At 60.5% G+C, this 57,671-nt stretch carries 39 protein-coding genes, 18 pseudogenes and 2 other annotated features (1 of these 59 running past the window's edge); of the genes and pseudogenes, 29 read left to right on the top strand and 28 right to left on the bottom strand.

From position 1 onward, the window contains the following. Together I6F38_RS22565 and I6F38_RS22560 are read left to right on the top strand one after the other, a co-directional pair. Positions 1 to 503, top strand: partial view of an IS110 family transposase gene (locus I6F38_RS22565; protein WP_225161846.1) — the end only. 517 nt of this gene lie to the left of the window's left edge; 503 of the gene's 1,020 nt are visible here — the last part of the coding sequence; its start codon lies off the left edge, out of view; the stop codon is at positions 501 to 503. A 201-nt stretch (positions 504 to 704) separates the two neighbouring features. After that, positions 705 to 890: pseudogene (locus I6F38_RS22560) on the top strand (transposase); the annotation flags it as partial. Positions 891 to 1,348: 458 nt separating this feature from the next. On the opposite strand, the gene istB reads toward I6F38_RS22560, so the two are convergent. The 4 genes and pseudogenes from istB to I6F38_RS22540 form a co-directional block, all read right to left on the bottom strand. After that, the gene (gene istB / locus I6F38_RS22555; RefSeq protein WP_225161871.1) at positions 1,349 to 2,125 is read right to left on the bottom strand and encodes an IS21-like element helper ATPase IstB; all 777 of its coding nucleotides are present in this window, start codon (positions 2,123 to 2,125) and stop codon (positions 1,349 to 1,351) included. A gap of 17 nt (positions 2,126 to 2,142) precedes the next feature. Continuing rightward, positions 2,143 to 2,858 (bottom strand): annotated as a pseudogene (locus I6F38_RS22550) (IS21 family transposase); the annotation flags it as partial. A gap of 42 nt (positions 2,859 to 2,900) precedes the next feature. Beyond that, positions 2,901 to 4,091: pseudogene (locus tag I6F38_RS22545) on the bottom strand (IS110 family transposase); the annotation flags it as partial. An 872-nt stretch (positions 4,092 to 4,963) separates the two neighbouring features. Further along, on the bottom strand, positions 4,964 to 6,550 hold the full coding sequence (locus I6F38_RS22540) for a hypothetical protein (protein ID WP_225161845.1): 1,587 nt from the start codon (positions 6,548 to 6,550) through the stop codon (positions 4,964 to 4,966). Between the two features lie 458 nt (positions 6,551 to 7,008). On the opposite strand from I6F38_RS22540, the gene I6F38_RS22535 reads away from it, so the two are divergent. Next, a complete protein-coding gene (locus I6F38_RS22535) occupies positions 7,009 to 7,395 on the top strand; it encodes a hypothetical protein (protein ID WP_225161844.1) in 387 nt (128 codons plus the stop codon). A 172-nt stretch (positions 7,396 to 7,567) separates the two neighbouring features. Here the strand turns inward: I6F38_RS22535 and I6F38_RS22530 are convergent, their stop codons facing one another. Both I6F38_RS22530 and I6F38_RS22525 read right to left on the bottom strand, forming a co-directional pair. After that, a complete protein-coding gene (locus tag I6F38_RS22530; RefSeq protein WP_225161843.1) occupies positions 7,568 to 8,137 on the bottom strand; it encodes a YecA family protein in 570 nt (189 codons plus the stop codon). A gap of 29 nt (positions 8,138 to 8,166) precedes the next feature. Further along, a pseudogene (locus tag I6F38_RS22525) lies at positions 8,167 to 9,727 on the bottom strand (IS66 family transposase). Between the two features lie 171 nt (positions 9,728 to 9,898). Between I6F38_RS22525 and I6F38_RS22520 the strand changes: the two are divergent. Further along, positions 9,899 to 10,195 carry a hypothetical protein gene (locus I6F38_RS22520; protein WP_225161842.1) on the top strand — a complete coding sequence of 99 codons (297 nt, stop codon included), beginning with the start codon at positions 9,899 to 9,901 and terminating at the stop codon, positions 10,193 to 10,195. 627 nt (positions 10,196 to 10,822) lie between these two features. On the opposite strand, the pseudogene I6F38_RS22515 reads toward I6F38_RS22520, so the two are convergent. Further along, positions 10,823 to 12,158, bottom strand: a pseudogene (locus I6F38_RS22515) (IS5 family transposase). Positions 12,159 to 12,375: 217 nt separating this feature from the next. Beyond that, the gene (locus I6F38_RS22510; RefSeq protein ID WP_157788232.1) at positions 12,376 to 12,546 is read right to left on the bottom strand and encodes a hypothetical protein; all 171 of its coding nucleotides are present in this window, start codon (positions 12,544 to 12,546) and stop codon (positions 12,376 to 12,378) included. A gap of 1,480 nt (positions 12,547 to 14,026) precedes the next feature. On the opposite strand from I6F38_RS22510, the gene I6F38_RS22505 reads away from it, so the two are divergent. Together I6F38_RS22505 and I6F38_RS22500 are read left to right on the top strand one after the other, a co-directional pair. Continuing rightward, positions 14,027 to 14,200 carry a hypothetical protein gene (locus I6F38_RS22505; protein WP_157788233.1) on the top strand — a complete coding sequence of 58 codons (174 nt, stop codon included), beginning with the start codon at positions 14,027 to 14,029 and terminating at the stop codon, positions 14,198 to 14,200. Between the two features lie 164 nt (positions 14,201 to 14,364). Next, a complete protein-coding gene (locus I6F38_RS22500) occupies positions 14,365 to 14,508 on the top strand; it encodes a hypothetical protein (protein ID WP_157788234.1) in 144 nt (47 codons plus the stop codon). 480 nt (positions 14,509 to 14,988) lie between these two features. Here I6F38_RS22500 and I6F38_RS22495 read toward each other — a convergent pair. Next, positions 14,989 to 16,106 (bottom strand): annotated as a pseudogene (locus I6F38_RS22495) (IS630 family transposase). A 1,745-nt stretch (positions 16,107 to 17,851) separates the two neighbouring features. Here I6F38_RS22495 and I6F38_RS22490 point away from each other — a divergent pair. The 5 genes and pseudogenes from I6F38_RS22490 to I6F38_RS22470 all read left to right on the top strand — a co-directional run. Next, a complete protein-coding gene (locus I6F38_RS22490) occupies positions 17,852 to 18,286 on the top strand; it encodes a hypothetical protein (RefSeq protein WP_225161841.1) in 435 nt (144 codons plus the stop codon). A gap of 306 nt (positions 18,287 to 18,592) precedes the next feature. Beyond that, on the top strand, positions 18,593 to 19,153 hold the full coding sequence (locus I6F38_RS22485; protein ID WP_346657125.1) for a hypothetical protein: 561 nt from the start codon (positions 18,593 to 18,595) through the stop codon (positions 19,151 to 19,153). Positions 19,154 to 19,377: 224 nt separating this feature from the next. Continuing rightward, positions 19,378 to 20,244 (top strand): annotated as a pseudogene (locus I6F38_RS22480) (alcohol dehydrogenase catalytic domain-containing protein). An 899-nt stretch (positions 20,245 to 21,143) separates the two neighbouring features. Beyond that, positions 21,144 to 21,410, top strand: a complete 267-nt coding sequence (locus I6F38_RS22475; RefSeq protein ID WP_225161840.1) for a hypothetical protein — start codon at positions 21,144 to 21,146, stop codon at positions 21,408 to 21,410. 534 nt (positions 21,411 to 21,944) lie between these two features. Next, positions 21,945 to 22,261: pseudogene (locus tag I6F38_RS22470) on the top strand (IS110 family transposase); the annotation flags it as partial. A 106-nt stretch (positions 22,262 to 22,367) separates the two neighbouring features. Here the strand turns inward: I6F38_RS22470 and I6F38_RS22465 are convergent. Further along, positions 22,368 to 23,147 (bottom strand): annotated as a pseudogene (locus I6F38_RS22465) (IS6 family transposase). A gap of 174 nt (positions 23,148 to 23,321) precedes the next feature. On the opposite strand from I6F38_RS22465, the gene I6F38_RS22460 reads away from it, so the two are divergent. Together I6F38_RS22460 and I6F38_RS22455 are read left to right on the top strand one after the other, a co-directional pair. Further along, positions 23,322 to 23,510 carry a hypothetical protein gene (locus tag I6F38_RS22460; RefSeq protein ID WP_016848505.1) on the top strand — a complete coding sequence of 63 codons (189 nt, stop codon included), beginning with the start codon at positions 23,322 to 23,324 and terminating at the stop codon, positions 23,508 to 23,510. A 320-nt stretch (positions 23,511 to 23,830) separates the two neighbouring features. Next, positions 23,831 to 25,210: an aspartate aminotransferase family protein gene (locus I6F38_RS22455; protein WP_225161870.1), complete on the top strand. Its 1,380-nt coding sequence runs from the start codon at positions 23,831 to 23,833 to the stop codon at positions 25,208 to 25,210. Positions 25,211 to 25,484: 274 nt separating this feature from the next. Here I6F38_RS22455 and I6F38_RS22450 read toward each other — a convergent pair whose 3' ends face one another. Then, positions 25,485 to 26,312: a ParA family protein gene (locus I6F38_RS22450; RefSeq protein WP_225161839.1), complete on the bottom strand. Its 828-nt coding sequence runs from the start codon at positions 26,310 to 26,312 to the stop codon at positions 25,485 to 25,487. 905 nt (positions 26,313 to 27,217) lie between these two features. On the opposite strand from I6F38_RS22450, the pseudogene I6F38_RS22445 reads away from it, so the two are divergent. From I6F38_RS22445 to I6F38_RS22435, 3 genes and pseudogenes are all read left to right on the top strand, one after another. Further along, positions 27,218 to 27,481, top strand: a pseudogene (locus I6F38_RS22445) (IS21 family transposase); the annotation flags it as partial. 189 nt (positions 27,482 to 27,670) lie between these two features. Beyond that, entirely contained in the window at positions 27,671 to 27,949 is a 279-nt protein-coding gene (locus I6F38_RS22440; RefSeq protein ID WP_028337909.1) for a type II toxin-antitoxin system Phd/YefM family antitoxin, read from the top strand. Beyond that, complete coding sequence (locus I6F38_RS22435; protein WP_225161838.1) at positions 27,946 to 28,383, top strand: type II toxin-antitoxin system VapC family toxin; 438 nt, start codon at positions 27,946 to 27,948, stop codon at positions 28,381 to 28,383. Before I6F38_RS22440 ends, I6F38_RS22435 begins: the two co-directional genes overlap by 4 nt. A gap of 321 nt (positions 28,384 to 28,704) precedes the next feature. Here I6F38_RS22435 and I6F38_RS22430 read toward each other — a convergent pair. Beyond that, a pseudogene (locus I6F38_RS22430) lies at positions 28,705 to 28,838 on the bottom strand (IS3 family transposase); the annotation flags it as partial. Beyond that, positions 28,708 to 28,824: a sequence feature (AL1L pseudoknot), on the bottom strand. (Overlaps the previous pseudogene by 117 nt.) 1,439 nt (positions 28,839 to 30,277) lie before the next feature. Here I6F38_RS22430 and I6F38_RS22425 point away from each other — a divergent pair. Continuing rightward, a complete protein-coding gene (locus I6F38_RS22425; RefSeq protein WP_346657124.1) occupies positions 30,278 to 30,952 on the top strand; it encodes an AMP-binding protein in 675 nt (224 codons plus the stop codon). 186 nt (positions 30,953 to 31,138) lie between these two features. Here I6F38_RS22425 and I6F38_RS22420 read toward each other — a convergent pair. Continuing rightward, positions 31,139 to 32,368, bottom strand: a pseudogene (locus tag I6F38_RS22420) (IS3 family transposase). Next, positions 31,969 to 32,085: a sequence feature (AL1L pseudoknot), on the bottom strand. (Overlaps the previous pseudogene by 117 nt.) A 183-nt stretch (positions 32,369 to 32,551) precedes the next feature. Here I6F38_RS22420 and I6F38_RS44050 point away from each other — a divergent pair. The 3 genes and pseudogenes from I6F38_RS44050 to I6F38_RS22410 form a co-directional block, all read left to right on the top strand. Continuing rightward, entirely contained in the window at positions 32,552 to 33,205 is a 654-nt protein-coding gene (locus tag I6F38_RS44050; RefSeq protein ID WP_346657123.1) for a hypothetical protein, read from the top strand. Beyond that, positions 33,193 to 33,426 carry a hypothetical protein gene (locus I6F38_RS44045; protein ID WP_276573506.1) on the top strand — a complete coding sequence of 78 codons (234 nt, stop codon included), beginning with the start codon at positions 33,193 to 33,195 and terminating at the stop codon, positions 33,424 to 33,426. The genes I6F38_RS44050 and I6F38_RS44045 overlap by 13 nt, the downstream gene beginning before the upstream one ends. Positions 33,427 to 33,511: 85 nt before the next feature. Beyond that, a pseudogene (locus I6F38_RS22410) lies at positions 33,512 to 34,567 on the top strand (IS256 family transposase); the annotation flags it as partial. A gap of 316 nt (positions 34,568 to 34,883) precedes the next feature. On the opposite strand, the gene I6F38_RS22405 reads toward I6F38_RS22410, so the two are convergent. Then, positions 34,884 to 36,101 carry an IS110 family transposase gene (locus I6F38_RS22405; protein ID WP_225161869.1) on the bottom strand — a complete coding sequence of 406 codons (1,218 nt, stop codon included), beginning with the start codon at positions 36,099 to 36,101 and terminating at the stop codon, positions 34,884 to 34,886. A gap of 244 nt (positions 36,102 to 36,345) precedes the next feature. Between I6F38_RS22405 and I6F38_RS22400 the strand changes: the two are divergent. Next, positions 36,346 to 36,564 (top strand): annotated as a pseudogene (locus I6F38_RS22400) (IS256 family transposase); the annotation flags it as partial. A 327-nt stretch (positions 36,565 to 36,891) separates the two neighbouring features. Here I6F38_RS22400 and I6F38_RS22395 read toward each other — a convergent pair. From I6F38_RS22395 to I6F38_RS22365, 7 genes are all read right to left on the bottom strand, one after another. Next, positions 36,892 to 37,440, bottom strand: coding sequence for a cysteine hydrolase family protein (locus tag I6F38_RS22395; protein ID WP_038376948.1), 549 nt, complete (start codon positions 37,438 to 37,440; stop codon positions 36,892 to 36,894). 318 nt (positions 37,441 to 37,758) lie between these two features. Next, complete coding sequence (locus I6F38_RS22390) at positions 37,759 to 38,325, bottom strand: hypothetical protein (RefSeq protein ID WP_016848494.1); 567 nt, start codon at positions 38,323 to 38,325, stop codon at positions 37,759 to 37,761. After that, entirely contained in the window at positions 38,322 to 38,819 is a 498-nt protein-coding gene (locus I6F38_RS22385; protein WP_016848493.1) for a hypothetical protein, read from the bottom strand. The genes I6F38_RS22390 and I6F38_RS22385 overlap by 4 nt, the downstream gene beginning before the upstream one ends. After that, positions 38,816 to 39,616: a hypothetical protein gene (locus tag I6F38_RS22380; RefSeq protein ID WP_225161836.1), complete on the bottom strand. Its 801-nt coding sequence runs from the start codon at positions 39,614 to 39,616 to the stop codon at positions 38,816 to 38,818. The genes I6F38_RS22385 and I6F38_RS22380 overlap by 4 nt, the downstream gene beginning before the upstream one ends. 13 nt (positions 39,617 to 39,629) lie before the next feature. Beyond that, complete coding sequence (locus I6F38_RS22375) at positions 39,630 to 40,100, bottom strand: hypothetical protein (protein ID WP_157790863.1); 471 nt, start codon at positions 40,098 to 40,100, stop codon at positions 39,630 to 39,632. A 40-nt stretch (positions 40,101 to 40,140) separates the two neighbouring features. Next, a complete protein-coding gene (locus I6F38_RS22370) occupies positions 40,141 to 41,598 on the bottom strand; it encodes a hypothetical protein (protein WP_225161835.1) in 1,458 nt (485 codons plus the stop codon). A gap of 77 nt (positions 41,599 to 41,675) precedes the next feature. After that, positions 41,676 to 43,241, bottom strand: coding sequence for a pyridoxal-dependent decarboxylase (locus I6F38_RS22365; protein ID WP_077231143.1), 1,566 nt, complete (start codon positions 43,239 to 43,241; stop codon positions 41,676 to 41,678). Between the two features lie 320 nt (positions 43,242 to 43,561). Here I6F38_RS22365 and I6F38_RS22360 point away from each other — a divergent pair. Continuing rightward, positions 43,562 to 43,741, top strand: a pseudogene (locus I6F38_RS22360) (ISL3 family transposase); the annotation flags it as partial. A gap of 479 nt (positions 43,742 to 44,220) precedes the next feature. On the opposite strand, the gene I6F38_RS22355 reads toward I6F38_RS22360, so the two are convergent. Continuing rightward, positions 44,221 to 44,760 (bottom strand): YfbU family protein, encoded by a 540-nt coding sequence (locus I6F38_RS22355; RefSeq protein WP_225161834.1) that lies wholly within the window; start codon positions 44,758 to 44,760, stop codon positions 44,221 to 44,223. A 75-nt stretch (positions 44,761 to 44,835) separates the two neighbouring features. Beyond that, positions 44,836 to 45,156: a hypothetical protein gene (locus I6F38_RS22350; RefSeq protein ID WP_225161833.1), complete on the bottom strand. Its 321-nt coding sequence runs from the start codon at positions 45,154 to 45,156 to the stop codon at positions 44,836 to 44,838. A 1,113-nt stretch (positions 45,157 to 46,269) separates the two neighbouring features. Here I6F38_RS22350 and I6F38_RS22345 point away from each other — a divergent pair. The 5 genes and pseudogenes from I6F38_RS22345 to I6F38_RS22325 all read left to right on the top strand — a co-directional run bounded on the left by I6F38_RS22345 (position 46,270) and on the right by I6F38_RS22325 (position 50,070). After that, entirely contained in the window at positions 46,270 to 46,518 is a 249-nt protein-coding gene (locus I6F38_RS22345; RefSeq protein WP_225161832.1) for a hypothetical protein, read from the top strand. Positions 46,519 to 47,339: 821 nt separating this feature from the next. After that, positions 47,340 to 48,062 carry a ParA family protein gene (locus tag I6F38_RS22340; protein WP_225161831.1) on the top strand — a complete coding sequence of 241 codons (723 nt, stop codon included), beginning with the start codon at positions 47,340 to 47,342 and terminating at the stop codon, positions 48,060 to 48,062. Further along, positions 48,025 to 49,035, top strand: coding sequence for a hypothetical protein (locus I6F38_RS22335; protein WP_225161830.1), 1,011 nt, complete (start codon positions 48,025 to 48,027; stop codon positions 49,033 to 49,035). Before I6F38_RS22340 ends, I6F38_RS22335 begins: the two co-directional genes overlap by 38 nt. 156 nt (positions 49,036 to 49,191) lie before the next feature. Next, positions 49,192 to 49,641, top strand: a pseudogene (locus I6F38_RS22330) (transposase); the annotation flags it as partial. A gap of 195 nt (positions 49,642 to 49,836) precedes the next feature. Continuing rightward, the gene (locus I6F38_RS22325; protein WP_225161829.1) at positions 49,837 to 50,070 is read left to right on the top strand and encodes a hypothetical protein; all 234 of its coding nucleotides are present in this window, start codon (positions 49,837 to 49,839) and stop codon (positions 50,068 to 50,070) included. On the opposite strand, the gene I6F38_RS22320 is transcribed toward I6F38_RS22325, so the two are convergent. The 5 genes and pseudogenes from I6F38_RS22320 to I6F38_RS22300 all read right to left on the bottom strand — a co-directional run. Continuing rightward, positions 50,067 to 50,342 carry a hypothetical protein gene (locus I6F38_RS22320; RefSeq protein ID WP_063616653.1) on the bottom strand — a complete coding sequence of 92 codons (276 nt, stop codon included), beginning with the start codon at positions 50,340 to 50,342 and terminating at the stop codon, positions 50,067 to 50,069. The two genes, I6F38_RS22325 and I6F38_RS22320, sit on opposite strands and share 4 nt — an antisense overlap. A 575-nt stretch (positions 50,343 to 50,917) precedes the next feature. Continuing rightward, on the bottom strand, positions 50,918 to 51,184 hold the full coding sequence (locus tag I6F38_RS22315; protein WP_179077444.1) for a hypothetical protein: 267 nt from the start codon (positions 51,182 to 51,184) through the stop codon (positions 50,918 to 50,920). A gap of 653 nt (positions 51,185 to 51,837) precedes the next feature. Further along, complete coding sequence (locus I6F38_RS22310; RefSeq protein ID WP_225161828.1) at positions 51,838 to 53,781, bottom strand: glycosyltransferase; 1,944 nt, start codon at positions 53,779 to 53,781, stop codon at positions 51,838 to 51,840. Continuing rightward, entirely contained in the window at positions 53,778 to 55,130 is a 1,353-nt protein-coding gene (locus I6F38_RS22305) for an HlyD family secretion protein (RefSeq protein WP_225161827.1), read from the bottom strand. Before I6F38_RS22305 ends, I6F38_RS22310 begins: the two co-directional genes overlap by 4 nt. Positions 55,131 to 55,473: 343 nt before the next feature. Continuing rightward, positions 55,474 to 55,803: pseudogene (locus I6F38_RS22300) on the bottom strand (IS110 family transposase); the annotation flags it as partial. Positions 55,804 to 56,460: 657 nt separating this feature from the next. Between I6F38_RS22300 and I6F38_RS22295 the strand changes: the two are divergent. Both I6F38_RS22295 and I6F38_RS22290 read left to right on the top strand, forming a co-directional pair. Continuing rightward, positions 56,461 to 57,066, top strand: a complete 606-nt coding sequence (locus tag I6F38_RS22295; protein WP_225161826.1) for a transposase — start codon at positions 56,461 to 56,463, stop codon at positions 57,064 to 57,066. A 14-nt stretch (positions 57,067 to 57,080) separates the two neighbouring features. Then, positions 57,081 to 57,550, top strand: a pseudogene (locus I6F38_RS22290) (ATP-binding protein); the annotation flags it as partial. Positions 57,551 to 57,671: the final 121 nt, after the last annotated feature.

Raw genomic sequence — 57,671 nt, 5'->3', positions numbered from 1 at the left:
ACGCCTTGCTGGAGGCGATCATGAATCCACTGCTTCCCGGACGCGAAGCGCTGATGCGGGAGTACGCCCGACTGCATCGTCTGGTTCTGAAGGCCGTGCGCAGTGACCCGGCTTGTCGGCTCTTGATGACGATGCCAGGAATCGGCCCGGTCTCTGCGTTGACCTTCCGCTCCACTGTGGACGATCCCAGGCGATTCCTGCATTCCCAATCTGTCGGCGCCTATCTCGGGTTGACGCCCCGGCGATACCAATCTGGCGAGGTTGATCGGGTGGGACGGATCACAAAAGTCGGAGATGGAGAGACGCGCACAGCCCTGTTCGAAGCTGCCAACGTCGTTCTCAGGCCATCAACCCGATGGTCTCCGATGAAGGCCTGGGCGGTGCGTGTTGCCCACCGGCAAGGAAGCAAGCGTGCGAAGGTCGCGCTGGCCAGAAAGATGGCTGCCGTCCTTCACCGAATGTGGGTTGATGGAACCGAATTCCGATGGACGGCGGTGGCGTAAGGACGCCATCGTCATCCCAAGAGACGCCCGTCGCGGGGCGTGGGGATGGTCGAGTTCGTATGATCTGTCGTGGCGTCCACCCTCCAGGTCGGGTGACTACGCCGAACAGCTTGAACCGACCATTCAACCGAATCCCATCGTGTGGCGGCTTTGCCGACCACGAACAGAAGCAAGATACCCGCGGCACGCGCTCTTAAGGGATTGACAGAAGCAGACCGAATACAGAAGCAGATCATCGGGGTCTTGAAGGAACACGCCGCCGGGATGTCGGCGAGCGATCTTTGCCGTAAGCACGACATCAGCGATGCGACGTTCTACAAGTGGCGGTCGCGCTATGGCGGGATGGACATCTCCGACGCTCGCAGGATGAAGGCGCTGGAAGAAGAGTATCGCTCCGGCGAGGGCCGCCTTGCGCGGTGCGATGGAGGGTGAAGACATAGACGTATGACTGCTGAGCAAGCCGATCTATATTGTTACCCCGGGGTGCACACTCGGACCTATGCCAATTGACCATGAGTCACTCGTGAAAGGCGCAATGCCGGTGTCGTCCGCGCCCATTGTCGGTCCTCAGCAATCGTGTCGCTAACTTGGTCACTGATAGGCAGCTCTGACGATCAATGAAATGGCTATCTCTTTTTTTGCGCCATTCTCAGATCGAGCGTGCTCTTACGATCAGCCACGGCAGACAAGCGGACGCAGCCCCTTTACACAGGCGGTTTGATACATGCGCGAGGGTGTGCGTATTTCGCAAAAACCGGACAGAGGTTCCGCTAACTAACGGACAGCAGTTTCGCTAAATCGCGGACAGTGCAGCTGCGGCGGGCTTTTCGGTTGCCTGATTGAAGTCAGTTGGGATCGGTTTCGATGTTTTCGGCGCAGGTCAAGGGGGGCGCGGCTCTTTTCTTCCGCATGCTGTCGCCTTCGAGGGCGATGCGGTGCGCATTGTGGATGATCCGGTCAAGGATGGCGTCGGCGATGGTGGGTTCTCCGATCATGTCATGCCATTGGGCAACGGGCAGCTGGGCGGTGATCAGGGTGGATTTACGCCTGTAACGCTCTTCGAAGATTTCCAGGAGATCGAGACGCTGCTGGTCATTGAGGGTGTGGGTGCCCCAATCGTCGACGATGAGCAACTGGACACGCGCGAGCTTGTCGATCAGACGTGGGAAGCGACCGTCGAGGCGGGCCATGGCGAGGTCTTCGAACAGTCGTGGCATCCGCAAGTAGAGGACGGAGTAATCGAGCCTGGCGGCCTGACGTCCGAAGGCACAGGCCAGCCAGGTTTTGCCGGTACCGGTCTGCCCCGTGACGATGAGGTTCTCATGGGCTTTGAGCCAGGCGCCTTGCGCCAGCTGCAGGGTGTTACGCCGATCAAGCCCGCGGCGGGACGCGAAGTCGATATCTTCGATACAGGCGTCGACGAAGCGCAGCTTTGCTGCGGCCAGGCGATTGGTCAGGCGTTTGTCGGCACGCGTGGCGGCTTCGCGATCGAGCATCAGGCCAAGCCACTCCTCCCGGCTGAGATCGGCGGCATTGTCCTGTTCGGCCAATTGCCGGTAGGCGGCCGCCATTCCAGCCAGGCCGAGTGCCTGCATCTGGTCGAGGGTCGGGTGGGTCAGCATCACGATGGTCCTTTCCTTCATTGATAGTAGGCCCCGCCACGGATGTTGGCGTGGGTGGGCGTGGCTTTGACGGGTTCGGTGGCAGGGCTCGCGCGGTCGAGCCCGGACTTGAGGATGGCGCTCACGGAGGAGTAGCTGATCGCGTTGATAGCGAGCGCCCTCTCGCAGGCTGCTTCCAGCCGATCACGCTCATAACGCCGCGCCAGGGCGATGATGCCCATGGCGGAACGATAACCCTGCTCGGGATGCGGGCGCTCACGCATCAACCGCTCGACCAGCGTGGCGGCGTTGACGCCAATCCGGACCGCCATCTTGATCAGGCTCGCCGGCGTCATATTGGCGTAACGCTGATGAGCCTTGGGCATGTGCTCGTTCACCGTGACATGGCCGCCGCGCTGGGAACGACGCGCATGGCTGGCGACACGCCGGTGATCCTGGAAGATCTCGACGGCCCGATAGGTAAGCCGCACGTCCACCTGACGACCGATCAGCCGGTGCGGCACTGAGTAAAAGGCCTTGTCGACCTCGACATGATAATCGGGGTGGACCTTGGCCGTTTTCCATTCGGCATATTCGAACGGCTCGCTCGGCAGCGGCGCCAAGGCCGCAGCCGTGCCAAAATCCAGCGCTCGACAATCAGCACCGCACCTTCAACCTTGCCCTTGTCGCGCGGCTTGCGGCTGCGGGTCGGCAAAATCGTCGTGTCGTAGTGCTCGGCCATGGCGGCAAAGGTTTGATTAAATCCCGCCGCCAGCTGTTCGAGGAGATCGATCACTTGCCTGGCAACCGTCCACATGAACTCGACCAGTTCACGGGCGATAGCGGTGCAGACCACCGTCGTTCGTTTACCGCGCGCAGCCAGCTTCCGGTAGCGGGCTGTCAAGCGGCTCTGCGCCTTCCAAGCAATCTCTCGCACTGCTGGCGACGTCTGCTCGAGCCGGTATAGCTTTGCCTTGCCGATCTTCGGCGGGTGTCGATATGTCCAGGCGCTTTCGACCAACATGTGGCGAACGCGGCCGTTGCCGGCCTTGGTGATGCCGCCACGCCTGACGGACTCTCCCGTCGATCGTTCGCTTGGCACCAGGCCGAGGTAACCCATAAGTTGACGTGGGCTCTCAAAACGGTTCACGTCACCAACCTCGGTCGCGAATGTCATCGCGACGACCAGATCGACGCCGCGCAATGTTTGAAGCGCCCGCACGAGCGGCTCCAGAGACCAGGTCGAGACGAACTCTTCGATCGTGCGCTCGAGCCGGTCGACCCGGTCCCTGGCGACGCGAACTGCTTCGACCATTTCTTGTAGCGCGATCTGATGTGCGGGGTGATCGAACTGCTCTTCCTGGAGCCAACGCAAATAGCGCATCGTCCAGCCCTTTTTGCGGGGATAGGTGCGGCCATGCTTGAGCATGAAGGCGCTCACCTGCTGCCGGTGGATCCGCAGCGTCTCAACCGCTGCCGATCGGGCGCGAACGAGGTCGCGCATCGCTTCGTGACCTTCATCGGGAACCCACACAGCCGTCAGTTCGCCGGCGCGTAGCAGCCGGGCGAGAGAAACGACGTCCCGGCGGTTCGTCTTCACACGATCGCCCGGCTTCCTTGGGATCAGCGATGGCGCCACCACCGTGCATTGGTGGCCGAGCGACCGGATCAGGCGATAAAGACCATAGCCAGTCGGGCCGGCTTCGTAACAGAAGTGCACGCGATCAAACCGGTTAGCAATCCGCCCTAAGACGCGGCGCATGTTGGTGGCCGAGGCATCGACCTCACCGAAGAACCGAACCTCCCCCTCCCGGCCCGCGTCAGCAATCGCGATGGCATTTCTCAGCTTGGCCACATCGATTCCGACGAATGCTTCCCTATAATCTGCCACGGCTCGTCCTCCTGTGATGAGGATCGGCTCGGTCCGCCCGAGCAACCCTCGGACGCGCAGTGTAGGGCGAGCCACCTCATCCGCAGAGGCGGACATACGGTCTTACGGTAAAGCGGCTCGCCATTTTGCATATTTGGCGACGGTGATCTGGGCCAGAAGCGCTTCCGCCGTCAAGCTATTGGAGCGTCGGAAACGAGAGACGCGGAAGCCAGCTCCAGCGTCGCCGGCCGCCTCGCAGTTCTCCAGTTCAGCGTCGTCCCGGCCTAACTCCGCCGTAGAAATCACTCGGCTCGGCGAACCGAGGGGCATCAGCAGCTATCGGATTGCGCGTCTCTCCACCATACTGTGTATGTGAAGGGCAGGACTTGGCGGCAATCAAATACCTGAACGTGACCGCTGATGATTTTCACCGAAAAGAAGGACAATGAGTCGTCCTCATAGCCGATGCATATGTCCGAACTCCCGGGGTTCAATATCCAAGGCGATTTCGCGCCGTGGTGATATAAGTACGGTAACAAGCCGCTGACCTGGCATTCACGGTCGTGGTCATATCCGTCCACTTGTCTTCCGCATACGGCGACACTAATCTCGTTCCACGTTTTGGTTTCGCGTTCGTACACGCCGAGGACATCGCAGCGGCGATGGTAAGCGAACGCGACCGCAGCTGACGCCGCTCGGACATGCTGTTTCATGTTCGCCTACCTAATGTGGGACGGACGAAGGGCGGGACGCGCCGAGTTCGCCCACCATGTCGTCACTAGCCGGCAACGATCGCCGAGGGTACTCACGACTTGCCCGATTGCTGCGTAGAGCGACTGCCGCTCGCAGCTCGACTTCACCTCGACGATTTCGCGCAAGACGCCGCCGGCCTAGATCCCGAGATCAACATGCTATCCTTACTGGCCTAAGCGGTAGCTGCAATGACCCGTGCTTTGCCCGGGGATGTCGCATCGTTGATAATGGCGTAGTCAACAGAGTTGCCGAACAAACCGTTCCGCCCATAAAAACCGAGCCAAAGTGCTTGTCGCGGACAATTCGTGTGTTGTTATCACCCTGTTTAAGAGCGCCATGACAGCCTCTTGCGAAACCAAGCCGAAGTCGGCCAAGGCGCAAGAAGCAAGCTGGGATGAAATTATGTCCGAACGAGCCATAATTGCCCTTGGCAGTACAAGTGCAAAAGTCTCCTTTGCGTAACCGGGTGGAAATACGTCGGAGCCCAAGCGCTCACGCAAGTAACAACGGAGGAGTTCCTTGCGCGAGCGAAGTGCAAACGGAAGCTGGGCTCCAAACTTGATCAATCTCGGATCGCCAAATGGGCGGACGGGCCAAAGTCCTCGCGTCGCGAGTGGACGAGCATGACAAAGACTTGCGAGCAGAGTTGTGGATTGAGTTGCACTGACGGGGGCGCTAAAAAGGAAGGATGAACGAGCGGCGTCGAGCCCGCGTTTCGTCAATAGGTCTTCTGCAAGCCCAAGCGCGATATCCAGGTGGGGTGAAGATGGAGACCTGGGTTCATCCTCGTCGCTGGTGAAGCGAGCGCAAAACTCGTCTCCTCCTAAGCCGGACCAGATTATTTCGCAGCCATCACCGCGAAACCGATCCCAGAGCGACCCGAACGCCTCAAGGTAATATTCAGAGATTAGTGGCAGGCGTCCTTTCGGGTCGAGATCTAAATCAATCGCCGGCATGTAGGCGCGCATTTCAACTTTGTGATCGCGGCAATTCAGTGCGCTCAAAATGCTCGCTCGGCGGTCACCCTGCTTGGGGCTACTCCCGTCGCCCAATAGTATTCCGCCACATGCTAGCGGCTCTATGCTCTCGCCAACAGCAATTGCGACGGAAGCGGAGTCCATTCCTCCGCTCAGCTCCACAGCACTTGCGCAAAAGGCGGTCGGCCGCGAACGAACAACCGCCTGAAGAGTATTAGAAAACTCAAGGACGTGATTGCTGTCCTCTCGTCCAGAGAGCTCAGGGGCTGATGAAGTTGTCGTCCCATACTCAAATGACGTTCGCGATCTGTCGACGTACAAGGTGGCGCCAGCGGTCAGCAGGTTAACGCCTACGCAGGCCTGCCGCGCAGAGTAGAACGTTCTCATCGATAGATGATGGCTTATGATTTCTGCATCAATCGTTCTCGATTTATCCAAGAGATCCATGAAATCCCAGGAGAGCGTAACCGTACGAGTGCGCTCCTCCACGTGGAAGTAAATTGGGAGGCTGCCAATATGGCCTCCTCGTACACGCAACCGAGGACCCCGGCGAGCGCCCTCGATCACGATAAAATCGAGCGGCCAGTGCATGCATTTCTGGTAGTTCTGACGAAACTGATCCGCAGACGCATGGGCTATTACGACCGAATGAACGCCAGCTTCGTCCGCCGCTCCTTGACGCTCACGTATGACGAAGAACCATTGCTCAGAGCTCGTCACTAACGAGCTCTCAAGGCTCTTATGTTGGAATGGCCAGATGTAGCTTTCACCAAACTGTATCGAACTGCCTTTGGCAAAAGGATCGAAGCTTTCCAGATCAGCTATTTTCAGAGTGGCCTTGAGCATTTGTTCCTGGACTAATCGTTACCGCCTCTCGTGTGAGAGGCGGTAACGAAGTGACGAATAATCTTAAAGGTAGCCCTGGTTAGCGCTGTCGTTAGGGAAAGGGGCCTTCTCTCCCTCAATAGTGGGAGGTGGCAGCACCGGCAAGGGGAGGTCAGTTGTATCGGTCCGCAATCGCCGCTTCGGCGTGTCTGCAGTCGCGCTCTTCATGTCAATCTCCGTGTGATCGAGCTTCTCGTCTCAAGTCTGTCTGGGCTTCAGTAAAAGCCACAGAGAGTGGCGCGGCAACGTGTCGGGCCATGACGGACACTCTCTTATGTGAGAAGGTGGGCGACAACCTACCAATGTCGGCAGTTGGAGGACGGCCCTGGACAGAATTGGATTGATGTCTAGTAACGGCAAATTGCCGCAACTTTGGCTGAGCCGCATTTTTACGTGAGATTGTATGGAATTCAGATCGCATGGCCACGTCAACTCTCTTAGTGCAGCCAAAGCCCCGTTCCGTGGATCAGCCACATCAGGTCAACGACAGCGTATTGCTGCCGGCTTCCGCAATTCTGCATGCGTACTGGCGATCCGATCGGCCCTTACTTCTCATCGTTGCGGCGGTGGCGGTACTGTCCAGCGCGAGCTGCGTCGCGGGCCCCTATGTATTTTCGTGTCTCATTGATCGTCTTCCGCGCAGCGAAGACATGTCGGTGGTTGCTTGGAGTTTCGCTGGATATGCGGTTTTGGTCGGCGCAGCCTCTGCATTGCAGCGCATGCTGCAGTATCTCTCCTTCATGGCAGCCGAGAACCTGAGCTTTATTGCTGCAACTCGCTTCTTCGATCGTATCCTGAGAGCCTGACTGAAAAATGGGTGAGTGATCTCAGTGGGATGTGATTCTACCGGATTTGCAAAGATTCGAGGGAGAGCACGATGCCCTGGACCAAGATCACTCGGGAGCAATATCGGCGGGACGATCTGCGTTATGCAAGCGATATGACCGTAAGCGGTATGAGCTCCCACGTCCGCGGTGATCAGCGTGCGTAGCGGATCGGCATCCAATATTGGCGCAAGGCCTCGACGGCCGCTGGGATGTCGGCGTGAGCGTTAGGCTCGCGGCCGCTTTGTGGCGCTCCGAGCAGCGGACGGTTCTGATCGTCGCGACTGTGCAGCAGGATGGGCAGCAGCAGGCCGTGATTGCCGTTGCCGGCGTCCAGCAACGGCGCCCACGCGGACAGTCTGAGCTGCATCGCGGCATAGAAGCCCTGGCACCAGGGGCGCGGATCGATATCGCCATTGACGTCGCGCCGGTGCATCGGCTCGAACCGATCGGGCGCGGTCGAGAGGGTGTTGCTGATGTCGTTGTGGCGTAGCGCGACGGCTGATATCGCGGCGAACTCCGGCGTGCCGCCATGGTTGAAAGCGTCAGCGTCGATCGCGAGCAGCGGGCAGATCCAGTCGAGCGGGCTCATTGACACCGGTCCGGCGACGATCGCGGCGGCATAGCCGTCGAGCATGGCGATGCTGGTGGCGACAGGATGGCGATTGGCGCGAGCCTGGAGCCATCGCTCGAGCTCCGTAAGCGGCATCGCAGCTGACGTCATCGAGGATGCTGTTTTATGGCGGCGCGGGCTCATGCGGCAGCCTGTGTGGTGCGATGGTGCGCCGCCTTCCAGTTCCAGGTGAGCAGTTCTTGCAGCTGATGGCTTTTGGTTCGCCCGGACACGATGCGCTCCAGCACGTCTGTCAGGTAGGCTTGCGGGTCGAGTTCATGGAGTTTTGGCGTGTTCACGAGCGAGGCCAGGATTGCCCAGCTCTCGGCGCCGCCTTCGCTGCCGCTGAACAATGAATTGCGTCTTCCCATCGCAATCGGGCGCATGGAACGCTCGACCGTGTTGCTGTCGACCTCGACACGGCCGTCGCGGAGGAACAGCGTCAACCCGTCCCAGTGATTGAGCGCATAGTTGATCGCTTCTGCCAGCTTCGACTGTGAAAAGAGCTGGTCCACCATCCCGGTCAGTCGCGCCTTGAGTGCCGCCATCAACGGTGCGCTCGTGGTGCGGCGGGTGGAAAGCCGCTGCTCCGCACTGCTGCCACGGATCTCCGCTTCGATGGCATAGACTGCCTGCAGGCGTTCGATCACCTCGCGAGCGAACGGCGACTGGGTCGTCTTGTACACCTCGACGAATTTGCGGCGGGCATGGGCGAGACAAAAGGCGAGCTGGATCGCGCCGCGATGATGGCGGGCGAGCGCCTTGTAGGCGGCATAACCATCTACTTGCAGAATGCCGGAAAAGCCCGTCAATTGTCCGGCGATCTCCTCCGTGCCGCGGCCGTTGGCGAACACGTAGGCAACCGCCGGCGGCGACGGCCCGCCCCATGGCCGGTCATCCATGGCATGCGCCCAGAACTGGCAGATGCGGGTGCGATGTCGTCCGGGATCGAGCACCGGCATCGGCGTCTCGTCGCAAAACAGGCGCGGTGCAGCCTGGATCATCCGCAGCTGGAGCTCGTAGAGGCTCTTGAGCCACCAGGCGGCACGCTTGACCCAGCCGGCGAGCGTCGCGCGGTCGAGCTGGATGCCCTGGCCGGCCAGGATCTGAACCTGCCGGTACAGCGGCAGATACCAGGCGAACTTCGAAACCACCACATGGCTCACGAGTGCCGTCGAGGCCATGCCACTCTCAATCAGGCGCGGCAGTACCTTTGCCTGGACCACACCATCGGTGCAGCTGCGGCAGGCGTACTTGGGACGGACCGTCCGCAACACCTGCAGCATCGCCGGGATCACGTCCAGCACCTCGCTGACGTCCTCGCCAATCTTGTGAAGCTGGCCTTGGCAGCACGGCCACGCGGTCGCCTCCGGCTCCAGCACCTGCTCACAACGCGGCAGGTGCTTGGGCAGCGCACCGATCACCGATGTTGCGGCGCGCTCTCTTGCGTGGCCTGTTGGGCGCCACAGGCGCATCGTCGTTGGCCGGCGCAGGCCGTGTGGCGTCGGTTTGAAGATCATCCAGCTCGAGCGCCAGTTGCTCATCCACGAGCACCGCAAGCCTCTCCGAACGCTTCCCGAAGATCATCTCCCTGAGTGTCTGCATGGCCACACGCAGCTTCTCGTTCTCGGCATCAAGCGCGAGCACCATCTCGGTCAGAGACGCCGGAACGGTCGGGAGAGCGTCGAGACGAATCGCCATGATCAGACGATACATGTGCACGCTCCACGCTCCAATCCTCCTCTTACCCAACAACGGCCGGCTGCTTCACAGGCTTGGGTGAGACGCGCGTCCACTCCAACCCGTCAAGCGAGGGCACATCGAAATATCCCCTCTCGGGAGTCTGACGAATCACCTGCCATCGAAGTTACAGTGTGCGAACCGACGCATCCGTTGTTCGGCCGCACGTTCCGCATCATTCGCCGCTCGGTCCTTGGTGGCGGCATCCCGCTTTCGTACGAGGTCGAACATCGAGACAGTGCCAGCCTTTTGATTCCGGTCGCGGCGACCGAACCACGGACGTCGATGGAGAATCGAACGAAGCTGAGCGTCGAGGCACTACACGATCTGACCTCTCTGGTTGAGCAGTTCGAACACGATGCCGATCGATCCGAAAGACCTTTGAGCTTGTGGGACACAGTGCCGAACCGTATGGCGGGCCTTACGTGAAATGTCTGACATTGTGGGGACCTTCTGCAATGGGCGACCACATTTCCTGAACAAGTGACATTGATCCCGGCGGTCGCCCGCTAGTTTGTGTCGCGCGGTCGGACAGGACGCCACGTGCGCGACATCAGCGGATCGTTGCGATCGTCGTATATGGGTACAAGCTCGCCAGCCTTCAACCCGAGGCCCTTCAAATCGGATAGCCACCAAGGCCTGCCGATTAAGTCCTTGTTTAAGGTGCATGAGTTCGGAAGTGGCCCGTTTCGGGCTTCGCACCGCATCAGCGATAAGTTCGCTCTGCGGTCCGAAGCGGACCGTTCAAGCTAAGTGTCGCAGCGTCCGTTGAATTACCCACCCAGTTCGGTGTCAGTCGGTGCTATAGTCCCCGACCGATCACGGTATCTCACAGCGTGCAAGGCGTTGCTCGCGTGGGCTACTCACGGTGTGGCGCTATGAGATTGCCGGACATACCGGTTACGGAAGAGGCGAATGTCATTTAATGGCACGATCGTTGCTCGGCGATCGAAACTGGCGCTCGCTTACATCACCGATGTCATAGCGACTTAGAATGGGGGGTAGATTTTGAGGTGAGTCCTGAGTCCTCCGTGGAGAACGCGAACGAGCGCTGATTCAAGCGATCTTTTGAGCCGGGACAGTTTCGGCGAAGGCCCGGATGATGGCACGCAGGAGTTCTGCGAGCCATCGCAGGAGCAGGCCGAAGTTGTAGCCGGCCGCGGCGAGGACGGCGTTGATGCGGTCGCCGCCGCGGCCTTTGAGATAGTTGCGGTCCATGCGGTGCTCGGCCTTGACGTGGCCGATGACGGGCTCGACGGCCGGACGACGCTTCATCTCGCGCCGGATGGAAGCCGTGACGCGACGGACCTGGCCCGAGATCCAGACCCTGAACCGGTGCGGGTGATTGTGGCCGCGGTACCCTTTGTCGACATGGATGCGGCGAGCCTCCACGCCGGTGAGCTTCTCCACGTCGGCGACCACAGGGCCGAGCGTGTGGCCGTCGGAGGGATTGCCGTGCAGCGCCTTGGCATGGAGCACGAACTGTCCGCCCTTCGGGGACGTCACGGGGGTGGCGATACTGACCTTGCAGCCGAACTCGTAAGGCGCGCGGGCTTTGCCCTTGCCGATGCACTCGACCTCCGGCGCATGTAACGCATAGACCTTGGGGCCGCGCTGATGCTGATCCTGGACTGCGCACCCGCTGCGCCAGATCGAGCAGCGGGCCGAAGCGCGCTTCCAGGCACCGCATCGCCATCAATCTTGCGGCGGATGTCGCGGATGATCCGGCCAAGCCGCGTCCGCAGGAACTTGAGCTGGCGCCGGGCGCGCTTGAACTGGTGGCCGTGGGTATAGCGGCCGACCATGATAGCAGCGCGCTTGGCCAGCCGCAGATAGCTCTGGCGCAGCGGCACACGATTGCGCTTGGCGAGCCCGACGAGCTTGGTGATGGCCCGATGCATCAGCCGCGCGTCGGTCGGGTGCGCAACGGCCTTGGGCTGCACCGTGGTATCGACGACCACCGCTCCAGGTCCTTAGGGCCGACGGCGCCAGCCTTGTGCGCCACCGACAGACTTTCCTGGATCAGCGCAACGAGCTGCTCCTCGCCGAGCCGCTGGCGCCAGCGTGTCATCGACGATCGATCGAACGGCAGACGGTGGCAGAAGCTCAACTCGCCGCAGAAGTATTGGTAATAGGGGTTCTCGATCCAGCGGGCGCACAGCACCTCATCCGAGAGATTGCGCATGTGCTTCAGGATGAACAGGCCAGCGACAAGCCGCGTCGGCACGCCGGGCTGCCCCGGACCGGTTTGGCACACCGAACCAAAGCGGTCATCCAGAAACTTCCAGTCGATCAGCGCCGCCAACCGCACCAACGGGTGGCCCATGTCGATGATTTGATCAAGGGCCGGAAGCAACAGGTCTTTCTGGCGATCATCCCGCGGTTTGCTCATCGCCGTCCCCAATGCCGATGACCCGCCGTCAGGGAATCACGAATCGCTCGAAAGCAAAATCCCAAAACGCAAGAAAGCGCGGCCCAACACCCGGCTTTCCTGCAAAATCGAATACTTTATCGAGACAACTTCTGCCTATCTCTCAGGCCGATCCGCATTCTTCACGGACGACTCCTGAATTGAGGGCCAGAGGCGCTCAGTGATGGTAGCGGCCCGGTCAGGAGACCTGGTTCGCAAGCAGACACTTTATTCGTTCGGCCTCTTCCCTCGACAGTTTCTCGGCCCAGTTGCCGTTCCTTAAAAGAGCTGGCCCCTTGCGTTCTCGATCGTAAACCATCCAGCCGATGGTGCCCTGACGAACGATGAGCCGTTGTGCTGCCAATTCCAAGACGGCCTCCAGTGGCACCTAGAAAAGAAGCTTCGACAAGGGCAAAATGCCTAGGGCGAGGCGTTGGGTTGTCGTGAGCCAAAAATCAACCCAAGAACCGATCATGACTTGTGCAAAGATATAGAGCAGCATCACGCACCAATCCGCAGCTCGTTCGGGCTTTGAGGTGCAATCCAACCACGCTCGAAGGAAGCGGCCGTTGCCATCCTGCCCAAGAAACTCTCTCACGTCCTAAATGGCAACCAAATTACTATCGCAACCAAAGGCTGTCTATCGTAAAGAAGGCAGCTTCGCTCCGTAAATGTCCGGGGTTGGCTAATCACTCAGGCAGTGATGCACCAAAGCAGATGAGGCCAACAATTAGCAGCGCGCCAGCGCATGCCTCCAAGACCTTCGATCTATGCCGACGTGCGTACAAGGCGAGGGCGGATCCCGAAATCATGCTCAGGATACCGAGTTCGCCTATCATTCTCGAACCAAATTGCTGAACTTGAAAAATGGCTTTGGGCAAAACGAAGCGTCTAGACGAAGCCATCCGGTCGTCGCTTGAAATGAAATCATCTTCGGACACCCAGGCGCCGCACGCAGCCAGCGAGTTTCCATGTAGGCATTGAACCTTATCGCGCATCGGGCGACCTAGATGCCCTGCTCGGTTACGGCTTTAGGCCGACGACGCTCTGCCGTTAAATAGATGGCGACAACCAGGGGCGACAACCTACTTGATTTGGTCCTTGAGGCTATCGCGGAAGTGTTGCCGATTAGATCCGCGCATTTAATTCCTTGGGTTTCCGGGCCGGCGAGCTCTAGTCGAAGCCTATCCGCGCGCTTCCGCCGCGCTCGGTTCCGGCCCGGTACGAAGTATTCGAGGCGCCAAGGATTGGAGGCATCGTCTCCGGGTAATTCCCCCCATATCGAATGCTGTTTCGCCAGCCGAGCCAAAGGTTCGGGCCAGGCTCGGGATCTCCGGGCTCTGGCGAGATAGCCTTCGCGAACCCGTCCATTCTCGAGCGCATCGAGGCCGGTGAGCGTGCTGATGGACGCGAGATTCATGGCCGAAAGCTGATCGCGCTTAAGCGGCGGGAGCGATGCTTTGCGGCTGCCAATTCCAAGGCAGCAATTCGTTAATGCGCTTGGCAGGGCATCCGGTACCTTGGGGGAAAGCTGGTTGCCGCCATTCCCCCAGCCTAAAGCGTCCTTTTTGCCATACGGCAATCGCTGCTCATGTTGGACGCAGAAAAATCTGATCCTCATGGCCTGGCGGCCCTAGTGTTCCCGTTTAGCCCACGCCCTTGAGATGAGGTCGCGTCGACGTGCAACCAGCCGGATGGTGTCTTGAACCAGCATTCGCCTGGTTTAACCCGGGTGTGCCCGTGTCCAGCTTTCCAGTACCGGACTGTTCTAAGAAGCGATGCGGGATGCCTGCCGATTGCGGTCGCAAAAGGTATATTCTGACGGTTCGTCAACCCAGCGGAGAATACCCATGGCCAAAAAGCCACGGTCTGCACCGCCTTCCAAGACCGTGCACCCCATCAGGTCATCGAAGATTAAGCACCTTGCAGGTATTGCGACGGCCACGCCGTTCAAGCTGAACAAGCATACCCAGGAATTCGAAGCATCCGTGCTGCGATACATTGAGCCAGAGGCGGCAAGGTGAAGTAGCGGTACAAACCCCTTTTTGATTTCATTACGTGGCCCCGCGAATGTGCAGACATCTGCACATCTGCGTGGCCCCCCCTTTTCGGTAGGCGGCAACTGTCGGTGGGGCATGTAAACCTATCGGGATCGATCTGTCTTTCTGCCCGCGCGGAGGCCCTCGCCATGAAGCGGATGTCGACCCCTGAAGCGATCGCGGCCGTCGCCTTGTTAGCGATCTTCGCGTTTGCGATTTGGTTTCACGCCATTGCCGTGAACGTCGAGCACTCGTCGTCGAACCGTGCGCGATCGATGGTCACACTTCGATGACCATAGAAAGTAGCAGAGGTCGGGATGCGTAAGATGCTGGTCTATGGCTCAGCTCGATAGAGTCTTGCCTCAGCTGTCACGGAATCGGGTACGAAGCCGTACAGGCCCACAGAACGCGAACTGAGAGGAGTTGGCCGCCATTTCCAACTCCCTGGCGAGATTAGTGATGGGATAGTCCATCGCCGAGTAGTTGCAGGTTCGTTAAACGCACCGCAGTGATAGCGCTGCTTTTGGGATGAGGCAGGCTCCTGCCGAACGATTTTATGATTCTCCAGCACATCGACATGGGAGAACAATGCGGCAGCTCAGAGGAGAGTATGAGGCTGCCCTCTCCTGCAACCGGCGTTTGCGGCGGTTGGGTTCGCATTCAAGACGATATTGAAAGGGCGCTTAGCCGGCATGATTTTGTGCGAGCGTATCGGTATGCTTTACGGCTTTGCCTGCTAGTCACGGAAGAAGCCGCAGCGTAGCGCGTTGAATCTAAAGTTCGCCACATAAAGTCTGCTGGGCTTTGTGGCAGAAGCGTTTGACGGAAGCCAAAATCTGGTTTCTGCGGACTTGGTCCATTTGAAGGGGCTTCGGGTTTCTGTTGTGCAAGTCGATGAGGGTACGGATGTCGGCCTCGAGCTGCCTGACGGAGGTGTGAACACCTCGCTGGATCTGCTTTCTGGTGAGCTCAGCGAACTAGCGCTCGACCTGATTGATCCATGACGCGGAAGTCGGCGTAAAATGCACATGGTAGTGAGGCCGGCGGCGAGCCACGCTTTGATCTTGGGTGTTTTGGGGGTGGCGTAGTTATCCATGACGATATGGACATCAAGGCTTTCAGGGGCATGGGCATCGATCTCATTTAAAAACTTCAAGAACTCGACTGCCCGGTGGCGCTTGTAGCATTTGCCGATGACGAACCCGGAGGCGACGTCGAGCGCGGCAAACAGCGAGGTGGTACCGTGCAGCACATAGCTGTGCGTGCGCCGTTCCGGGCACGTCAGGCATCATCGGCAAGACCGGCTGCTCGCGATCGAGAGCCTGAATCTGGCTTTTCTCATCGATGCTGAGGACGAGAGCTCGGTTCGGTGGGGATAGGTAAAGGCCGACGATATCGCGCAGCTTGTTGACAAACAGCGGATCGCTCGACAGCTTGAATGTCTGGCTACGGTGCGGCTGCAAGCCGAACGCCGACCACATTCGGCGGATCGTGGTGTGGTGTAGGAAAAGCCAGTTTCCGCAGCCATCGAGCGGCTCGACCAATGCGTCGCGTCGCCCGGCGTCGCTTGCAGCGTTCGCTCGATCAGGGCGGCAACCTGATTGTCGCTGATCGTGCGAGGGCGGCCAGGTCGCGCTTCGTCAAGCAGGCCATCACAGCGATCCTTCAAAAATCGGCGGCGCCACTTGCCAACGGTGTGTTCATGGATGCCGAGTTCGGCAGCCACGGACTTGTTTGGCAAGCCATCTGCACACCGCAGGATCGCGCGGCACCGCTCAGATAGCGATCGGGCAACTCGATGACGACGAACTTGCCTCTCCAAGTACGCTCGCTCCTGCGGACTCGGCACCAACGGCGCGATCGGCCGGCCTCTCACACCTGCATTAGCCAAAAGCGCTCTCCCCTACAGAGATTCGAGCTATCATATCTATCATATAATGTGGTGAACTTGCATTCCAGATGACTAGAAGATCGATTGTGGACGGGTGCGCCCCGGTAAGTCGTACCTGCGTTTGAGCCGGCGCTGAGGCCAAACTTGTAGTGCCAGCTCCCGCTTGAGCTGCGCGCTTCGTCCGGGACACGGACCAGGACATTTCCGGGGCATCGTGGGACATCCGTGACATCGTCGTCAGAATCGTCGGGAACGGCACGGGACATGATGGGACAATGAACACACGCCCCGCGCGTCAGCGCGTCTATCGGCAGGCGCAGGTGTCAGCTATGGCCGCGGGCCAACCATCGCTTCGCTCGCCGAGCGCCTTTGGCGCCTGGCGGTCGTCCCAACGGAACAAGTTCTGAGCGCGCGAAGCCTCAGCACAGCGCGCGAGCTACGCGGCCCGGCGCCACTCGGAAATGATGTTGCCGCTGCTCAGCACTCATCATCAGGGGGGCTTCTGGCGCCATTCGCGCCCAGCTTTTCGGCTGGTCTGAAGCAGAAGGTGCAACTTCAGTTCCTCGCATTTCTTTGCGACCTCCCAAACGGCGGCAGAGGAAGCTCGCCAGCTCACGGAGAGTATCGCTCGCCCGCTTCTCATGCATCTTTCGTCTCGGTCCATTCGGCTCCGGAGTAGATGTCGGGTTTATCAGGTGTTGGCGGGAGATTTCGTCGCGGTTCGTTATGGCCTCTTTCGCTCGGCGCCATAGGCCATTCAAAGATCAAGGTTAACTTCACAGCTTCCGCCCGGTCAGCGACTGAACCGCAGCAGTTACGTGCTTGCATTCCTCGTCGTCATCGGCGTCTTCCTTGAAGACGGCGACCGCCACCAACCATCCATTTTTGCGCCCTTAAAGGGCTTGTCTCGGAAACGCATTCGTTCCGTCGTTATCGGCCGAGCAGACGCCGTTCAGGCAGGTGTTCCTACTCAGCGACGAGTCCTCTTACATTACCGGTTCAGAGATGATCGTGGATGGTAGTCTCACAATCGGCGTCCCACAGAAATCTAAAGCGCCCGAGACAATTTTTTGATGGGTATCGACTGAATGACGCCAACACACCGTTTTCGTGCGCGGTTGTCAATTATGTCAGTCGCGACCACGTATCCAAAGTACTATGTCGCTCGATCCAATTACGCGCCTTGGAGAATGCGGGTTTATCGTGCCAGCCAGGATGGTAGTCGAATTCGCGGGTGGACTGTTCAGCAGTGCGTCCGCGAATCTCTTCGCGTCAGCCTCACTTGGAAAGGTTCTGGTTTCTCGAATGGAGTATCGATTTGGCCCTTTCGACTGGTTGAAGGAAACATACCAAGTGTGTTGTAGCCATATCCTTTTCGTGCTCATCGGCCGATGACTTTATGCCTCAACGCATGTGATGCAGCCGGATCTGCACAGTTTTTCAGTGACGATCATTAACTAGGGTGGTCATGCCTCCATCAGCAGGTCAATTGCGAGTATTGGTAGTTGATCGTTTGCGGCAATTGTCGTCGATGGAGGGCTTGACTATTTGGCAGGCCGTCGGATCGACCCAGCCCAGAAGGGCGGCAAGAAGATCGGGTTACACCGGCAGACTTGACCACGCCCCGCGCCGCCGAGGCCGGCGGGAGCGAAGCAATATCCGCTGTCTAACGCAGCCCCGATGCTTGGCTTGCTCGCGCCATGCGCGGCCCGCGCTCAGGAAAACACGCCCCAGCCGATCCTGCGGTGATGCTCGATCCGCCGTGCGTCGTCGTGAGACAGGCCGCCACGCTGTGGATCGAGGTGCTGGCGCCGAACTACATGATGGCGCCGCCCAAGCTGGTAGATTTCCAACTGCGCAATGCCCTGACGCGCCAGCTGCGCAGCCCAAATGAGAGCGAAGAGCGCGACGGGCTCACTTATGGCGGCGTCCGGTTCGAATTCGCGATCCATCCGCAGGAGCCGGGCAGCTACGCGATCTCTGGCCTGACGATCGTCATCAAATACGCAGCCGATCCGCCAGCCACACGCGAGGCAACGCTTACGCTCCCGCGGATCGCATTTCAACCCTCATCCCGCATGTGGCACCCGATCTGCAGCCCTTCCCCGCTGCACGCAGTCTGTCGATCGCGCAGACCATCAATCGCTCGTCGGATCAGCTCGAGACCGGGAATGCCGTGACGCGAACCGTCACTATCGAGGACCGAGGGCATCCCGGCGATGCTGTTGTCGCCGGCGAAATTTGCTGTCCTAGACGGGCTCAAGCTCTACCCTGCTCAGCCGTCGCTTCAGACATCGGCGCGCAAAGAATCGACGTGGCGCATTTCGATGCGGTGACCTGCATGTCGAGGCAAACCCGGCAGCGAGCGGCGCATCGCCAGTTGCTACGTCCAGCGCACGCCGGTCATGAGGCGTATTGCGCGACGTGTTCGCGCTCGACTGGCTGCAACGGCTCGAACCGGTCGCGCCACGTATGCGATCGAGGCATTGCGTCTCGCTGCCCACGATCCAGTACTCGACGCCGAGATCTGCGTGGTCGAGGGCGCGCCTGTTCGCGCCGTCTACAGACGTGGCCGCGGCACCGAACATCGGCGCAACTCAATCGCGTTGACGATCGTGCGGTGCCGCTCAATCGGCAGAGGAGGCCTGCGCGATGAGCCGTCATGCAAGCGCCGTTGCGGTCTCGAAGCGAGCCATCTTGATTGCGCTGGCCACTCTGCTGCCCGGCGCACTCGCGCCTGCATGCGCGCTGACCCAGCCCGACCCGCTGCCTTCTTGGAACGGCGGCCGGAAAAGGCGATTGCCGATTTCGTCACGCGCGAGGGCGGGCGGGACCTCGTTCCGCCGGCCGAGCATATGGCCATGTTCAACAACGACGGCACGCTGTGGACCGAGCAGCCCTTCTATTTCCAGCTCGCCTTCACGCTCGACCGGGACAATGGCGCCGGAGCATCCGTACTGGAAGACGCGGCAGCCGTTCAAGGCGATTCTGGAGAAGGACACCGGGGCGCTTGCCGCGGGCGGGGAGAAGGACCCGCTGCAGATTAATGGCGGTGCCGCATGCCGGCATGACCACCGATGCGTTCGCAAGCTCGGTGCGCGACTGGCTCGGACGGCTCAGTTGCGGTGCAGTTCGGTGGTTACGACAGCAAGATCCAGAACTGCCTACCGATCACCAAAGTCTGGAACTAACGGTTCGGCTCTTACCGGCCCACGGTGGCAATTTTCCGAGGCAAAGCCGGCGGACTGAATACGCAAGGAGGAGATGCGAAATGAAAGCGCTTATCTTCGAAGGTCCCGGTAAAAAGTCTCTCGCGCAGCGACCGAAACCGGCCATCCTGGAATCCGGAGACGCCATCGTGCGCTTCGTGAAAACCACGGTCTGGGCACTGATCTCCACATCCTCAAGGGCGATGTAACGACCTGTCAGGTCGGCCGAATCCTAAGCCATGAGAGAGTGGGCGTCGTTGAGCAGGTTGGCGATGGCGTGACCGCTTTCAAGGCGGGTGACCGCGTCCTCATCTCCTGCATATCGTCCTGCGGCAGATGCGACTTGTGCCGGAGAGGCATGTATTCGCGGTGTCGTACCGGTGGGTGGATTCTCGGCAGCAAGATCGACGGCACGCAGGCCGAATATGTCCGGACGCCGCATGCTGACACCAGCCTCCCCCATTTGCCTGATGGGGTCGATGAGGAAGCTGTCGTCGTGCTCAGCGACATCCTTCCCACCGGATTCGAATGCGGCGTGCTCAACGGCAAGATCTCGCCCGGCTCCGCCGTCGCCATCGTCCGTGCCAGCCCCGTCGGCCTCGCTACGCTGCTGACCGCACAGTTCTATTCGCCTGCCGAGATCATCATGATCGATCTCGACGACAAGCGCCTCGCCATTGCGCGCCAGTTTGGCGCAACACAGACGGTCAACAGCGCTGATGGCAAAGCAGTTGAGAAGGTTCGCGCGCTGACGGGGGAGATGGCGTGGATGCTGCCGACGCCCATGCTGCTGAAGATGGTCGTTTCCCACCGCATTGAACCGAAGCTGTTGATTACACACCGCTTCAAGCTCGACGAGATCATGGACGCCTACGACATGTTCTCGTGCAGCAGAGACCGGGGCCTTGAAGGTGATCATCGAGACATAAAACAGCGAGGAAGGCAGTGGTGTCGGCAGGCGGAAGAGAGAGGTTCGACACAGCCCAGGCACGAAAGTTGTCTGAGGTTGCAACGAAGGGCCACCTATCAGGCTACGTTCCGAAGGCGCGCGCACCTTCTCACGAGAAGCCCATCGACCGAATAACACACGCTCCGGGTTTAAACAAGACAGACGGCAATCTAGCTGATCAGCCCGCGTAAGATGGCCTCCACGCGCATTGAGACGGCCGTGTATGCTGCGCGGCCTTGATGGCTTGGTCTCTCGTGCGGTCGCAGGGAAGCGTGGCGAGCAGCCGCTCGAAGCGCACCCTGCGCCAGGCCTGCACGCGGCGGAGGCGCGGCAGGGGCGCCGGCTGCTCTTCAACGCTGATCCGCTTCTCACTCGTCAAATTGGCCAGCTCTCTCTGAGGTTGTGCGCCAAGCCAAACTCGCGGAGGAAGGGATGAGATTCCCGGAATGTTACGGATTGGCTCAGAGGCCGAATTCGACAAAGAGGGATGGCTAGACTAGCGATCGATGATCCCCGGCGAGGATGGCTTTGGCGCGCACGGAGACGGCCATGTAGTGCTGTGCCGCTTTGATAGACTTGAGCTTACCCGGGTCATTCTGTGCGATGTTGGGATTAGATAGGAGGCGCTGGAGCCGCGCCCTGCGCCACGCCTGCACACGGCGGAGGTGTGGCAGGATGGCCGGCCGCGCGACAGTGTCGATCCGCTCAAACTTGCTCGCCGCTGCGGCTTTCCTCCTAGTCGCAGCCTAGCGCAGCTCGCGCCACACACGGAAGAGGGTCCCGTGATCCTGCGGACTGGGCCCGCCACGATTTGCAATCCTCCCATTATTGGGAGGTGGGTGCGTAGAGTAACTTCCTGTCTTGAATATCGGAGGAGTGATGGCAGCAGGATGGATGGTTACGATCGGCGTCCCCAAAGACGACGGCAAGCTTCGATATGTAACCTATGCGGTCGCAATCGCCGATGCGGCAGAAGCCGTAAAGGCTTCATTGGCGGCCAGCGCGGGCGAAGCAGCGATCTCGAATTCCGAACTCGGCGAAGCCGACTTGAAGGGCCTTGGCCTAAGAGCCGGCGAGCTTGTGACCATATACGATGATCGGATCGATCCGCTGATCTCGCGGACGTGGCGTCCTGATACCGGCTAGGATCGAGCGCCCCAATCCTCAAGGCACGGCTGACCAGAGCCTTTTGGGGCCGCGTGCGATTGTTTGGCACGCTAGTTGCTGGGCTTGGTTGCTTGGCCCCGATGTCGCGGGACAACAAGTCGAAAAGTCAGAACTTAGCGCGGGCGGTCCGCTCCAACCCGCCCGGGTATTGTGTTGCCAGCGACCCAGCATAGGTTTCTCTCGGCAGAGATCGCGTGGTCTAAGGTACACATCCGGGGAGAAAGTGCATGACCAAACGCCGGATGCTTTTCAAGCTAGCAAAGCCCCTTACTGACCGCCTGTTGGAAGAGGCGGCGCGCTTAAGGAGCCGCGCTGACCAAATGCCAGCATGCGCAAAGCGCGACGCGATATTGCGCAAAGCGCGCGAGTATCAAGTGACCGCTCACCTGGCAGATTGGATTAGATCGTCCGGGCTTAGGTCCCCGACTTAGCCGGCGGCCCTCATCTTACCCCGTGGACGCTTCAACCCGAGAAGCTTGAACACGTGAGCGCTGATCTTCTCTGTAAGTCCGTATGTCCGCCTCTGCCGATGAGGTGGCTCGCCCTACACTGCGCGTCCGAGGGTTGCTCGGGCGAACCGAGCCGATTCTCATCACGGGAGGACGAGCCGTGGCAGATTATAGGGAAGCATTCGTCGAAATCGATGTGGCCAAGCTGAGAAATGCCGTCGCGATTGCGGATGCAGGCCGGCGGGGGAGGTTCGGTTCTTCGGCGAGGTTGATGCTTCGGCCACCAACATGCGCCGCGTCCTAGGGCGGATCGCCAACCGGTTTGACCGCGTCCACTTCTGTTACGAAGCCGGGCTCTCAGAGCCTACTACAGGTGTCCACTCATTCGGAGGAGGTTCAGGATCAGGGAAGTGAGCCCGAATAATCCGCTAGGCGTGAGTATTATTCTAATCCCTCGACTCAAAGGAGGTTGACCGGCATCGTCAACTTAATCGACCGCTGAGCTGAAGGAGGCAATTCTCAAAGGTTCGAGATTCGGCCATTGTGCTTGTCGTGGAGATCTCGCGCCAAGTTGCAAAGGCTCGCTCGCGCGAAGCACGACGGAAGTCGGCAGTGACAGCTCCGGGATAGGGGATGTGGAAAAGGTTCGCGACCTGATCGTGAACTGACAGAAACCGTTGAGCCTGATGGCACGATTTGAAACGCTTCATGATCCGCTCGCGTCGCCGCGTCGGCTGATGAGAATTCTCGGCCCGATTGTTGAGAGCTTTGTGTGGCGATGTTCGACGTGAAAGCCCATCTTCGCCCTCGCAGTGCCGTACGAACGGAGCTTGTCCGTGATCATCAGGCGCGGCGGCGTGCCGACGGATTTCAAGAGCTTTTTCATGGGCCGCTGCGCAACGCGCGAGTCTCTTCGGCGCTGGATCAAGACGTCGAGAACGAAGCCATTTTGGTCGACAGCGCGCCAGAGCCAATGTTGTTCACCCGCGATCGAAATAACGACTTCGTCCAGATGCCATTTGTCACCGCGAGCGGGAGCGCGCTGGTCGGATCCGATCGGAGAACGCCTTGCCGAATTTCCGTCCCTACTGGCGCACGGTTTCATAGGTCACGCCAATGCCACGGTCACGCCAATGCCACGCGCCGCCAGCATTTCCTCGACCATGCGCAAGCTTAAGGGAAACCGGAAATGCAACCAAACGGCATAGCTGATTACTTCCGGTGGGAAGCGATGGCGGCGATAAAGAGGGTCCCGGACGGTCGGCATGCCCGTCGCCTACCCCCTCGGGCGCTCCAATTCGTTAACTTGACGGTGCCGGTTGGGGAGTGAGCCTACAAGCTTTGGCAGGCGACGAACTCAACGAGTTAAGGTATTCTGGAGGAAACTCGGTCGCGCATCTCCGCTCAAAGCCGGGACGCGACCAGATCAAGGAGATCACGGATGGCCCACAAGACACTGGTCAATCAGAGCTGGCCGTTGTTTACAGTGTTGCTCATCACGCGTATTGGCTCGGAGCCCAACCAGTCCGTGGCGACGCGCGGCAGCAGCTGGGATAACGTGCTGAACACACATGACACGCTGACCTTCAGCGGAACGAGCGGCCTGAACGTGGTGGGCTCGAATACGTAAACGCGGTCCACGGCGCTACGACCACCGACTCTCTACGGTCTGAACGCCGCCGGCAGCTTGGTGGAAGCTTCCGTCGGCGACCAACACGTCTCGGAAATCCGACGCTTCGTCGTGCTTGGATATCGTCCGCTCTCTTCACTTCCAGACAGTGCGTCGCCGCCGGTTAAGCCTGTGGTCAGGCATTGGCACAAGCGAATTCCTTGAAAGAGATCGTCAACCACGACTATCGCAAGGCCCAGAGAAACCGGGACCGGACCGGCGCTTCCCCACATGATGCTCCGGTCCCTATCCAATTCTGAACCGATGATGTGACGCCGACCATGCTGCCCAGTTCTCAACAGGCCCGAGATGTGGCCTATCAGCTTCACGCCTATACCAACGCGCGGTCGCACCAACGGGCCGGGCCGCTCATAATTGAATGCGGCGAGGGCCCCTACGTCTTCGACACGGCAGGAAAACGCTACCTCGATGCGATGGCCGGTCTCTGGAGTGCGGGTCTTGGCTTCAGCGAAAAGCGGCTTATCGAAGCCGCGCATCGCCAGATGCAAATCCTGCCATTCTATCATACCTTCGCATCACGATCGAATGGGCCTTCCATCGCGCTTGCCGAGAAGCTGGTGAAGATGTCTCCGGTGCCGATGAGTAAGGTGTTCTTCACAAACTCCGGCTCGGAAGCAAACGATACGGTGTTGAAGCTGATCGCCTATCGATCGAATGCATTGGGCCAGCCTCAGCGCAAGAAGGTCATCAGCCGGTTGCGCGGCTATCACGGCGTCACGATCGGTGCGGCAAGCCTGACCGGATTTCCCGACAATCACCGCTCTTTCGATCTGCCGCTGCCCAACATTATGCACACGGGCTCCCCCCATTTCTACAAAGACAGCCGTGCGGGCGAATCGGAGGAGACCTTTGCGGCGCGTCGGGCCGAGGAGCTCGAGTCGCTGATTCAGCGCGAAGGTGCCGATACCATTGCAGCATTCTTCGGTGAGCCCGTAATGGGCGCGGGCGGGGTCATCGTTCCGCCGCCGACTTACTGGGACAAAATTCAAAGGGTGCTAAAAAAGCATAGCATCCTTTTGGTCGCTGATGAGGTGATTTGCGGCTTTGGCCGGACCGGAAAAATGTTCGGTTGCGAAACCTACAACATCGCGCCCGATGTAATCGTAGTTTCGAAGCAGCTCACGTCCAGTTATTTTCCGTTATCGGCGATCATAATGAATGACTACATGTTCGAACCAATCGCGGACGAGAGCAATAAGGTTGGACTGCTGGCTCATGGCTTCACGGGCGGTGGTCACCCGGTCGGAGCCGCCGTTGCGCTCGAAAACCTCAAACTCATCGAGGAGCGGGGTCTGATTGCGAACGTTGGCCGCATCGGGGCCTACATGCAGGAACGGCTGCGCACGCTCGTTGACCATCCACTCGTTGGGGAGGTCCGCGGCGTTGGCCTTATTGCGGCAATCGAGCTGGTGCTGGACAAGAAACGGAAAGTCGCCGCTACCACTCCGGGCGACGTTGGCAGCATCGCGAGCCGGTTGCTGCAAGAGCGAGGGATCATCGTGCGGAATGTAGATGATGCATTGTCGATATGCCCACCTCTGATCGTCAACAAGGATCAAATCGACGAACTCGTCGACGGGATCACGGGCATGCTCCACGATCTTAAGGCGACTGTGGTTAATTGTCGCGAGCCTCACTAGCGTTCACTCAACTCCGCTTAGTGCGCCTCAAGTCCGATTGCCTGGACAGATCCACCAATGATCGATACACGGCGCATAACGCGCATGCATTTGCCCGATCGGACCGGTGCTTCCGCAAATCCTCGGCGCAGTCGAAGTCAGGCGTAACAATTATAGGGCGAGATCCACGGCGCGAGATGCAGCCGCCCGGAAAGCGTGACCCTCATCGCGGCGAATCACGAAGGCCTGCCTTTCGCAGCAAGAGGCGTTGACGATCGCTGGGCCTCGCTCTCGATCAAGGCAAACGGGATGGATTTATCTCGGTTGGCACAATGGCGACGATAGCATCTACGCCGCAAGGTCGACCAGGGCTTGGACCACGCCTCAGCCGCCGACCTCGAAGCGGCTGATCCGGAAGACGCAGCCCCTGCGTCAAGCGACCGCCCTCAAAGGAAGCTTGAGCCGAAGCTTCTCGCCGAGACCGAGTACCGGGCAAGTCGGCCGGGGGACAGGTAGGAAACCATTTTTCAAGGACTTGCGAGATTTCCCCGAGATCATGCCGCTTGCTCGCGGCCAAGGTAAAGATGGTGACTTTTCTAGATTGCGAATTGAGCGACGTTGCAGCTTCGCTCAAGCGGCAACCCCGCGGTGGCGTCTGATTGAGCACGAAAGCAAATCGGCGGTTGAGCCTACGAATGGCAATCAGCGTAGGTATCGCAGCTTCGATGTCGGCCAGACTTGGACGCACCGGGATCAGGCAAAGATCGGCACTCGCGATGGCACGCATAGCCAGTGCATTGTTCGTGGGAGCGGTATCGATAATTGTAAGCCAGATCCCCTCAGCTTCAAGGCTGACGAGCGCCTCTTCTATTCCGGCGGGATCGGCGACCCGAACGACCCGCGGATAGGGATGCCCGCGCCGCTCTATCCATTTTGAGATCGTCTCTTGTGGATCCGCGTCGACAATTCCGACGCGCTCCCCGTGTCCCATCGCGGCCACTGCGATTCCGACCGTCAGCGTGCTCTTGCCGCTTCCTCCTTTTTGGGTGACTAGAGCAAGGACATACATCGCCTGCGCGTCAGGGACAACAACGACATGAAAGACACGAGGTGAGCCTACCATTCCGTCTCGCAAATCGCATCAATAGCGAGCGCGGAACTCACAATCAAATCGGAGCGCAGCCACTAACTATAGTAGCGCGCTATACGGCGTCCAACGCCGGCCGGTCCAAACATTGGGCCACGCGGACATTCCATAGCCAACCCGAACGTTTAAAGGTGCTGGCCAGCGCTGCTACAAAAGCAGGACTCTCGCATAATCCGCCCCTTACTGTTTGCCGCTTTCGCGACGGCGCATCGAGTGATAACCTACCTTTTCTCGCCAGGCACAGTGTTTGTGAGGGAATCCGTTTAGCGCGCATACCGGAATCGTGAGTCCGCTGTTGCCATTCTGACAAATTCAGCGGGAGGTCGTAAGCAGGCGCTGGGGCACTGCAACGGAAAGGTGCACGGACGGCAGGGTAAGGCGCCCGTGCGAGTTGCGGTACGAAGAGCTTGGCCGTCGAGAGGACAATCGCAAGCGACCAAGCCATGTGGCTCAGCAACCCTCGTGCCAGACGATGAAAGAAAGGCGAGAGAGCAGAACGGCGCACTGTCACACTGGCGCCAGCTAACTGTTCGTGCAGCGCCGGACACGCGCGTCATCAACCCGACACGGTTGAGCGAGATGAGACGTGCGACGTATGATGCCGAGGACGCAAGGTGATTGGATCAATCTCGCCATCTGTAAAACGATCGGCTCGCCTGGTCTCAAGCCGAGATTTTGCAACATTTCAGGTTCAAGCGGGAAGTTGAGCATTGCGGCAGTGGCGCCGTCGTCTTGTCTGGCGGCCGGGTGCGTCTGGTGCAAGCTGTTGATCGTCTCGACAAGAGGGAATCGACGCCTTGCCTGGCCTCCACATCGGCCGCCGCGGCCTCGGGGGACAATGTCAATCGGTAGGTCATGTACAGCCGCATCTGGTGGTCGGTGCCAAGGCGGGATTCTCGAAAGCGAGTGCGTATCGGATCGAGGGCGATGCGCGTCCGCCATCCCAGAAGAAGGGGCCGAGGGGGCGGGGACGGTCCGATCCGCTCGCCCCCTACTGGGACGCCGAGATCATTCCGATCCTGAAGGCTGCACCCGGCATCCGCGTGATCGGCGTGCTGGACGAATTACGCCGACGGCATCCCAACCTCAACCCCGCGCTCAACGGCCCCGAACAGGACGTGATCTTCCGCCAGGAGCACGAGCCCGCTGGTTCCGGCCGACCGCGCCGGCCTCATTAGCCGCCGCCGGCGGCGTCTTGGTTTGTTTCGCGTGACATGACAGTTCCTTCCCTTCGCTCTCGATATTAGCGGAACGGCGCCACACTCGGTACCTGTTGAAAATCGCTGCAATCCAGCTTATAGTCACGCTGGTCACTATAGTCACAGGAGCGGATCGTGACAGCCTCCCGAAAGACCCCTGCGCCCGAAACCGACCATTGGACCGTGGCTGGCGCCAAGGCGCGCCTCTCCGAGGTGATCGAACGCGCCCAGACCGATCCGCAGATCATTACTCGCCACGGCAAGCCCAGTGTCGTCATCGTCTCCGCCGAGGAATGGGCGCGCAAGACCGACCGCAAGGGCACGCTCGCCGAATTCCTGATGGCCTCGCCGCTGCGCGATGCCGATCTCGATCTCGAGCGGGTTCGCGATCAGCCGCGCGACCTTGATCTATGAATGTCCTGCTCGATACCAACGTGCTGTCGGAGGTTCGCCGGCCGGCGCCCGATCCGAAAGTGCTCGCGTGGCTTGATACGATCGACGAGGATCGGGCCTTCATCAGCGTTGCGTCGATCGCCGAACTCCGGCGCGGTATCGCCCTGATGGACGACGGCCGCCGTCGCGAGGCGCTTTCCGCCTGGCTCGCGGAGGATCTGCCGGCGCGCTTCGCCGGCCGGATTCTGCCGATCGACCCGGCGATCGCCGGGCGCTGGGGTGATCTGATGGCGCAAGCCCGACAGAGCGGCTTTGCGCTCTCGGTCATGGACGGTTTTTTTGCGGCCACTGCTCTCGACCGGGAGCTCGTACTCGCGACGCGCAACACCAAGGATTTTGCGCCGCTGGGTGTGCCGCTTTTGAACCCCTGGACCGATGAAGGAGCGCTGGGATGACCGTCGCTGCCCGCCTCCCCGACGCCGCTTCGCTCGAAACCGTCCTGGCTGGCCTCGGTCCGGCGTCCGCCGACGCGGACCTGATCCCAGCCTTGACGGTAGGCCTTTCCAGGCTTCGCGTTCGGCATCGCGCCGATCGATGACGATTACTGGCGCGACACCCGATCGGTTCTGCGAGCACGCGGCTTGGCGAATTGCGGCCGTGGATGATTGCCGAACTGGCCAAGGAAAATGGCGATGTGACGGCGGTCTGGGAGCGGTTGAAGGAGATCGATCTTCAGATCACCGAATGGCGCGGCATCAGCGTCTTCGTGTCGGCGCCGACGGGGCAATCGGCAGCACCTTGCAGATCGGCTCGACCCCGTAAGCCTCGCGATGATCGTCGATGAAGGCGATCATGGCTTGAACCGGCGGTCGAGCTCCGCCTGGGCAAAATACGCCGATGCCTTGCGCAAAGGGACCCGTCACGATCGTCGCGACCCAAGTCTAAGGGGTTCAGTTTGGTCGATTGGATGCCATCGAGCCCATGGCGCTCGGCGGTCGTGAGGTTCTCGCATGCTGATGTCGCATTGAGTTCGAGCGGTGCTGCACGAGAGATGGGCTACGAGCCATACTGGGCAGATCGGGCAAGCGTCAGTCCACAGCTGAACGGAGCGATCTGACATCAGTCGTGGGGCGGCGCTTTTTCTACGGAGCTGACGGCGGTGTCAGCTCGGTTAGATAAGCAACTAGCTAATGCGCTGTTTGGTGCATCTCTGGCTGCGTTCAGATTTGGCGGCCAAACCTCGGAGGGTGTCACTCGCCATTGAGTAATCACCAGTTGTTGCAGTTGCGTATTTGGGAAGTTTAGCAATTAATCGCGGGAACCGTTGAGTGGAGTGCGCTAGGTCGTCGTTGGAGGTAAGGCCGCCTTTCTATGGAAGGCAGGATTGAGTCGGGTCGATCTCACGGAGACACAATGGCAGATACTCGATCCGCTGTTGCCCGATCGCGGCGAGCGCGGGCCGCGAATTCTAGGGAAGGGGCGTACGGTCAACAGCATTCTGTGGGTTCTGCGTACTGGCACGCCGTAGCGCGACATGACGAAACGACACGGCAAGTGAAACTCGGTCTCCATTCGCTTCAGCCTTTGGAGCAAATCTGGTGTATGGGATGCGGCCTTCCAGCCTTTAGCGAGTCTCGGGCCTCCCAATGTCTGTCCAAGGCCCTCGTTGGCGATAACGTGGTCGTTGTCAGATGCTTGGACGTTTCGTCTGACCGCCGGGGTTTTTCGGCGGGCTCCCTGCTTGATGCCCACCCGAACCAATGGCGTCTCGCGACGGGTGCAGATGATGTTTTTGTTTTTCGGAGCAGTTTAGATGATGATCACTGGTGAGGCAGAGCGCCAGTTGGGATGGACTCCCGCGCCGAGCGTATCGCGAGCCCGGTTGAAATCGTCGGTGGAGGTGAATGGAGCGGATGCAAGTTACCATTGATCGTGATTTTGCAGAGGTTCTCAGGGCGATCACCTCCGAATGCGCTCGGTTGAGGGACAACGATAGTTTTGCGAGGGATGCTATAGTGCGCTGCCCGACGTTGCGGGGTATGGCGGCGCTACGATCGCGTCGGGCCTTGGCTGATTGGCGTTGGCTAGTACGGAAAGCAGTTGTTCCGCTGCTGCTGATGTGGCTTCGAGCCCTCAGGTCGGGCGACATATTGACCGCATGATCCAGCATTTGCAAGGTTCGCTTGCTGTTGTTGCCGATGCCGAGCAGCCGGTTGGGCGGATTGAGCTGCTGTCAGTCGCCGAGCGGGCGTATCTGTTGGAGGAGCTGAACCGGACGGCGGCGCCTTATCCCTCGGAGGTGTGCATCCACGAGCTGTTCGAGGCCGAGGTGCGCCGGAGGCGGTGGCGGTGGTCTATCAGGACCAGCGCGTCAGCTATGGCGAGCTCAATGCGCGGGCCAACCAGTTGGCGCATCATCTGATCGGGCTCGGGGTGACGCCGGACCAGCCGGTGGCGATCTGCCTGGAGCGCAGTCCGATGATGGTGGGGCTGTTGGCGATCCTCAAGGCGGGTGGGGCGTATCTGCCGCTGGACCCGGCCTATCCGGGCGCGCGGCTCAACCAGGTTCTTGCGGATGCGGCGCCGCCGCTGCTGCTGGCCGACGCGGCCGGACGATCCGCGCTGGGCAGCGAGGCGCTGGCCGATCTCACCGTGATCGATCTCGACACGGCAACGCCGGCCTGGGCGGAGCTGCCGGCATCCGATCCGGACCCGGGCGCGCTCGGCCTGACCTCGCGCCATCTCGCCTATGTGATCTATACCTCCGGCTCAACCGGCACCCCAAAAGGCGTCGTGGTCGAGCATCGCAGCCTGGTCAATCTTGTCGCATGGCATGTGCATGCGTTTTGTCCGCAACCAGAATCCTGCTGCGCACTCACGGCTGGACTAGCATTCGATGCCAACACGTATGGTCTGCGTTATGTAACCGCAGCACATTGCTGCTGCCGCCCAGAGCGGCAGCAGGAGATTCCTTGCGTCTGCTGCAATGGTGGCGAGATCAATCGCTGGCCGTTGCCTTTTTGATCACGCCACTGGCTACACTCGCGCTAGAAGATAAGCTCATCAATTCCAGATTGGAGTACTTGCTTGTTGGCGGGGATCGTCTCCAACGTGTGCCTGCGTCTCTACCAGCGGCTCTCAAGCTCATAAACAACTACGGCCCTACCGAAGTGAACCGTCCCGGGTTTACCGGAGGCTATTTGGTTTAAGTTATGCTGCCATGGCCGATTGTTCCAGCATGGCGTAGTAGCGTTGCTCGGCTTCGGCCGGCGGGATGTTTCCGATGGGCTCCGGGAGCCGGCGGTTGTTGAACCAGTCGACCCATTCGAGAGTGGCGAACTCGACGGCCTCGAAACTGCGCCATGGCCCGCGCCGATGGATCACCTCAGCCTTGTAGAGACCGTTGATGGTTTCGGCGAGAGCGTTGTCATAGGAATCTCCGACACTGCCGACAGAAGGCTCGACACCGGCCCCAGCCCGGCGCTCGGTGTACTTAATGGAGACGTATTGGCTGCCCCTGTCGCTGTGGTGCACGAGCCCGCCACGATGGACCGGCCGTCGATCATGCAGTGCCTGCTCCAGCGCATCGAGCACGAAGCCTGCATGCGCCGTTCGCGAGGCCGCCAGCCGACGATCCTGCGGGCATAGGCATCGATGACGAAGGCGACGTAGACGAAGCCGGTCCAGGTCGCGACATAGGTGAAGTCGGAGAACCAAAGGACGTTCGGCCGTGGCTCCTTGAACTGGCGGTTGACGTGATCCAGCGGGCATGGCGCCGCCTTGTCGCTGATCGTGGTCTTGACGGATTTGCCACGGATGACCCCTTGCAAACCCTTGTCCCGCATTAATCGCGCTACTGTGCAACGAGCAACATCGAAGCCTTCGCGTTTGAGCTGGCGCCAGACCTTGCGCACACCGTAGACGGAGAAGTTCTGATCGAAGACGCGACGAACCTCGACCTTCAGAGCGGCATCCTGCCTGGCGCGCGCCGACCGCTTGGCCGGATCGCGCCGCTTGGCCACATGGGCGTGGTAGGTCGAGGGGGCGATCGGCAGCACCTTGCGGATCGGCTCGACCCCATGCGCCCCACGATGATCATCGATGAAAGCGATCATGGCTTGGACCGGCGGTCGAGCTCCGCCATCGCAAAATAAGCGCTCGCCTTGCGCAGGATCTCGTTGGCCTGCCGAAGCTCACGGTTCTCCCGTTCCACGGCCTTCAGCTTCGCGGCCATCTCAGTCGGAACGCCGGTTCGCTGCCCGCTGTCGATCTCGGCCTTCTTGACCCGGTCATGAAGCGTCTGCGGTGGCAGCCGATCTTCGCCGCAATCGATGTCACCGCCGCCCAGCGCGAAGGGTGCTCGCCGGCGTGATCCAGAACCATCCGAACCGCGCGGTCCCGGACCTCAGGCGAAAACTTGTTCGTCGTCTTGCTTGTCATGGCTCCATCCTCTCAGGAGTTGGAGCCTCCGGCAAACCCGGGACGGTTCAAAGGGACGGTCGTGGCAACTTCGGGACGGCGGCTCTTCAGCGACAACGCTGTGCCGCATATCGGGCGTCCGATTGCGAACACGCGGGTGTACCTTGTGGACGGTCATGGCGAGCTGGTTCCGTTTGGGGCGCGGTGGGCGAGCTTTACATTGGCGGGGCGGGTGTTGCGCGCGGCTATCTGAACCGGCCGGAGCTGACGGCGGAGCGGTTCATCGCCAGTCCGTTTGTGGACGGCGACCGGCTGTACCGGACCGGCGATCTGGCGCGCTATCTGCCGGACGGCAATCTTGAGTTTTTGGGCCGCAACGACGAGCAGGTGAAGATCCGCGGCTTCCGGATCGAGCCCGGCGAGATCGCGGCACGGCTTTGCGAGCACCCGATGGTGCGCGAGGCGGTGGTGGTGGCGCAACAGGATGGCACCGGCGAGAAGCGGCTGGTGGCCTATGTGGTGGGCGCGTCCGAGGCCGGCTCGGAAGAGACAGATGGAAGCGACCTTGCCGGCGCCTTGCGCGCGCACATAAGTGCGCAGCTGCCGGACTACATGGTGCCGGCGGCGTTTGTGCGGCTGGTGGCGCTGCCGCTGACGGTGAACGGCAAGCTCGACCGCCAGGCGCTGCCGGCTCCGGAGGACGATGCGTATGCGCATCGGAGCTACGCGCCGCCGCAAGGCGAGGTCGAGACGATGCTGGCGCAGATCTGGGCCGAGCTTCTCGGGCTGGAACGGGTCGGACGCCACGACCACTTCTTCGAACTGGGCGCCACTCACTGCTGGCGGTGCAACTGCTAAGCCGGCTGTCGCTGGCTGTTGGTGCCTCACTGCCACTGACGACGCTGTCTACCAAGCCAGTGCTGACCGATTTGGCGGGCAGCATCGTCGAGGAGTTGAGCCGCTCCGGTCCGCAAGAGCTGCCGGCGATTGCGGCGGTGTCGCGTCATGAGCCGCTGGTGTTGTCGTTTGCGCAGCAGCGGCTGTGGTTTTTGGCGCAGCTGGATGCGAGCTATCGCTGAAAGTTGGTGACGGTGGAAATCGGAAAGGCGGCATATCGTGGGGGTGCTTGACGCCTCCACTTCTCCACCGAAGGAGCGATATGCCGTGTCCAAGGATGACATCATCAAGCTGATTCAACCAGGAAACGTCGACGATCAATTCACCGAAATCTTGCGCAATGGGGCGCGTGCTCTGTTGGCCCAGGCGGTCGAGGCCGAGGTTGCGGACTTTCTCAGCAAGCATGCTGATTTGAAGACCGCGGACGGCCACCAGCGCGTCGTGCGCCACGGTCACCTGCCGGAACGCGAGGTGATGACCGGTATCTGTCCGGTTGCCATCCGCCAGCCGCGTGTACGCGATCGCGAGGTGGACGCTACCGACCTCGACCGCATCCGTTTCTCTCCGTCGATTCTGCCGCCCTACATGCGCCGCTCGAAATCGATCGAGACGCTGCTGCCGATCCTTTACCTGAAGGGGATCTCGACCGGCGACTTCTCCGAGGCTCTGGCGGCGCTGCTCGGCAAGGATGCTGCCGGGTTGTCGGCATCGGCCATCGGCCGTCTGAAGGACGGTTGGCTCGACGAACACACCGCGTGGCAGAGGCGCGATCTGTCGGCGAAGCGCTACGTCTACATCTGGGCCGATGGCATCCATCTCCAAGCGCGCCTCGAAGACGAAAAGCAGTGCATTCTTGTGCTGATCGGCGCGACGCCGGAAGGCCGCAAGGAACTGGTCGGCTTCACCGATGGCGCCCGCGAGAGCGCGCAGGACTGGCGCGATCTGCTGCTCGACCTGAAGCGGCGCGGGCTCGACGTGCCGCCGCGGCTCGCCATCGCCGACGGCGCGCTCGGGTTCTGGAAGGCTGCCGGCGAGGTCTGGCCGAAAGCGCGCGAGCAGCGCTGCTGGGTGCACAAGACCGCGAATGTGATAGCCAAGTTGCCGAAGAGCCAGCAGCCGAAGTCCAAACGCGTGTTGCAGGAGATCTGGATGGCCGAAACCAAGGCCGCCGCCGAGCTGGCGTTCGACGCTTTCATCGAGAACTACACGCCCAAATACGAGAAGGCGACCGACTGCCTGAGCAAGGATCGGGACATGCTACTGGCGTTCTACGACTTCCCGGCCGAGCACTGGAAACACCTGCGGACGACGGATGAGATGGACAAGCGATTTCTTCATGGCCGAGACGACGATTGCGGAGATCGCTGTAAGTCCACTCTTTTGTTCGGCTGCGCTGTGGGCCATTCTTCCGTCCCGGCCACCGATCTCGCAGCCGCCGCGCGCAGGGGCGGTCAAGGCTGGCCGCATTTGCGGCCACCGCAAGGCTTGGCCTTGACCGGCCCGAGCACGGCGGCACGCTGGCGTGGAATGGGACCTGCATTCCTGGCTAGAACTTGCCGTCAGCCGCGATTATGGTTGTTGGGCGCGGGCGACCTCGTGGCGAAGCGTGACGCGTCGGCTGCAAGCGTCACCGGACTGCCTATTTTGTCTTGCCGAGCTGAGGCGCCCGCGCGCCGGTTTTTGGCCGCCGCGGTTTCCATTGCGACACGAAGCGTTCGTAGCTGTGCTCCGCCTGGGCGGCAATCAACATCTCGTGGTCGCGCAGCGCCTTGATGTTGTAGGCATAGGCCGGTCCACGCCGGCTGCCTTTCTGTTGCGGATGTCCGGCTTGAAGTTGCATCGCGCGGGTCTTGTTGGCGACCAGCGCTGGGCGCGCCCACAGGTAATCCTCGTCCTTCGTCAGCAAATGCCAGCAGAGCACAGTGAGCTTCCGCGCCACGGCCACCGCGGCGATCTGATGGCCGCGCCGGGCGCGGATGCGCACGAAAAACGCATGCAGTGGACCGGGCGCCTTGGCCGCTGCCCAGGCCGCCTCGACCAGCATGGCGCGCGCATGACTGCGGCCGACCTTGCTGATACGGCCGTGGTGGGCGGCTCCCAACTCGGACTGCCGGACCCGCGGGTTCAGCCCGAAATAGCTCACCAGCTTCTGCGGGCTGTTGAACCGGCTGATGTCGCCGATCGCCGCCACGATGCCGGCGGCGACCGCCAGATTCACGCCGGTAATCGTCATCAATCTGTTGACCGCGGAATCCTCAATTGCGTCCTGTGCGATCTCGCGGTCAAGCAGGGCTAGGTCTTCCGCCAGCCGGTCAAGCTCACGGACGTGCCGATCGATGGTCGCTCGCTCATCGTCCGGCAACTGGTGAGCGGCCAACCACGCCCGGCCGCGGGCGTTGAACAGATCGGCATGTGGGCACTTCGGGATCAGGTGTGCGTGCAGGATCGAATGCACCTCGTTCTTGAGCCGCGTACGCTGCCGCACGATCTGGTAGCGCCGCGCCACCAGTCTGCGCTTGCGTTCGGTCTCTGCGTCAGGCGTCCAGATCTGCGGCAGGTATCCCGCCGCCTGCAGACTGGCGAGCGTGCCAGCATCGATCTTATCGGTCTTGACGTGAGCCTGGGCGATCGCCTTCACCTGCAACGGATTGGCGATAATCACCCGCGCCACGAATGGCGCCAGCACTCGCGACACCGCGATGCTGTTGCCGGTCGCTTTGAGCACCACCTCATCACTGGCCAGCAGGGTCTTGCCAAATCCCTCCAGCGCAGTCCGCGTCATATCAATGCGGCCTGCATGTCGAAGCCTGCCGTTCTCCCAAAATACCACCTCCCCGAAGGTTCGGTGGACATCAATGCCAATTACCCGTCGCATTCGCACCTCCTGTCAGATACGTGACGGGAGCTGCGGGCGACACGCCAACTACGAATTCGCGCTCTCGGCGCAACCGGGCGAGTCGCAGAGGCGGCCAGCTACTAACTCGAGCTCTCGGCTCATCGTGTGTATCGGCCTGCCCGCACATCGTGCTCCCGGTGCCTCTGTCCCGATGGTCGCACCATACGCCACGATGTAGAATACCGCAGCGGAACGTTGGCACCTCGCTACCGTGCGCCACCGCACGATCCGATCGAAGGGTTGCCTGTCCAACAGGACGGCGCTCGCGATGGTCTTCAAACTGCTTGAGGCCGCGCAGAAAAGCTGGCGTCGTCTCGATGGCCACAACCAGTTGCCAAAACTCGTTCTCGGTGTGACATTCAACGACGGGATCGAGGTCGTCGCCAAACCGACTGACCGTCAGCCCATAACCGCCGCCGCCTGACCGGCCAGGCCGTCACCAAAATTTAGCGATAGCTCCCGTTCTCGCACCGTCGAGCTTTCTAGTATTGCTCCGGCGAAGTTTAGCCGGAGGGAGCCAGCAAATCCAGCGAGACGTTCACACCTCCGTCGGGTCGCTCGAGCTTCAGGTCGCTCGAGGCCGAATCCGCACCTTCGTTGAACGTACAAACGAGATCCCAAGCCCTTCAAATGAGCTAAGTCCGCAGATCAGATTTAGCTTCTGTAAAAACCTTCTGCCTGGAGGCCAGCAGATTTTACGCGGCGATCCTTAGGAGTCACGTGACTAATGTTAGCCGAGGCCGCAACGGCATCAGGCTGCTAGATAGTCACTGGTCGTGGTGACCGTGCCGTAGGCCAAGCCAAGGGCCGCCATAAAGGCCGCATGAACCTGCACGGCGGGCACGATTATGCCACCGAATGGAAGGTCGCAGGTGGCGCAAGCGTCGTGCAAGATCGTGGTCTTGTAGCCGTAATCGGCGGCTGCTCGGCTGGTCGCATCGATGCACATGTGGCTCATTGCTCCGACGATCACGACCTCCTTAACGCCCCCGGCATCGAGCCGCTGCTTCAGATCGGTGTCGCGGAAGGCGTTGGGATAGTGCTTGACGACCAAGGCCTCACGTTCTAGTGGCTGGACAATGGGATTGATCTCTACCCCTCTGGTGTTCGGCGCGAAGATAGAGGGATGACTTTCCTGCATTTCGTGCTGAACATGGATAACCGCGTCACCACGCGCGCGGGCGGTCTGAATCACCCTAGCTGCGTTGGCGGCCGCATGCACGATACCAACCAGGGGCAGCTTGCCATCTGGGAAGTATTCGTTTTGGATGTCGATAACGATGACGGCGCGCTGGCTCATAAGATTTTCCTTAGATTGTTGGACAAAGCAGTCGATCAGCAATGACCCGCGCAGGCGCGGGATCTGCGACATGTAGGCCACCAGATATCGTTACCCATATAATCCCCTTCACTTTTCCGACTGAGTCGGCAGGCTAACGGGCTCTTGGACCCGTTCGGCGCTGAATCGAAGGAACGTGCAATCGCCACCCAAGTGCCGTTCCATCTTCCTCTGATCGATGTTACCGATAGCTGCCCAGAAGCGCGCGACAGAGCAGCACGCGATTGGAACGTCCGTGATTGATTGGGTGGGTCTGTCGGCGTACAACTTCGCTGCTTCTTATCCATGCTGACTCCCTGCATGGATGGCGCTCAGAGGAATGACCTGCAAGGCAGGTCCATCCAGGTTGAAATAAGATTTGCGATTTCGATCGACTGTGTCGACCTCAACTACGAGGCGATAGGGATAGAGCCCAGGCTCGAGCTCAAGGTCGACGGCGCCCGCCCAGTAATAGTAGGAGGGCGTCCACGGACTGCGGATCTTGTCCGGGCCGCCATAGATCTTGAGATCATTACATATTTTGCGGAGCTCTGGCGTGCCATCGGGTAGCACAAAAACGATGTTCACGATACGCGCGAACAGAGGCCAGCTACCGTCCGGACGCTTTTCCATGTCAGTACAATAAACCAGCCAGTTCAGGGCTTGGCCCTGGCGGCACACTGTCCGCAAGCTGTTCGTGCCTTTACCGGTACTCTCGCCGCCGTTGTCCATTAGCCCGGTTTTCCCGCTGAGGCCGCCGGTCCGTAGGGTTCCTGCGACGTCGATGAGTGTAACGATGTTCAGCTGTGTGGATGCCAAGCTTGGGCTGCTGGGGGGCCGCTGCGACGCCGGACTGATAATCATCATGAACTCCTGGTTCGGGTGCCCGGGGAAGCGTTGAGAGCGGCCTCGACGAGGCGCGATGAACTCCTGGTTCGGGTGGCACCCGGGGAAGCGTTGAGGGCGGCATCGATGAGGCGCGCGTCGGCACCGTTATCGAGCGTCCGCATCCGGCTGCCAAGCTCCAACGTCAGCCCATACGGTAGGTCGCCGACCGGCTGCTTCACCGTACCAACCCAGTAGCTGACATCGGACTCGGGATAGGTTTCGCGTCGAACCTCGCAGATTTCCGGCGGCAGTTTGATCGCTCGTATCGCGGCATGATTTTCGCATTCGATCGGCAACAACGTCCAGATGATCTCGTCTCCGGGGGCCACGGCGGTCGCGAGCCCGTCGGTCGCCTGGTTGCGCGAGCCGCCTGGACGGTTGTCATCGATCATGTAGAGAGAGCCTGCGAGCGTATCTGCCTCCAATGCGGCGACGACATCTACCACCAGGAGAATGTTGATCGTTTTTGTCATATCGCGTCTCCCTCAACGCATGTAGGCCCGGAGGGCGGTATGGGCAGTAGGCCGGGCACGAAGCCGCTAGTGAAGCCATTGACGCTCGGTACGTTACTAACCTGAATACTGCACGACAGGGTGAACAGCCGCGGCTCCCAGAGCATCTTGCTGTTCTCCTGAACGGGGCGATAGAGCGCCACCTCCATCGTATAGTCGTGGCGACCGACCTTGGCCGTATCGACGGTGGCGCTCCAGTACCAGCCATCCGTCAACGGATCGGGCGAACCGTAGAGAGCCGGATAGAGAACACCATTCTCCACCGCAGCCCCGCGGATCCTCACGACAACTGGAGGCACGCTGGCCGCCGTAGTGGTATCATCAGGCTTCAGCACCTTGCCGGCCGCGTTCAGCACTGGTGCGTCATAGGTGCGAACTGCACCGCGGTCGCGAACCTGCAGGGGCTTCGGAGGGTCAGTAAGCATCTTGGAGATGTTCTCCTGAATCTTGGAGATGTGCTCCTGAGTACGGACGGAGGGGCTCAGCAGTCGTCGTGCCGTGTTGGCAATGTTGAAGCGGTGGGGATAGCTGCGTGGCAGCGTCGGTGGCAGCTGGGCGACGCCGACGGTGATCCAGTTCAGGACAGCCTCTATGGCCTGCGAACCATCGGCATCATAAACGCCGGGAACATTCGTCACGCGGGCATGGGGCGACTGGGCGAATGGGCCCGTATTGTCGATGACATAGGCGTTTCCATCGAGACAGCCCTCCGCCAGGGCGGTCTCGATATCGATAACGGTGACAATTGAGATCTGCATTGTGTATAGCCTCCTATTGGAGCGGATTGTGCGGTCGCTCGACAGGCGGTGGTGAGGGGTGAGCCCGAAAGGCCCCTCCTAGCGGGGGAGGCAAGAGTACAAGAGAGGGTCCGGCGATGCTGATCGCGCGCCCACTCAGGCCACCCGTGACGAGCGTCATTCGGTAGGAATGGCGCGAGCCCGGAGCGCTCCAAGGAGGTACGTATCCCTGCCATTGCAGAGCCCAAGGGAGCAGGTAGCCCGTCGCCGGTGGCGCAGTGCCATCAAACGACACGCCGGTCAGCCAAGCCATGGTCTGGACGTCAAGCGGCGTTAGACTCCAGCGGACCAGTTGTCCTGGCCAGACCGAGCTGACCAGCTTGGCGGTGCCAAGGCTTTCTCCGTCGGAGACACCATCGTCAAACATGAAGACGTTGCCCTCGACCGCATTGCCAAGCAGCAGGGCGATAACGTCGACGAAAACCCGGATATTGAGCGGCGTCATTATCTTTCTCCTGCTCGGCGGCGCTGCTAGTTTGCGAGTATCAAATGCGGTCTACAACGAGGGGCACCTTGCCAAATGCCGTGCGAACCAAATCCGCGTTCCTTGGATCTACAAGCCGAATGGCAAAGCTGTAGCCCGAACTCCGCAGACTTGTCTCGTTCGCCTCCAGTGCGTCGAAGACGGACAGCGATTGGAGCAAGCCGGCGATGATCAAGGGCGAGGAGCCTTCCGGTCCCAGTCGCATGGCGACCTGCGTCGGAAGGGATGCGGCTTCCGGAGTGCCGATCACCAAGTGCAGCTGCCGCTTCGCGCGATCGATCTGGAACTGCGCGTCGGTAGCGACGCTATCGATGTCCAGAACCTGTCGCTGGCGGAATTCGGCGGTGATCGCCGCCAAGGCCTGCGGTGCCGAATACTGCGTGTCGCCAATATGCATGAAATCGCCGCTGCGGCCGACATACTCAAATTGCACGGCATTCAGGCCGGGCGACTGCAAGTCAGGGCGGCGGATGACTCGATCGCCTATTTTGTAGCGCAGCACGGGGGTCGCATTACCGAACAGGCGCGTGACTACCAGTTCACCTTCCTCGCCTATTTCCGTCCATTGCCCGTCCGGCCTGACCACTTCCACCAAGTGGAGACCAGGTACCGCAGTCAGGACGGGGCTTTCCGGATCTAGCTGCAGGCCGATGGTTTCCGCCTGGGTGGCGGCAAAGTAACTGAGTACGATCAGGCTTGAATAGGCCTGCCTGAGATCCGCCCGCACCTTGGGAGTGAGCACTCCACTGCCATAAAGAGCGATCCGGAAGCTGTCCCTCGCCTCGCCAGATAGCCCGCCCGCAAAACTCGCCAATAGCGCAATGCTTCGTGTAATCCCCATTATCGCCTTCGGCCCCGGATAGGACATCATCCGCTGGAAGACTTCCCGGCTCATCGGACCGGCGCCGATGTAGTTGACACTTGGGATCTTCTGGAGCACGCCACCCACCATGGTGCCGCTGCTCCACATCTGATAATCGGCTAATGTCGTGGCCACCCATTTGGCGCCGCTGCCAGTAAGGTAGCGCGCCATAATGTGTCGGCCCATGAAATCCCCTGCCCAGCGGTAGGTCTCCTGTAGCTCGTCGAGCGAATAGACGGTTTCTGAGGGCTTGCCGGAACTGGTACCGCCGCTGGCCACGATTTCGAAGCCGCAGCGGTCGATGGGCACGACCATGCCTGGCCGCGTTTCCGTGAACATTTGCTGAAAGGCTTCCTTATCGGTAAGCGGCAGCGCCTTGAACTGCTCGTAATTGTCCACCGGACCGGTCCCGACGGCACTATCGATGCGCCGGCGCCACAGCGGATTGATGCGGGCGATGGAGACGAGTTGCGATAGCCTGCGCTCGACGATGGCAGCCTGGATGTCATGAGACAATTCGTCAATCCGGCAGCCGATGACAGTCTGCGCGTGCAGGAGCGAGGCTAGAAAAGACGGTAAAGCCAGCACGTCATCCACGGTGCACGGATGCAAGATCGTTTCCGGCAGTACGTGGTGAGCGCAGTCACGGGGTGAAAGGGCGAAGTGGCGCATAGTCATTCCTGAGGCTCAAACCGGAAAGGCCGGTTCTGCTCGCCGTGTGTAGCGTTGCTTGCAAGAATCTCGCGCGCATGGCGTCGGATCTCTCCCACCATGCCTGCGATGTCGGACAGGCCGATCCGATGATTCATGAGGACCATGCGGAGCATTGTCCGTCCATCCATATCGACCTTGGACAAGAGGTAACGCCCAGCCGCCCGCACGCGGTTGCGCAACTCCAGTTGCAGGCTCGATAACCGATTGCCGCACACGCCAAGCGGCTGATGGACGAAGCAGAGAATATTGGATTCCGGCCGATACGGGACGATGAAGTCCGGCTGATCGGCCAAGTATTGGTGGGCGGCCTCAGTCATCATTACCAGGCGCTCCAACTTATCCGCGAAGGCGCGGGGACCATACAGCGACCAAGCCAGCCAAAGGTTCAGAATCGCGGGGCGTTTCGTACATTCGAAGTTCTTCACGCCGCTCTGCACGGCTGTCATTTCATCTTCGAACGGGTCAAATACGTAGCTGTCCTTCTGGGGAAACGCGGTCTCCGCCAAACCCTTCTCGCGGTAGAACAGCAATGTGCAAAGGGCCGGGACGAACAGAGCCTTATGGGCGTCCAGGCAAAAAGAATCGGCAAGCTCCAGTCCCGCAAGGCGAGGCCGCAGCCGGTCGGAAACCAGAAAAGCGCCGTTGTGAGCCGCATCGACATGCAGCCAAGCGCCGCGCCGCTTCGCCAACGCCGCAAGGTCAGGCAACGGATCATTAGCACCGATCGCGGTCGTTCCTGCCGAGGCGATCAGGCAGAAAATATCCAGCCCCTGGGTCGCCGCCTCGTCCAAAGTCGCTGCCGCCCGTTCCGGGCAGATCTGCCGACGGTCGTTCAGAGGCAGGCGTATCACTTGATTTTGGCCGATACCAATGATGCCGGCAATGCGGGAGACGGAGAAATGGGCGTCCTGGCCAATGGCAATGGCAGGCCGGGTTGATCGGCCGGCCGCAAGTCCGCCGTTCCAGCTTCCCGAAAGGTAACGGTTGCGGGCGACGAGCGCAGCGGTCATGTTCGCAAGCGAAGCCCCGGACGTCGTCACCATTTCGAAACTACCCGGTGCCCACCCAATGAAACGGCCGAACACCTCTTCGATAAGCCGGTCGGCAACGTTGGCGAGCTGCCCCGCCTCGTAATAGGAAGCTGGCTGCGGTGCCATGGCGGCAACCATTTCGAAGACGGCGGTGACCGGCATCACCGAACTGAACTGCCGTCCCATATATCCGCGGGAGTTCACCTTGATGCCGGTTTCCAGGTAAAGCTCGACGATGTCGGCGAAGCGGCGTACATCGAAGCGCCCCAAATCAGCCGCCGTCATGAGGTTGCGGGCACTGGCCATCAGATCTACTGGTCTTTGAAGACGCAAGCCTTCGACGTCGTCACGTGACAGCACGTCAGCAAGCCGTTCGATAGCCCAATGAGCGGCTGCGGTGAAATCTCGAACGTTAAATGATGATTCTATTTCGGAGGCGAATGTCTGGAGCCGACACGGCGAACCTCCATCAAACACGTTCAGTTTGTCCATCATCGTCGCACGCTCAACGCTATTATTCACCGCCGCCGGATGCACGCTCCATGGCGGTAGGCATTCTTGGACGCCTATTGTCGTGTTGTTTGAACGACGGAAAGGCGGGACGGGCAGCCACTCGGAAACCTCGGTCAGGAGAAAGTGTGGGCACCGTGTCGTTGCGCACAGTGCGGCAAATGCCATCCAAAAGCAGTGGCCACCCATCTATGTTAGGTCGCGGCTATCATGAGCCTCTATGGGGCGCAGCTCTAGCTATCGAAACTGGTGGGTCGAGGGCATGCATGTCCGATGGCTCTGAAATTTGTGGGACCATCACTAGCCGGCGCCGGCTCGGCCGCATCGTGCCGGATCGTAAACCAGAGACTGCCCAAGCGTGGCTATCTGCTTGTCCCCCGATCGCGATTGTCGCCCGCGATCGTGGTGGCGGAGATGGCGAAGCCAAGGCAACGGCGCCGCCGCACGCGGTACAGGTCGTTGATCGTTGGCATCTGATGGAGAACGGCCAGTGCCGGACGCTTGGCAGCGATCGCATGTAGATGTGGCGTGATCGCGGATGCTCATGTCGACAAGGCGCTCAAGGAGCTTCGGCGGACCAGGTCGCCCGAAGAAGCAAAGCAATCGGAGATCGCGATGGGAGCAATTTCACAGAGATGTAGGCCGTGAAGCGGTCGACGACGCTCTTGCAGGCAATCCCCGACTGGTTCGAAGAGGCGTGCTCGTGGCGCTCCGGTCCAAAGTTGAAAAGGCGGCGCGGCGTAATCGTTGGTCTTGGTCCGACCGAGACAAGGGTGCGCATCCTCTTGGACGGCAACATGCGTCCAATGACGCTCCATGTCTGCCGTTTGGTGGTGGAGCAACACTCACTGTCCTACGGCAAGATGATTCGTAAGCAGACTTCGCTTCTCCGGGAATCACGCCAAGCCGCGCACAGGGGCCGGTTCGGCTCCGACGATCTCCAGCACAGCCCCGGACGCGCGCTTTAGCCACCTTTGAAGATGGCAACAATATCCTCTTTCGACAATCTTCCGGTGCCGAGCTTTGTGCGCATCGGCAAATAGACCAGCAGCATCTTGCGATATTGCGGGAGGGATGTCTGCGTGTGCGAGTTGTTCGTGGCGCCCGGAAGATCCTTGAACCGATGCAGGTCCTGGACGAGGTAGTTCGCAACTCCATAATGAGGATCATGGTTGCCGTCAAAGCCCGGGAAGATGTCGAGCGCATGAGCGGCGTATCCAATATCGTCACGCACCCGCTGCCGCTCTGAATTCTCAAGCTGTTGAAACTGGTACATTGTTGAGCTGAACATTTCTAGGATGTCGACCGTTTCCTTGACGACTGGATTGGGCTCCTCCGATCGCTCAAAGGGAATGCCACTGAAGTGCCAATCGAAGCCCCACAGCTGATCGGCGTAGATCGTCTGCTCGACGAAATCGGGATCGACTTCGGGTTCGCCTTGCAAGCGCTTCGAGATATCCGCGAGCATAAGGACGATCAGCTTCTCTCCATCGGTCATCTTCATGGCAACAGGGTCTCCGCACCAGCCGGCTTAGATGCCTGGCTCAGGTTGCAACTTTAGGCCGACGGTTCTCAGCCCTTAAGTCCGTTCGTCGTTTTGAGGCCCCGTCGATGGATGAGACTCTTGATCAGGTGGTTTAAACGGTTTGCGCGGGATGTCTGGATCCTGCGGTCCGGTGGGCAGCAGGTGAGGCTCCAGGAGGGACGAGCGCTCAGGCGCAGTGAGCAAGGATTGAACTCTTTGGTCCCATACCCAAAACTCAGCGGCTGATTGGCAGGTGCCGCGCTCGGCGGTCTCTTGCTGTTCCTTCAATAGCGCGAGCAATTCTACGTAGTTCTTCGCCATCGCGTGATCTGGTGGACTCTTTTCAAGCGCTCCGCCGTAAAGATCTTCGCTCACATAGTCTTTCGTTTGAATATCAGAAACACGGAGCAACTTTAAACGGCGGCGTCCAGGAGCGGCAACCTACCTGATCGTACTTTACGCAGTCATCGAGACCAGAGCGGTTGGTACGCCAATTGCCCGGGTTCGACTGAGCAATAGTGCGACATTTCGTTGACTGAGAGGCGGCATACGCGCTCAGCTGCCATGCTGCGGGTGCTGACTTCGAGATATCGGCGGCGGCCCGCACGGATGGCTCATGCGCGCGAGCGCTTCGCCGAGCAGCCGCTGGAGCCGTGCCCCCGCCACTCCTCATGCATCGCAGGCGCCTCAGCATCGATGGCCGCGGTATGTCGATTGACTGCTCTTCTCGGGATTGTGAGCCTAGCCCAACGTCCGGTGTGGAGGGAAAGGGTTCCCAGAATGCCACACTCCGCCACCCGGCCCGATTCACAGCCTGCGTGTCCACTGGCTGCGGAATTGCGGAGGCTCAATAGCTCATGGGGATGCTTCCCGAGGCGCAGCAAGATTGGATAGTGACCGTCGCCATCAAGAAAGACGGCGACGACGATGAAGAGTACCGGCAAGTAACTTACGCGGCTGCAGTCGCTGACTCGATCCAAGCCGTGCAGCTGACTATAGAAGACAGCGGCGCCACGCCCCAATGCTCAACTTCCCGCTTGGACCTGAAATGTTGCAAAGACTCGGCTTGAGGCCGGGTGAGCTGACCATTTTACACGATAGCGTGATTGATCCAATCACCTTGCGTCCTCGGCATCATTAGTCGCATGTCTCATCTCGTTCGGCCGTGTCGGGTTGATGACGCGCGTGTCCGGAAGCTACACGAGCACTTAGGTGGCACGGTGTGAAAGTGTACCGTTTTGCTCCCTCGCATTTTTTCATCGTCTGGCACGTGGGTTGCTGAGCCAGATATGGCTTGGTCGCTTGTGATTGTCCTCTCGACGGCCAAGCTCTTCGTACCGCAACTGGCACGGGCGGCCTTACCTCCGCCTTCCGTGCATTTTTAGGTTGCGCCCGCCCTACCGGGTCTCCGTTACGCCAAAAGCGCCCACACACGCCAAACGGCGGAATTGCTGACCGACCACCCACTGCAAGTAGGGGAGCAGTATCATGGCTGACACTTGGTTGAAGAACTTTATCGGCGCAGCGATCGACCTCGCCGAACGGGCGAGGCAAGTACTCGATAGCGACGACGGCTCATATGATGCGCTAGTCATTGCGCTGCAAAACTTCGGCGACGCTTATCGCTCTTTGATAGAGGCCTCTTCTGAAGCGCTTGCTGAGAGCGAGATCAGCCCGCGAATGCACGCGACCGTACGCAGTGAGGAACGCCATGAGGCAAGAGAAAACGGCCGATGAACTAGGCGCAATCTTCATGGCGGAGATTGCCAAACATCGGAACCACAGCCAAGATCAAGGCCGTGGCGTCACCCGACCCGTTGCGACTGTGCCCACATTCTTAACCTGGTATCCGGGATTTGTCTGCGAGGGCCTCGAGATGGCACCGGCAGCCGCTTTCGTATTCGCGAAAGCCCTTGCCAGACAATATGATCTCGACGGACACCCATCTTACTCGATGCGGCACTTCAATAGCCTCCTTGTCAACTTCGTGCTGTGGATGCTTAGTGCCGCGCCAGCCAAGAGAATGCTGCAGAACGAGGCGTGCGTCGCACTGTCCTATATCGATTGCGATGGCGACCCTGGTTTCGCAGCTCGGCCGTTCCACACAGGAGTGCGAGCCGTTTGGGAGCGTGAATTACGGGGACTTGGCTCAAACGCAGAGCTTCTCGCCCGGGCATCCGTGCGGCTCTTACGAAGGAGACATTATCTCTCACGATCTCCCGCTGAATTCGCCAAAAATGGCAACAGCGGACTCACGATTCCGGTATGCCCGCCAAACACATTCCCTCACAAACGGCATGCAGCGAGAAAGGTCAGGTTATGACTCGATGCGTCGTCGCGAAAGCGGCGAACAGTAAAGGTCGGATCAAGCCGGAGTCCTGCCTTCAGCGGACTGGCTGGCATCCTTAAACCGTCGGGCTTGGCGTAGGGTGTCCGCGTGGCCCAATGTTTGGACCGGCCGAAGTTTGGCGACGTATAGCGCGGTACGATAGTTAGTGGGTGCGCCTTGATTTGGTTGTGAGTTCCGCACTCGCCATTGATGCGATTCACGATAGGAAATGGTACGCGCACCTCGTGTGTTTCATGTCGTTGTTGTCCGGGACGCGCAGGCGATGTATGTCCTTGCTCTGGTTACCCAAAAAGGAGGAAGCGGCAAGAGTACGCTGGCGGTCGGAATTGCAGTCGCGGCGATGGCGAACGGGGAGCGCGTCGCGATTGTCGACGCGGATCCACAAGGGACGATCTCAAAATGGAGAGAGCGGCGCGGGCATCCCTATCCGCGGATCGTTCGGGTCGCCGATCCCGCCGGAATAGAAGGGGCGCTCGTCAACCTCGAAGCTGAGGGGATCTGGCTAACGGTCATCGATACCGCGGCCACGAACAATGCCCTGGCTATGCGTGCCATCGCGGGTGCCGATCTTTGCCTGATCCCGGCGCGTCCGAGTCTGGCTGACATCGAAGCTGCGATACCTACGCTGATTGCCATTCGTAGGCTCAACCGCCGATTTGCTTTCGTGCTCAATCAGACGCCACCGCGGGGCTGCCGCGTGAGTGAAGCCGCAACGTCGCTCAATTCGCTGGGGGTGCTTGCGCTTCCGTGTATCGGACAGCGCAATGACCACCAGGATGCTCTTGGGGCAGGATTAGGCGTGACCGAGTTTTCCCAAGAGGGAAGAGCCTCGGAGGAAGTTTGTGAGCTGTGGCGCTGGATCTTAAAAAAGCTTGTCGAGGGGGCGTCAGCTCATGAGCCGCACGCAAGAAACGAAAAAGCGGCGTACTAGCCAGACGCGCTGCGCGCGACGCTCACTCGTGGAGCTTACCGCGGCCGCGAGCCGAGCCGTTGACGATGGCATATTTGTGTTGTCCGGCGGGGCTGCTGCTTCCAATCCGCGATGGGAGCACACCGGCGCGAATACGTCTGATCAAACAATCCTTGCAAGGCAAGCGACGGCTCCGGGTCCCTTTGCGGCGCCGTGCAAGGACGAACTTCTGGATTCCGACACTATCATCGAGATGATGGTGGAGATTTCCAATGACGATCAAGATAGAGCTTCTGAAAACATCAAAGCCGGACTGGACATTGCGCTGGACCGTGCAAAGGACCTCGCCGAGACCCGGGTGGAAGGTGAAGCGGCGTCAAAAGTCGGCCCCATTCTTGAAAACGCTTTCTTGACCGTTCCTGAAAAAGCCGCAGCGGAGTGCCGCGCGGATGCGGTCGAATTGATTGTGCAGAAGGAACCACCAGCCGAGAGCGCAGGGCAGCCGCAATCGCGATACATGCGGCGACTCACTGACGAGGCTGTCAGATTGCTGGACGATCTTCGGAGCGGCAAGCTGGAGAATGAGGCGAACTTCATCCTGAGCGAATGCTTCAGAGAAGCCGCCAGCGCGTTCTCTATGATCAATCAGCAGCTCAAGCGCGACGGCTACGCGGCGAGCATTGATCCATCAATCTTCATCTGGCTCGCCAATATCACCGAACCGGAGACGCGCGACACCGGGACCATGCGGCTTGAGATCGTACCCAACCACCGAGGTCGTCCGAGCACGTACACGCGCCAGGTCGCTCAATTCGTTTGGCACCTTGTCGAGGGGCAGGGCTGCGGACGACAAGCCGCATATCGGGGGGCGGTCACGAAGTTCACCGTGAGCGCGAGTTTCGCCGAGAAGGCGTACGCCTTTTGGGAGCCGATCTTCAAACGGGCGGGCCCGCACGTTAAGATGCTGACCCGCATTTCCGATCCAGAAACGTAAAGCTAGACTAGGTGTTCTGTCCCGTTAGTTCGTAGCATAATACCGCAAGTGTTTCGGTGTCCCGATCGAAGGAGATACCCGATGCACCCCGAACGCTCGAAAGCGAATGCTGACGATTTCCAGCGACGAACGCACGCACTCACGGCATTGAATGGCGTCCTGGACAAGGTCCCGCTCTCGGTACAGGCCACCATGAAGAAGGATCTGCGCGAGGCCTACTGGGCACTGACCCGGGCGTCCGCCGAAGCGGCGATCGACGTCTTCGCCGAGAAATACCGCGCCAAGTACGGCCGGGCGGTCGAATGCCTGGTCAAGGATCGCGACGCGCTGCTGGCCTTCTACGACCTTCCTGCCGAGCATTGGGATCACTTGCGCTTCACCAATCCCATCGAAAGCGTGTTCGCCACCGTGCGGCACCGGACGGTGCGCACCAAGGGCTCGTTGTCGCCGACCACCGCCAGGCTGATGGCGTTCAAGCTGGTGACCGCCGCATCAAAGACCTGGCGACGGCTCAAAGGCACAAATCAGTTGCCGACGGTCATCGCAGGTGTCAGATTCAACGACGGCATCCAGGTCATCCAAATGCCGGCAAACCACGCCGCCTGATCACCTCGTCACCCAAAATCCCGCATAGCACGGTCGGCGGCTTTATGAGGCCGCTCTTGCGCTTGGCGCGGAGCCGGTATCGAAGTGATCACGACGTACGTCCGCTGAGTACATCAAGCCATTAAATTGTGACGGGGCCGGCCACTGCGCCGGCCTCTCGTTTTTGGTCGAATCATTCCGAGTGTGATAAAGTAGATGATCCGAACGATCGAGGCGCAAAGCATGATTGCCATGAGAGTTTTCGAGCGCAACGGGCACCAATGCCTAGAGAAGGTCCGACAAACCGGCCCAAAAACCTTTGAGCTTGTGGGACACAGTGCCGAACCGTATGGCGGGCCTTACGTGAAAGGTCTGACATTGTGGGACCTTCTGCAATGGGCGACCACATTTCCTGAACAAGTGACATTGATCCCGGCGGTCGCCCGCTAGTTTGTGTCGCGCGGTCGGACAGGACGCCACGTGCGCGACATCAGCGGATCGTTGCGATCGTCGTATATGGGTACAAGCTCGCCAGCCTTCAACCCGAGGCCCTTCAAATCGGCTTCGCGGAGCTCGGAATTCACGATCGTTGCGTCACCGGCACTGGCAGCCAATGAGGCTTTCACGGCTTCCGCCTGATCAGCCATAGCGACGGCATAAGTTACATATCGAACCTTGCCGTCTTTGACGATGCCGACCGAAACCATCCATCCTGCTGCCATCTCAGTTCTGATCTATCCAAGAGAGCTTCTGTTTTCGAGGCGGCGGCCTAGCTGGCGGTCTAGTCTCTTGGAATTCCTCTATCGCCGCAAGTACGGCGCTCTCTTTTTTTTGGAGTGTCACTATGGCGTTCTTCAAAGCCTCTTCACGTGTCATGCTATGATCTCCACAAGGGCGACGGAGAAGGAAGCGCGGGTGGAGGGAGGTCCACCCGCGCAGGCTTGACGCTCGCAAGGTGCAGCGCGAATGCATGAGCAGCCAAGCCCGTACGTCTCCCGGCAACATGCGTGCCAGATGATCATGATGCCACGCGCTCGGCTGATCATCGCGCCGTCAGAAAAAGCGCACGGACGGCGGGGGCCGCCGACCGTGCGAGTTGCGATGCGCGGCTTGGCCCTCAGGAGGTCAGTCAGTAAGAGACCAAGCCACGCATGGCTAAGCAACCCGCGCGCCAGAAGATCGGAAAGAGGAAGGGGAAGCAATTGCGCGCTATCACAGCACGCCAGCTAACTGCGCGTGCGGCTTCCGGACATGCATGTCGTCAATCCGACGCGGTTGAACGAGATCGAACGTGCCCCTAATCGCGCCGAGGCCGCACAGTGATCGGATCAATCTCGTCATCATGCACAACGATGAGCTCTCCGGGCTCCAAGCCCAACGTTTGCAGCATCCCATCTTCGAGCGGGCAGTTGACCATTGCGGCCTTCGCGCCGCTATCTTTCAAGGCTAGCTTCACGGCTTTCCTTTGGTCCGCGACTGCGACCGCGTAAGTTATGTGCCTGTGCTCGTCGTCGTCATCGTCGCCGTCTTCCTTGATGGCGACCGTCACTAACCAACCATCCATCTTGCTGCGCTCCGGGAAGGATTGCCTGAGAAGTCGGTCACCTCATTGCATGAAGGTTGCGGCCGCAAGGATTGCCAGCGAAGCCAGTCCCAGCAAAATGACGCAAGCAATGTACGGGAGGTCGCCGCGCACTACACAGCTCCAGCACTAAACGGAGCGTGCATTCCAACACAAACCAGCGATCTATGCTCCGCAACCTGACACGGAAATACCAGGCCCGCAGCTACCAGCTTGCGTAGGTACCGGTCACACGGCTCAGCGATCCATCTGCTGGCGCACCACTAGCTAACAAAGCCATCGAACGAAGAAGGACGGCCAAGTAACTATGGCTCAAACGCAGCGGTTGCGCCACGCATTTTCAAACCATCGTATCCCGTAGCATTCCGGGAACCTCTTCCCTCCGTGCCGCACGTTGGGCTAGGCTCAGAAGCTCAAGAGGGCGGACGGGGTGGCGATACTGGCGCGGCTCAAACGCGTTGAAGAATGGCGCTGGACGCGTCTCCAGCGGTTGCTGGCTGTTAGGGCAGGCTTCGACACCCGCCTCGATACGCCGCCTAGCTCAGTCCGTCATCACCCAGTTTCCTGCATAGCTCTTTCAGGAGAGACGCACCCAACAAGGCGGTGCGGCCGCCGGAAAAATCACTCATACCGCTCTAGCCGAACAGCCGCATCAGGAGGGCCTTGCCGACCGGCGCCGCGCGCACGCCGTGGAAGGCGCGGACATATTCACCGGCATAGAATGCGCGCACAACATTGACCCGCGTCGCCACCGCGTCCTCGAAGCGGACGCCGAAGCCGTCGCGGGTGCGACGGACCACGGTCGCGGCGACGTTCTGTCCGTAGACATTGCATTTGATCAAGGAGCCGATGGCGGGCGGGACGGGATCGATGAAGCGGGCACCCGAGATCGAGATGTCGGCCATCCGGATCAAGCGCATCTCGCCGTCCTGATGGATCAGGATCGGCTCGTCGCGTTCGAACCGCTCGGCCTTGCGGCGCCGCGGCTGCTCGATGCAGATGAAGCACACGATCGCGAGTACGACGCAATTGTACAGGCTCCAGGCCAGCGCCAGCCCGCCATAGGCGATGCTGTCGCCGCGCAGATGCAGGATGAACGCGTAGGCGATCGCCAGCAGCGTGATCAGCAGGGCGGCGCCATAGAGCCGCAGCAGCGGCCATTCGATGAAGCGGCGGTTGCGGTCGCCGCCCTTGGCCGTCACCTTGAACTTGTGGCCCTGCGGCCGGGCGAGGCCGGTCACGACCGCCTTCAACACCGCGGGCGCTGCGATGTATTGCGACACGTCGGTCATGATCGCAAGCGAGCGGCCGCGCGAGATCCAGGCCATCGTGAAGGCGTGCCAGACATAGAACGGCAGAAAATATTTCAGCAGCTCGAACAGGTCGGCATGGACCGCCTTGACCCCGAACAGCAGATAAAGCCACGGCACGACCAGGCCGAAAACCTTGGTGCCGTAGACCGCCGCCCAGCTCATGAAGGCGTCAACCAGCGACAGCCGGTCCATGAATGCGAGCTTCGATTGCCGCGAGAACGGCCCGCTGCGGCCCCGGAAGATCTGCATGAAGCCGAGACACCAGCGCCCGCGCTGCGTGATGTATTCCTTCAGCCCCTCCGGCGCAAGGCCGATGGTCAGGCGCTCGTTCAGATAGACCGTGCGCAGTCCCTTCTCCTTCAGGCGCAGCGTGACGAGGTAATCCTCCGTCACCGAATCGGTCGGGAAGCCGCCGATCTGCATCAGGCCGGAGAAGCGGATCAGCGACGAGGTGCCGCAGCAGAATGCCGTGTCCCAGGCATCCTTGGCCGGCATCAGGATATCGAAGAAGAAGCGCTGCTCGTCGGGCCACACATCAGTCGCCGCAAGATTGGTCTGGATCGGATCCGGGTTGATGAAGTGCTGCGGCGTCTGCACGACGCCGACGCTGCCGTCCTGCATCAGGCTCATCGCCCGGGTCAGGAAATCCGGCATCGGGACGAAATCCGCATCGAGGATCGAGATGAACTCCGGCCGCTCCGCCAGCCCGGAAACGTGCTGGAGCGCATGATTGATGTTGCCGGCCTTGGCGTGGCGGTTGTCCGGGCGGGCCAGATAGTTGCAGCCGAGCTCCTGGGCGAGCCGGCGCAGCCAGAGCCTGCGCCCGTCGTCGAGCACCCAGACGCGGTAGTTCGGATAGTTCAGCCCGGTCGCGCCGATGATGGTGCGCTCCAGGATCGCCTTCTCCTCATTGTAGGTGCAGATGAAGACATCGACGAGCGCGCTTGCGGGCAGCTTCGAGCGGCGCAGGATCGCATTGACCTCGGGCGAACGGTCGATCGTGCGGCTGAGGAACAGCAGCGACAGGCACACGGCGATCATCGAGGCCGCCTCCGCCGCAACGAAGGGATAGCCGACCAGCGCGTCGGCGGTGAGGCCCGGAGGCGGCAAGGTGTGGGTTACCCGCCACGCGAAATAGTGGACCAGCAGGACGAACGACATGCCGGTCATCATGACGCGGGCCAAGGTCTGCTCGCGGTGGAGCAGGGGCAGGATTGCAAGACAGGCGCCGAAGGCGACCAGCCCGGGCGCAAATGCCGCCATCATGACTTTGCCGCGTCCGTGTTGAACACCACGCGTCCGGTGCGGCCGACCGCGCAATCCTTGCCCGTGGTGTCGAGCGCCGGCATCGAGACCGTCACCCGATACGGCTCCTTGTTCAGCGCATCCGGATTGATCGCAAGGTTCGCGGGCGCGCCCGACGCGCCGGTGAGATTGACGATCTCGCCCTGGAGCGCGGCACTGCCGTCATTCGGCTCGAAGCTCGCCTGCTCGCCGAGTTTCAGTCCGTTGTAGACGCTCTCGGTGACGTTCGCCGTGACCACCGCGCCGCTGCAATCGAGCAGCTTGAGCAACGGCTGCCCGGCCCTGACGTCCTCGCCGGGCGACGTCATCATCTCCCAGATGCGCCCGCCGACCGGCGCCTTGATGTCGGCTTCCGCCCGGTTGACGTAGTGCAGCTGCTCGGCTGCGATCTCGTGGGTCAGCCAGTCGATCTCGGCATCGGCATGCGCCAGATCGGCGCGCAGATCGCTAACGCGCTGGCGCATCTCCTCTTCGCGCTGCACGGAGCTCGGCCGGTCATTGTAGCTGTCGCCGAGATAGGTGCCATTCCTTGCGGCGGTGAGCTCGACCTTGGCGGCGTCGAGACGCCGTCGAGCGCCGATTTCGGTCTGCTGCGCGATCGCCTGCTCGCGCGTCAGGCGAGCCATTTCGACCGTCGACACGCTGCCCGATTTGATCAGCGACGACGCCCGCTCGACGGCGGCCACGGCCTCCTCCCGCCGCGCGGCGGCGGCCTCGATCGCAGTCTGGATTTCGGCGATCCGGGCCTCGAGCTGGAGGATGCGGCCGTCACGGAACTGGCCGGCCTGGCGGGCAAGGTCCTGTTGCGCCGTCTCGGCGGCCGCAAGCTTGGCCGCCAGACTCGGGCGCTCATTTTCCAACCGCGACATCTGCCGCCGGAGATCATCGAGCCGGGCGCGATCGCCGCGCGCGTTGACGACGTGAAGGATCGCATCGCCCTCGTGAACCACGCTGAGCTGCGTGGATTTCTGCGGCTTCGCGCTCACGGTGCCGTCGATCGGCGAGCGCAAGGTCACGATCCTGGCGTTGACCACGGCCTCCACGCTCGAGGTCTGCAACACGGCCCTGAGCGGCAGCCATCCGAAGACGGCGACGATGGCAAGGCCAATGCCGACCTTGAGCAGGCGGCGAACCATCCGGCCTGATCCGGCAGGCGCTTCGGGATGGGGAGCGCTATCGCTGACCAGCTCGTCATGCTCCGGCTGCAACCGATCCTGCAAATCGCGCTGCAACCCTCGTGCGCCCGATTCCTCGTCATTGCTGACGGACGTATGATCTTCGGGAACGGGCTTCTGCTGTTCCTGATTCATGATCACCGGCCCCTGAACTGTCAGTGCGCGCGGGGGGGGGCAAAAACCGTAATCCTGAACGGCCAATGTGCTTTTGGGACGCCCCCTTCGACATGGGCGCACCGTCCCACCGAACGGGGCTGTTATACGCTAGCCCGACGGCCACTGTTGCTGTCTTGGGTTGCTAAGGCCCAAGCCTACGGTTGCATACAACCTAGACGTTTGCAATAGTCATTTTCTACTCAGGGCGCGACGAAACCGCGCGCTCTCGTAAAGCGGTTGCAAGGCTCGACGCTGACGGAAGACACGTTGCTCAATAAGCATTGCGACTAGCGCCTCAACCTTTGCCCAGGCCGGCGGTGGCGATGATCCCCAATTCTGCCAGATGCGCGCGCAACGCGTTGACCGCCTGCGCACTAGAAGGGCGCGGGTCTTCAGCACCATCGCGGCAGCGTGTTGCTCAGCCGTCTTAATCGGCACGAAGCGCAGTACTTTCGGGTCACCGCTTCGCTGATGGCCTCAGCGTCCGACGCATCCGTCTTGCCACGCTTGACGAAGGGTTTGACATAAGCCGGCGGAATGAGGCGGACCTCATAACAGACAGCTCCGATCTCGCGTGCCCAATAGTGGGCGCTACCGCATGCTCCATCAGTAGGTCAATTGCGACTATTGGTAGTTGATCGTTTGCGGCAATTGTCGTCGATGGCGCGGCTTGACTATTTGGCGGAGCCGTCGGATTGACGCAGCCAGAAGGGCAGCAAGAAGATCAAGTTACGCCGGCGGACTTAAGCACGCGCCGCCGAAGCCTGGACAGGTTCACCGCGCCTACTGATTTCCTCAAGCTGAAAGTTGCTATCCAGAATGCGACGCAGTCGGCGGGAGCGAAGCAATGAAATATCCGATGTCTAACGCAGACCCGATGCTTAGCTTGCTCGAGCCATGCGCGGCCCACGCTAAGAAAAGACGACGGAGCCGATCCTGCGGGTGGCGCTCGATTCGCCCTGCGTCATGGTGAGACAGGCCGCCACGCAGCGAATTGAGGTGCTGGCACTGAACTACATGACTGCGCCGCCCAAGCTGGCAAGATTTCCAACTCCGCAATGCCGTGGCGCGTCAGCTGCGTAGCCCCAACGATAGCGAAGAGCGCGACGGCCTTACTTACGGCAGCGTCCGGTTCGAATTCGCGATCCATCCGCAGGAGCCGCCAGCTCCGCGATCTCTGGCCTGATGATCGTCGCCAAATACGCGGCCGCTCCGCCGGCCACACGCGAGACAACGCTACAGTTCGGCTCTTCGGCCAACGCCAGGATCATGCGCAAGCTCGGTGTGAGCCGCAAGGAGTTGTTCGCACATGATCGACAAGACGGCGCTCAAAGCCTTGCCGCCGCTGCCGTATCAGTACGCCGAGTGGAAGAAGTGCCGCGTCGCGCCCGACTATCACGTCGAGATCGCCGGTTACTACTACTCGGTGCCCTCACGTCTGATCCGCGAAGAGCTTGAGGCGCGCATTACCGACCGGACGATCGAGATCCTGCACAAGGGCGTCCGGGTCGCCAGCCACGCCCGCTCTGACGTGCCCCATCGCCACACCACGATCCCGGAGCACATGCCGAGCGCGCACCGGCGCTATGCCGAATGGACGCCAGCACGGATCAAACGAGAAGCCGCCAAGATCGGCCCCGCCACGATCGCTCTCGTCGAGGCGATCATGAAAGCCAAGCCACACCCCGAGCAGGGCTTCCGGGCTTGTCTCGGCATTCTGCGGCTCGAGCGCAGCTACGGCTCGGCCCGCATCGCGGCCGCCTGCCGGCGCGGTAACGACATCGGCGCGACCTCCTACGGCTCGATCAAGTCGATCCTGCAGCACGGGCTCGATCGCGCCTACGCAAACGAGAGGCCGCCGGACGACCCACCGATCCGCCACGGCAATATCCGCGGCAACGATTACTACTACTGAAGAAGGGAGAGACGATGTTGACACATCCCACCCACAACCGCCTCGTCGCACTCGGGCTTAACGGCATGGCGAAGGCCCTCGACGAACAGCAGCGACAGCCCGACATCGCCACGCTAGCCTTTGAGGAGCGCCTCGCACTACTGGTCGACCGTGAGGCGACCGAGCGCGAGAACAAGCGGCTGATCGCTCGGTTGCGGTTCGCCAGCCTCCGGCAGAACGCCGTCGTCGAGGATATCGACATGAAGGCGCCGCGCGGGCTCGACAAGCCGCTGTTCCAAAAGCTCGTCGCCGGCGAGTGGATCGACCAGCATCAGAACCTGCTCATCATCGGCCCGACCGGCGTCGGCAAGAGCTGGATCGCTTGCGCCTGGGCCACAAGGCCTGCCGGGACAACCGCTCCGTGCTCTATCAACGGCTGCCGCGGCTGTTCGAGGCGCTCACCCTCGCGCGAGGCGACGGCCGCCATGCTCGCCTCCTCAGAGCCTGACTGAAAAATGGGTGAGTGATCTCAGTGGGGTGTGATTCCATCGGATTTGCAAAGATTCGAGGGAGAGCACGATGCCCTGGACCAAGATCACTCGGGAGCAATATCGGCGGGACGATCT

The organism is Bradyrhizobium sp. BRP56 (assembly GCF_020194035.1).
Lineage (GTDB): Bacteria > Pseudomonadota > Alphaproteobacteria > Rhizobiales > Xanthobacteraceae > Bradyrhizobium > Bradyrhizobium australafricanum.
This window is presented reverse-complemented; position numbering and strand designations above follow the sequence as displayed.

Coding starts and splice junctions, on each gene's coding strand:
- istB (WP_225161871.1), bottom strand. CDS start 2,125: ATGCTGACCCACCCGACCCTCGACCAGATGCAGGCACTCGGCCTGGCT.
- I6F38_RS22540 (WP_225161845.1), bottom strand. CDS start 6,550: ATGCTCAAGGCCACTCTGAAAATAGCTGATCTGGAAAGCTTCGATCCT.
- I6F38_RS22535 (WP_225161844.1), top strand. CDS start 7,009: ATGGCCACGTCAACTCTCTTAGTGCAGCCAAAGCCCCGTTCCGTGGAT.
- I6F38_RS22530 (WP_225161843.1), bottom strand. CDS start 8,137: ATGACGTCAGCTGCGATGCCGCTTACGGAGCTCGAGCGATGGCTCCAG.
- I6F38_RS22505 (WP_157788233.1), top strand. CDS start 14,027: ATGGCCAAAAAGCCACGGTCTGCACCGCCTTCCAAGACCGTGCACCCC.
- I6F38_RS22500 (WP_157788234.1), top strand. CDS start 14,365: ATGAAGCGGATGTCGACCCCTGAAGCGATCGCGGCCGTCGCCTTGTTA.
- I6F38_RS22475 (WP_225161840.1), top strand. CDS start 21,144: ATGGCAGCAGGATGGATGGTTACGATCGGCGTCCCCAAAGACGACGGC.
- I6F38_RS22460 (WP_016848505.1), top strand. CDS start 23,322: ATGGCCCACAAGACACTGGTCAATCAGAGCTGGCCGTTGTTTACAGTG.
- I6F38_RS22455 (WP_225161870.1), top strand. CDS start 23,831: ATGCTGCCCAGTTCTCAACAGGCCCGAGATGTGGCCTATCAGCTTCAC.
- I6F38_RS22450 (WP_225161839.1), bottom strand. CDS start 26,312: ATGGTAGGCTCACCTCGTGTCTTTCATGTCGTTGTTGTCCCTGACGCG.
- I6F38_RS22435 (WP_225161838.1), top strand. CDS start 27,946: ATGAATGTCCTGCTCGATACCAACGTGCTGTCGGAGGTTCGCCGGCCG.
- I6F38_RS22395 (WP_038376948.1), bottom strand. CDS start 37,440: ATGAGCCAGCGCGCCGTCATCGTTATCGACATCCAAAACGAATACTTC.
- I6F38_RS22390 (WP_016848494.1), bottom strand. CDS start 38,325: ATGATGATTATCAGTCCGGCGTCGCAGCGGCCCCCCAGCAGCCCAAGC.
- I6F38_RS22385 (WP_016848493.1), bottom strand. CDS start 38,819: ATGACAAAAACGATCAACATTCTCCTGGTGGTAGATGTCGTCGCCGCA.
- I6F38_RS22380 (WP_225161836.1), bottom strand. CDS start 39,616: ATGCAGATCTCAATTGTCACCGTTATCGATATCGAGACCGCCCTGGCG.
- I6F38_RS22375 (WP_157790863.1), bottom strand. CDS start 40,100: ATGACGCCGCTCAATATCCGGGTTTTCGTCGACGTTATCGCCCTGCTG.
- I6F38_RS22365 (WP_077231143.1), bottom strand. CDS start 43,241: ATGATGGACAAACTGAACGTGTTTGATGGAGGTTCGCCGTGTCGGCTC.
- I6F38_RS22355 (WP_225161834.1), bottom strand. CDS start 44,760: ATGAAGATGACCGATGGAGAGAAGCTGATCGTCCTTATGCTCGCGGAT.
- I6F38_RS22345 (WP_225161832.1), top strand. CDS start 46,270: ATGGCTGACACTTGGTTGAAGAACTTTATCGGCGCAGCGATCGACCTC.
- I6F38_RS22340 (WP_225161831.1), top strand. CDS start 47,340: ATGGTACGCGCACCTCGTGTGTTTCATGTCGTTGTTGTCCGGGACGCG.
- I6F38_RS22335 (WP_225161830.1), top strand. CDS start 48,025: ATGAGCCGCACGCAAGAAACGAAAAAGCGGCGTACTAGCCAGACGCGC.
- I6F38_RS22325 (WP_225161829.1), top strand. CDS start 49,837: ATGATCCGAACGATCGAGGCGCAAAGCATGATTGCCATGAGAGTTTTC.
- I6F38_RS22320 (WP_063616653.1), bottom strand. CDS start 50,342: ATGGCAGCAGGATGGATGGTTTCGGTCGGCATCGTCAAAGACGGCAAG.
- I6F38_RS22315 (WP_179077444.1), bottom strand. CDS start 51,184: ATGGATGGTTGGTTAGTGACGGTCGCCATCAAGGAAGACGGCGACGAT.
- I6F38_RS22310 (WP_225161828.1), bottom strand. CDS start 53,781: ATGATGGCGGCATTTGCGCCCGGGCTGGTCGCCTTCGGCGCCTGTCTT.
- I6F38_RS22305 (WP_225161827.1), bottom strand. CDS start 55,130: ATGAATCAGGAACAGCAGAAGCCCGTTCCCGAAGATCATACGTCCGTC.
- I6F38_RS22295 (WP_225161826.1), top strand. CDS start 56,461: ATGATCGACAAGACGGCGCTCAAAGCCTTGCCGCCGCTGCCGTATCAG.